A 55,536-nucleotide genomic window follows, 5' to 3' on the forward strand; every position below is an offset into this window, starting at 1 on the left:
AACGCGGCCTGCCCATCGTCGGCGACGACATCAAGAGCCAGTTCGGCGCCACCATCGTGCACCGGGTGCTGACCAACCTGTTCCGCGAGCGCGGCGTGCGGCTCGACCGCACCTACCAGCTCAACTTCGGCGGCAACACCGATTTCCAGAACATGCTGGAGCGCGAGCGGCTGGAATCGAAGAAGCTGTCGAAGACGCAGGCGGTGACGAGCCAGCTCGGCGTGCCCATGGCCCCCGAGAACATCCACGTCGGCCCGAGCGACCACGTGCCGTGGCTGACCGACCGCAAATGGGCCTACATCCGCATGGAGGGCACGACCTTCGGCGGCGTGCCGATCAGCGCCGAGGTGAAGCTCGAGGTCTGGGATTCGCCCAATTCCGCCGGCGTCGTCATCGATGCCGTGCGCTGCGCCAAGCTCGCCATGGACCGCGGCATCGGCGGCGCGCTCGTCGGGCCGTCGAGCTATTTCATGAAATCCCCGCCGGAACAGTTCACCGACAGCGAGGCCAGGGCGCGCACCCTCGCCTTCGTCGCCGGCGAGGATGAGACGAGCGGGCCACGGTCGTGACTGCGATCGTCCATCTCCTGCGCCATGCCGACCACGGCCACGTCGGCAAGATCCTGACCGGGCGCCTGCCGGGCGTGCACCTCTCCGCGATCGGGCGGGCCCAGGCCGAGGTTCTGGGCGAGCGCATGGCCGCCGTGGGCCTGGACAGCCTCTACAGCAGCCCCCAGCCGCGGGCCCTGGAGACGGCGCAGGCCATCGCCGACGCGACGGGCCTCGCCGTCAGGGTGGCACCCGCCTTCGACGAGATCGACTTCGGCTCCTGGGCCGGCCAGACCTTCAAGGCGCTCGACCGCGATCCGCGCTGGCGGGTCTGGAACGCCCGGCGCGATAGCGCCCGCACGCCGGGCGGCGAGACGATGGCCGACGTGGCCGCCCGAGCGACCGGGCTGCTGGAAGCCCTGGCGAGCCAGACGCCGGGGACCAGCATCGGCGTCGTCAGCCACAGCGACGTCATCAAGGCCTGCATCTGCCGTTACCTCGACCTGCCGTTCCAGCACATCCACCTCTTCGACATCGACCCCGTCTCGATCACGAGCCTGCTCGTGGAGGCCGAGGGCGGCACGATCCTCACCCTCAACGAGCCCGGCTGCACGGAGCCCGAGGAGGCGATCCATTGAAAGTCGTGATCTTCGGCCTGACGATCACCTCTTCCTGGGGCAACGGGCACGCGACGCTCTGGCGCGGCCTCGTGCACGCCATGGTGCGCCGCGGCTGGCATGTGGTCTTCTTCGAGCGCGACGTGCCCTATTATGCCCGCGCCCGGGATCTCCTCGCCATCGACGGCGCCGAGATCGTCCTCTTCGATGATTGGGAGGCCATCGAGCCGGTGGCGCAGCGCCACCTCGCCGATGCCGACGTCGCCATGGTGACGTCCTACTGCCCGGACGGCATCGCCGCGGCCGACCTCGTGCTTGCCGCCTCCCGGCCCCTCAAGCTGTTCTACGACCTCGACACGCCCGCGACGCTGTCCGCCCTGCAGCGCGGCGAGAGCCTGTCCTACATCGGGCCGCGCGGCCTCGAGGACTTCGACCTCGTCCTCAGCTACACCGGCGGCGAAGCACTGGCCGCGCTGCGCGACAGGCTCGGCGCCCGCATGGCGCGCCCGCTCTTCGGCCATGTCGATCCCGACGTCCACCGCCCCGCCGAGCCGAGAGCCGACTACCGGGCGGCGCTCTCCTACATCGGCACCTATGCCGCCGACCGCCAGGAGGCCCTCGTCGAGCTCTTCCTCCGGCCCGCCCGGGAGCGGCCGCAGGAGCGCTTCGTGATCGCCGGCGCGCAATATCCGCAGGACTTTCCCTGGACCGACAACATCTTCTTCGTCTACCACCTGCCGCCGGGTGAGCACCCGGCCTTCTATTCGTCGTCGCGGCTGACGCTCAACATCACGCGCCAGGCGATGGCCCGCATGGGCTGGTGCCCCTCCGGCCGCCTCTTCGAGGCTGCGGCCTGCGGCGTCCCGATCCTCTCCGATGCCTGGGCCGGGCTCGATGCCTTCTTCCGCCCGGGGCAGGAGATCCTCGTTGCCGCGCGCGCCGAGGACGTCGTTTCCGCGCTCGACACGGACGATGCCGCGCTCCGGCGCATGGCCGCGGCCGCGCGCGAGCGCGTCCTCGCCGAGCACACGTCGGCCCGGCGCGTGGACGAACTGGAAGCCCTCCTCGAGGAGGCACGTGGTCCCTCGCGCGCCGCGCCGATGCTGCAGACCGAGGAGAATTGAACCATGTGGGGCATCATTCCCGCCGCCGGCTGCGGCAGCCGCATCCAGCCGCTGGCCTTCTCCAAGGAACTGCTGCCGGTCGGCAGCCGTTTCGACGGCGGCGCCGAGCGTCCTCGCGCGGTGAGCGAATATCTGTGCGAGCGCATGATCCGCGGCGGCGCGGACAAGCTCTGCTTCGTCATCGCGCCCGGCAAGTCCGACATCATGGAATATTACGGCGGCAGCTATGGTCCCGCCGCCATCGCCTATGTGGTCCAGCCGGAGCCGGTCGGGCTGTGCGACGCGGTGTTCCGCGCCGCCCCCTTCATCGCGCCCGACGAGGAGGTGCTCGTCGGCCTGCCGGACACCGTCTGGCTCCCGGCCGACGGCTTCCGGGAGCTTCCCGGCGACCGCCTGTCCTTCCTGCTCTTCCCGGTCGACCGGCCGCAGGCCTTCGACGCCGTGCGGACGGACGCGGAGGGGCGCGTTCTCGAGATCGAGGTCAAGCAACCCGCCCCGGCAACGAACTGGATCTGGGGCGCGCTGCGCATGCCCGGCCACATCCTGCACGACCTGCGCCGGCTGTGGCTCGCGCGGGACGGCAGTGACGAATATCTCGGCACCCTCGTCAATGCCTATCTCGCCCGCGGCGGAGCGGCGGCCGGCGTCAAGGCCGGCGAGCACTATGTCGATGTCGGCACTCTCGAGGGCTATCGCGCGGCCCACCGCCTCCTTGCGCCGCCGCGGCAGCCGGAAGCGGGCGTGCACGCGACCGCCGGCGCGCCCGCCGGGCGCCGGCGTGCCGCTGCCGGAGGACGCGTCGCCTCCGGGCTCGAGCAATGGACCTGATGCGGGAGAAACCATCGATGATCGAAGCTGCGATGATCTGGAACGAGCCGAACAACAAGTCCCACTGGGACATCGAGATCGATCCCGACTGGTCTCAGTTCGCCGAGATGGCCATCGTCGCCGCCGATGCCGTGAAGGATGCCAATCCGGATATCGTGACCGTGCTCGGCGGCATCTCGCCGATCGACCCGCTGTTCATCCGCAACATGCAGGGCAAGGGCGTGCTCGATCATGTCGACGCCATCGCCGTGCACGGCTTCCCGCTCGACTGGAACCTGTGGCAGATCGGGGAATGGCCGCAGAGGGTCGACGAGATCAAGGCCCTGACGCACCTGCCCGTCTGGATCAGCGAGGTCGGCGTCTCCACCTTCGGCGCCGAGGAGGTGCAGCTGTGGGGTCTCAGGCGGACGGCCGAGTTGCTCAAGGGCCGCGCACCGCGCATCCAGTGGTACAGCCTCTTCGACCTGCCGCAGGCCTGGGGCGCCACCACGCGCCACAGGGAGGCGGAAGGCTCCTCCTACTACCGCCATTTCTACATGGGCCTCATCCGCGAGGACGGCACGCCGAAGCCCGCGCTCGAGGAATTCGCCCTCCACACGCCCGAATTCGGCATCTGCCAGTGGTTCCATTTCGAGGACCCGCGGCTCGACGAGGCGGTCACGTGGCTGAGGCGGCTCGGCGTCCGGTCGGTGCGCACGGGCCTGTCATGGGCCGACAGCTTCCGCCCGGACGCGCTCGCCTGGTTCGACCGGCAGATGGCGGCGCTGGAGGATTTCGACGTCACGCTGACCTTCTGCTTTACGCCCGAGCACCGGGGCATCGCACCTCACCACACGAGCCCGCCGCTGGTGAAGGAGGAATTCGCCGCCTTCTGCGCCACCATGATCGAGCGCTACGCGGGCCGGGCGACGACGAGAATGCGGGGCGTCGCATGAGGCGGGCCCCGCAGCCGGCAGCAGCCATTCTGCCGGCCGAGGGAACCTTCCCCATGGTGCTTCGTTGCTTCGGAAGCCGATGCGAACACCAAGGCCCATGCTCAAGCGCTCACCACAGGTGGAACAGCCGGCGGCTTTCGATGGCCGGGACATGCCGCGACACCGCATCCTCGCGCCGGGACGCAACTTCTGGCGCCTGGCGGAAGCCCGCCGGATGGCGGTGCTGGTCGACGGCGCCGCCTATTTCCGCGAGCTCGAGGCGGCCCTGCGCGCCGCCCGCCGCTCCATCCGCATCGTCGGCTGGGATTTCGACGGCCGCATCCGCCTGCGCCCGCAGGTCGACCCCGATGCCTCTCCGCCGCTTGGACCGTTCCTGCGCGCGCTCGTGGAGGAACGGCCGGAGCTCGAGGTCGACATCCTCGTCTGGAGCACGGCCGTGGTGCACGCCCCCGGCGCCTCGGGACCGCTCATCTTCGGCGCCGCCTGGCAGGAGCACCCGCGCATCCGGCTGAAGCTCGACACCCAGCACCCGCTCTATGCCGCCCATCACCAGAAGCTCGTCTGCATCGACGACTGCCTCGCCTTCGTCGGCGGCATCGACCTCACCGTGGGACGCTGGGATACCTCCGCCCATGCGGCCGACGAACCCTTGCGGCAACATCCCGACGGCTCGTCCTACGACCCGGTGCACGACATCCAGATGGTGGTGGACGGCGAGGCGGCTGCGGCCGTGATGAAGCTCGTCCGCAGCCGCTGGTTCCTGGCGACGGGCGAGCCCCTGCCCCCCTGCCCCGACAGCGCGGATGACGCATGGCCGGCGGGCCTTGCGCCGCATTTTGAGCGCGTCCCGGTCGCCATCGCGCGCACGCTTCCCGCCTGGAACGGCGAAAAGGAGGTGCGCGAGGCGGCCAATCTGACGCTCGATGCCATCGCGGCTGCGCGCCGGACCATCTACATCGAGGCCCAGTACCTGACGGCGCCCGCTGTCGGCGACGTGCTGGAGCGGCAGTTGCGGCGCCCGGACGGTCCCGAGGTCGTCATCCTGTTGACCCGCAAGTCGCGCGGCTTGACCGAGCGCCTCGTCATGGGCATGAACCGCGACCGCCTGATCCGCCGCCTGCGGCGGGCCGACAAGAACGACCGCCTGCGGGTCTACTATCCCTGCACGCCGCATGACGACGGCCGGCGCCGGCAGATCCTCGTCCACTCCAAGCTCGTCATCGTGGACGACGTCTTCCTGCGCATCGGCTCCTCGAACCTGAACAACCGATCCATCGGCCTCGACACCGAATGCGACCTCGCCGTCGAGGCGCAGGACGCCAAGACGCGCAACGGCATCGCCCGCTTGCGGAACGCCCTGGTTGCCGAGCATCTCGGCACCGACGAGGCGCAGGTCGCCGCGGAGATCGCCGGGCACGACGGCTCGCTCATCGCAGCCATCGAGCGGCTCAACACGCGCCCGCGCGGCCTTGCGACCTTCGAGGCGATGCACCAGCGCGGCCCGCGGCGGCCGATCATCGGCACGCGGCTGCTCGACCCCGAACGGCCCTTCAGGATTCTCGGCGCCCTCGTTCCCCGGCGGCGGTAGCGCCCGAAGCCTTCGCCCGGAATACGAGCTCCGTCGCGCCGAACAGAGTGAGCCCCAGGGTGAGCGGCGCAAGGAAATAGACGAAGCGGAAGACGAGCAGCGCGCCGATGAGGTCAGCCCGCGGCATCAGGAAGGCAACGACGCTCTCGATGACGCCGAGGCCACCGGGCACGTGGCTGATGAGCGCCGTGACATTGGCGATGACGTAGACGGCCGCGACTTCGAGATAGCCCGTCTCGACAACGGCGGAGATGGCCTGGTGCAGGCAGCCGGCGACGCAGGCGAAGTTGGCGGCGCCGACGGCGATCTGGGCAAGGGCCAGCAGCGGCCGCGGCGGGGCGAGACGCCATCGGCCGATGCCGACCGGCCGGCGCACGAAAGCCGCCAGCCCGAGATAGGCGAGCGGCACACAGATGCAGCCGATGCCCACCGCGAAGGCGAGCGAGCGGCCGAGGCCCGTCACGTCCTGCGCCAGGCCGGGCCGCAGCAGCAGCGCGATGCCGCCGAGCGTGGCGAGCCCGACCCCCACGGTGACGCCGCAGAAGAGGATCACCTTCGCGATATCGGCGGCGCCGAGCCCCCAGCGCGAATAGAAGCGGTAGCGCACCGCCCCGCTGCTGAGGAAGGCGACGCCGATATTGTGGCCGATGGACAGGCTGATGAAGGAGGCGAGCGCCACTCTGGGATAGGGCAACGGCCGGCCCACGGAGCGCAGCGCCAGGAAATCGAAGCCCGTCAGGCAAAGATAGCTCGCCGCGGCGAAGCCCGCGGCGCCGAGGAGCCGCGCCATCGGCACGGCGGCGACCGAGGCGACGAGTTCCTCCATGCTGTAGCGGCTGAGCGTCCGGTAGAGGAGGACGCCGGCCAGCGTGACGGCCGCCAGCACGGCCCACGTCTGCCAGCGGCGCCACAGGGGCCGGGCCGCCCCGCCGCGGCGCGGCTCCCGTCCCTCTGCGGCAACATCGTGTTGCACGGCCGCTCCCTCCATCGCCCTGTCAGGCCGTCTGCAGCGCGTTGGCCCGGGCCGGCCTCTCGCGTGCCGCCGCGATCTGGAACTCGACGAGGAGCGGCAGGTGGTCCGAGGCGACCCGCGCCAGGCGGCCGCGCAAGGTCTCCACGCGCAACACCTCGATGCCGCAGGCGAAGACATGGTCGATGCGCGCCACCGGCAGCCAGCTCGGGAAGGTGGCGATACGCCTCCGTCCGGCCACGGCGACCGAAGCATCGTCGAGGCGCATCGCAAGGCTCCGATAGGCGCGTGAGCGTGGCACGGCATTGAAATCGCCGAGCAGCATGAAGGGTTCCCGGCAGGCCGGATGGCCGAGCCAGTCCGGCCCGAGCAGGGTCTCCACCTGCAGGAGGCGCTCGGGACGGCGCAGCCCGAGATGCGTGGTCACGACCTGAAGGGTCGCCCCCCCGAGCTGCACGGTCGTCCAGAGCGCGCCACGCGGCTCGGCTCCCGGCCGGCCCGGCAATGGTCCGGCCTTGACGAGCTTCGCCGGCCGCACGCTGAGGACGGCGTTGCCGTAGCGCTCCTCCATCACCTCGATCGAGGGGTGGAAGAGCATGTGCATGCCGAGTTCGCGGGCGATCTCGCGCGCCTGGTCGATGCGGCCGCTGCGGGCACGCCCCACGTCGAGCTCCTGCAGGGCGACGATATCGGGCCGGCACGAGGCGATCACCTCGGCGATGCGGGTGGGCGACACGCGGCCGTCGGTGCCGCGGCAGTAATGCACGTTGTAGGTCAGAATCCGGAACACATCCCTTCAAATGGAGCGGGCGCGCTTTCGTTCCGAGGAACTTTCCTGCTGCGCCAGCCGTTCTGTGCCGCCGGGCATGAGAGATGTCCCACATCCGGAGTGACCATGGCGGAGCGGACGATGAACGCCCGAAAGCGACAGCCGCCGGAGCTCGAGGTACCGCCGCTGCGGCCGGATGGCCTTCAGCTCGACGAGGAACGCGCCTTCCAGCGCAGGTTCTGGACCGCCGAGCGCTGGGCCTGGATCGTCTTCGCCGCGATCATCGCCGTGGCGCTCGCCGGGCTCACCGGCGCGAGCGGTCCCCTCGCGCGCACCAGCCTCGCCGCCGGCGGCGGGCAGACCGATCTGCCCCGCATCGCGCGGCTCGACGCGCCCGAGACGTTCGAGATCGTCTTCAACGAGGAACAGCCGATGCACCGGCTCGTCATCTCGAAGAGCTTTGCCGACTATTTCCAGATCGAGGACATCCAGCCCCAGCCGCAGCGCTCGCTTCTCCTGCCGGATGCGCGGGCGCTGGAATTTCCGGCGGAGGCGGCTCCCCCGCACCGGGTGACGATCCATGCCCGCGCCCGGCGGGCCGGGCTCGCGCGCTACGCGATCGGCCTCGACGGCCCCGCCATCACGGCGACGACCCTCATCCTGCCGTAGGAGCACCGCATGGAAACGGTCCTGCGCGGCATCGCCATCTATTTCGTGCTGCTGATCGTGCTGCGCCTGTCGGGGCGGCGTTCCCTGGCGCAGGCGACGCCCTTCGACTTCGTGCTCCTGCTCATCATCGCGGAGACGACCCAGCAGGCGCTGCTCGGCGACGACTTTTCCATGATCAACGCCATCCTCCTCATCATCACCCTATTCACGACCGATGTCGCGCTGTCCTACGTCAAGCAGTGGTCGCCCCGTGCCGCCCTCCTGATGGACGGCGCGCCGACGGTGCTCATCAGCCGCGGCCAGCCGGACGCGGAAGCGCTGCGGCGCGCCCGCGTCAGCGTCGAGGACGTGCTCGAGGCGGCCCGCCAGAAGCATGGCCTGCAGCGGCTGGAGGAGATCGAATTCGCCATCCTGGAGCCGAGCGGCTCCCTCAGCATCGTGCCGAAGAGCGGCGGATGATGCGGGCAGGCCGGCGGGAGCAGCGCGTGGGAACAATCCGTTCCGGCGCGGGGTTGGGGCGGCTCCACCGCCCGGAGAACCGCCGCCATGATGCCCGACACCGTCGACCGCGTTCCCGTTCATACGGATGAAGAGATCAACCGGCGGATCGCGCTGGAAACCGCCCGCAGGTTCAGCCACTTCGCCGCCCATCCGGAAGAGATCGACAACCGGCTCGACGAGCTCGACGCCGAATGGGACGTGGAGCGCCTGCTGGAAGCCAATGCCTCGGCCTTCGCCTTCACGGGGCTCGTCCTCGGCATCACGGCGAGCCGCAAATGGCTCCTGCTGCCCGCCCTCGTCACCGCCTTCCTCTTCCAGCACGCCATCCAGGGCTGGTGCCCACCCGTGCCCGTCCTGCGCCGCCTCGGCTTCCGGACGCAGACGGAGATCGAGCAGGAACGCTACGGTCTCAAGGCATTGCGGGGAGATTTTGAAGGCCTGCGCGAGGCGGCGGACAGGCTCGCGGCCGTCATCGCCGCCATCGAGCTGCGGCTCGACGGCCGGTCCCGCCAAGGACCCGGCCGCACGCCTTAGCCATGGTCCTTGTCAGCTACCGTCCTTGGCGGAATCGGTGCCGGTGCCCTTTTCGCGTTGTTCCTCGTCGGGAGTAGGCAGCGGCGCCGGGGCGGGCTCCCGCCGCGCGGGAACGGCCTCGCCCTCGCCCTGATCGGTCAAGGTCGGGAATTCGCCGGCATTCTCGACGGCCTCGACCGGCTCGACGGGCGTCTCGGCCTCCTGGGGATGGGTCAGCGGGTTCGGCTCGAGCGTGTCGGCCTGGCTGTCCTCGATGGCGATGATTTCGCTCGCCATCTCCCGGTAGCGCTCCTCGCCGCCCGGAGGGCAGCCTTCTTCCCGCCACAGGCGGTGGGCGCGCTGGCGGATGCGTTCCTCGAGCTCCGCTTCACGGTCGGGCATGGCGATGGACCTCCTTCGCGCTGTTGTCCGGGCGACCTTTCCCAGAACGGCGCGCGGTCGCTTCTGTTCCCACGGGATCGGCATCGCCGCGGCGATTTCGGAACAGTTCCGGGGCGGCCTTGTTCGGGGGGCGCCGTACACACGGCGCATGCATGCGAAGCGAGGCAAGGGAAACGACATGGCGGTCTTCTCGGCAATCGTCCTCTTCGTCATGGGAGCGGCGCTGGCCTTCGGTGGCGGCTGGCTCGTCGCCCTCGGCGGCAGTTGGTACTACCTCATCGCCGGCCTCGCCTGCCTCGTCACCTCGGCCCTTCTCTTCGTCCGGCAGCCGGCGGCCCGGACGGTTTACGCCCTCGTGCTCGCCGGCACGCTCGCGTGGGCCCTGTGGGAGGTCGGTTTCGACTGGTGGCCGCTCGGCACCCGCGGCGGCATCCCCGTGCTCGTCGGCCTGTGGCTCCTGCTGCCGTGGGCCGCGGGCGACGGACGCCGGTGGGATTTCGGCCGGATCGCGCTGGCGGCCGTCATCGTCGTCTCCATCGGCGTCGCCGGCTATGCGCTGACGCAGAACCCGCACGAGAAGTCCGGCACCCTGGCGGCCGGCGCGGGCGAGGCCGTCCTGCAGGCCGGATCCGTCCCCGACGGGGACTGGCATCACTATGGCCGGACCCTGCAGGGGCAGCGCTACTCGCCGCTGACGCAGATCAATCCGGGCAATGTGGCCCAGCTCGCGGTGGCATGGACCTATCGCACCGGCGACGTGCGCCGGGAGGACGATGTCGAGGAGACCACCTATCAGGTCACGCCGCTCAAGGTCGGCAACCTGCTCTATCTCTGCACCCCGCACCACATCGCGATCGCGCTCGACGCCGCGACGGGCGAGGAGCGCTGGCGCTTCGATCCCGAGATCCCGCTCGACCCGAACCGGCAGCACCAGACCTGCCGCGGCGTCTCCTATTTCGCCGGCACCGACCTGCAGGCCGCCGACGAAGCCTGCGCCACGCGCATCTACCTGCCGACGTCGGATGCCCGCCTCATCGCGCTCGACGCCCGGACCGGGCGGACCTGTCCCGACTTCGGCGAGGACGGAGCCGTGGACCTGTGGGCCAACATGCCGAACCAGAAGAGCGGCTATTACTATTCCACCTCCCCGCCCGTGGTCGCCCAGGGCCTCGTCATCATCGGCGGCGCGGTCAACGACAACTACGCCATGGATTCCCCCTCCGGCGTGATCCGCGCCTATGACGCCCGCAGCGGCGCGCTCGTCTGGAACTGGGATTCCGGCAATCCCGAGCGTACGGAGCCGCTTCCGCCCGGAGCGACCTATACGCCCAACTCGCCCAACAGCTGGTCCGTCTCGAGCGCCGACGAGGAGCTCGGCCTCGTCTACGTCCCGCTCGGCAACCGGACGCCCGACCAGCTCGGCATGGGCCGCAGCGACGCCGTCGAGCGCTTCTCGTCGTCGGTGGTCGCGCTCGAGATCGGCACGGGCCGGGTGCGCTGGGTCTTCCAGACGGTCCACCACGACCTGTGGGACATGGACGTGCCCGCCCAGCCCGCCCTCCTCGACTTGACGACGGATCAGGGCACGCGACCCGCCATCGTCATCCCCACCAAGCAGGGCGATATCTACGTGCTCGACCGCGCGACGGGCGAACCGATCCTGCCCGTGCGCGAGGTGCCCGCCCCCGGCGGCGCCATCCCCGAGGATTTCACCGCCCCGACGCAGCCGGTCTCCGCCCTCACCTTCAACCCGTCGACGCTGCGCGGCCGCGACATGTGGGGCGTCTCCCTGTTCGACCAGCTGGCCTGCCGCATCGCCTTCCGGTCGCTACGCTACGAGGGCCGCTACACACCGCCCTCGCTCGAGGGAACGCTCGTCTATCCCGGCAACTTCGGCACCTTCAACTGGGGCTCCGTCGCCGTCGACCCGGTGAACCAGACGATGTTCGGCATGCCGACCTATGTCGCCTTCACCTCCCGCCTGATACCGGCTGACGAGATCAGCCCCGATGCGCGCGCCAATGCCGGCGAGGCCGGCCTCAACCTCAATGTCGGCGGCCCCTACGGCGTGATCATGCAGCCGTTCACCTCGCCGCTCGGCCTACCCTGCCACGCACCGCCCTGGGGCTATGTCGCCGGCGTCGACCTGCGCACCGGCACGGTCGCCTGGCGGCACAAGAACGGCACCATCCGGGACGCGGCGCCCGTGCCCCTGCCCATCCGCATCGGCGTGCCGGGCATCGGCGGCCCGATCATCACCGCCGGCGGCGTCGCCTTCCTCGGCGCGGCGATCGACAATTACCTCCGGGGCTACGACGTGGCGACGGGCGAGACGCTGTGGGAGCAGCGCCTGCCGGCCGGCGGCCAGTCGACGCCGATGACCTACGAGGCCGACGGCCGACAGTTCGTCGTCCATGTCGCCGGCGGCCACGGCTCGATCGGGACGGATGCAGGCGACTACGTCATCGCCTACGCCCTTCCCCGCAACTGAGGCCGGAACAGGTCGCCGTGTCGGCGGTTAGAGGCGCGAGCTTCCCCGGGGGCCGAGACGCGCCGCCGCCACGATCGTTGAAGGAAGCGAACATGCCAATGTCTCATACCTTCGTCCCCATGCCCCGCAGACCCGTCGCCGCGATGTCGGAACCTCCGCGGCCGGGTCCGGATCCCGGACCGGAGCCGCCCATTCCGATGCCGCCGCCCCACCGGCCCATCCCGCCCGTGGAGGAGCCGGATCCCGATCGCCTGCCGGACGAGGTGCCTGACCCCAATCCCGACGAAACGGATGTTCCACCCCGCCAGGCACCGGGCGATCATCCGATCCAGCACCCGCCGCGCGGAGATTTTCCCGATACCGGCCGATAGATCGGAACACGTTGAAATCTCTGGCAAATGGTGATGTTTCGCTTGCAATCGCGATTGCAAGGGCCGAGGCTCACATGTGATTAACAATTGTTAGGGTCGCCATGGGCGAGAAGATCGGCAAGCACATGAAGGAACCGACTGCCTCGGCGACGTGCGCGAGAGACGTCAGCTTGCTGCTCGACGAAATCGAGCGCGAACCGGTGCCCGAGCGGCTGCTCGTGCTTGCCCTCGAGCTCCAGGAGGCATTGACGAGGCAACGGCGCGAGAAGGAGCAGGATTGAGCGACGCCGGCGGCTGCCGACGATCACAAGGGCGGCGGCTCGGCCGCGTAATGCCGCTGCCCCCGCCTGCAGAGATAGACCTCCGGCTCCGGCCGGTCGGTGATGACGAAGCCGGCGCTGCGCAGCATGGCTTCGACCGCAGCCCGGTTCGGGATGAACCAGTTCGTCGGATCGCCCGAATAACGCTCCTCGACGAAGAAGAGCTTCGGATAGTCCGGCCGCTCGAAGGCATCCCACTCGGCAAAGGGGTAGTCGTCGGCAAGGTCGGGCACCGTGTCCCAGCCGCGCATCAGGCTCTGGAACACGAGCATGTCGCCCGCCACGTGCTCGTGTATGAGGTCGAGCGCCAGCAGCGGATGGCGCAGGTGATAGAACACGCCCATGAACAGCACGATGTCGAAGCGCTGGCCGAGCTGCCCCACCTCGTAGACCGACATCTGCCTGAGCTCCACATCGACGCCGGTCTGCTCGGCGGCGAAGGCGGCCTGCTCGAGGTAATGGGGATCGGCGTCGATGCCGACGACACGGCCGGCATTCCGCTTCTTCATCTCGATGAGGTAGAAGCCCGCGTTGCAGCCGATGTCGAGCACGCTGCGACCTTCGAGGTCCTGCGGCAGGGCATGGGCGAAGCGGGCCCATTTGAAGGCCGGATAATCGCCGAGGAAATGGTCCGGCGCCGTCTCCACGCCCTGGATGCGCAGGTTGTGGAACCACGGGCCGAGTTCGGCGATGCGGCGGCGGATGTCGACGGTCGCGTCAGATCGTTCGTTGAGTTTCATTGCTCTGCTGCACCCGTTCCTTGAGACGACGGGGCTGGCGGCGCCGTTTGTCGCCGTTCGCCCGCGCCGATACCCTGAACCAGTCGATCGTGAGATCGAGTCCCTCTGTGAGCGGCACAACCGGCTCCCAGCCGAGCACGTCGCGCGCCCGCCCGATATCGGGCCGCCGCCTGAGCGGATCGTCCTCCGGCAGGGGCAGGTAGACGACGCTTGACGGCGAGCCGGTTCCGTCGCGGACGAGACGGGCCAGCTCATTCACCGTGAACTCGCCGGGATTGCCGAGATTGACCGGCGCGCCCGGGTTGGGTTCGACCCGCATGAGCCTCAGGAGACCCTCGACGAGGTCGGAGACGAAGCAGAAGGAGCGCGTCTGCTCGCCATCGCCGTAGACGGTGAGCGGCCGCCCACCCAGCGCCTGGTAGATGAAGGTCGAGATGATGCGGCCGTCGTCCGGCTGCATGCGCGGACCATAGGTGTTGAAGATGCGCGCGACCCGCGCATCGACCCGGCCGAGGCGCAGGAAATCGAAGCACAGCGCCTCCGCCGCCCGCTTGCCCTCGTCGTAGCAGGCACGCGGGCCGGTGCAGTTGACGTTGCCGCGATAGTCTTCGCGCTGCGGGTGCTGCTCGGGATCGCCGTAGACCTCGCTGGTGGACGCCTGCAGGAAATGCGCGCCATGCTCCTCCGCCAGCGTCAGGAGGTTCGCCGTGCCGACCACGCTCGTCATCATCGTGTGGACCGGCGCCGCCTGGTAGCGCGGCGGCGATGCCGCGCAGGCGAGATTGAAGATCTCGTCGAGCTCTTCGTCGATCGCGAGGCTCTCGCTCACGTCATGCTCGATGAGCCGGAAGCGCGGGTGGTTGTCGAGCGGGGCGACGTTGGCGCGCCGGCCCGTCACGAAGCTGTCGACGCAGATCACGCTGGCGCCCTCGGCAATGAGCGCATCGCACAGGTGCGACCCGACGAAGCCCGCTCCGCCAGCGACGAGAACCGTCCGCACGCGCCTGCCACGAACCGATGCATCCATCTGCCATCTCCTGCCGTCTCACTCGGCCGCCACCGTGCGGAGCGGATCGACCGCCGTCGTATCGAGCGCCGCCACCATTTCGCGGGCCCGCGCCCTGCCGGTGTGTCCGGCCAGGACGCGCCGGCGCGCCGCTGCCGCGATCTGCCGGCGCCGGGCGTCGGATATCCGCGTCAGCGCGGTGACGACATCCTCGCCAGTGTCGGCGATGACGATGGCCTCGCCGTCGGGGAAAAGCCCGTCGAGCCCGCGCCAGCGGTCGCTGATCACCGGGGTGCCGCAGGCGGCGGCCTCGAACAGCCGCACGCTCGGCGACCATCCGGCGGCGATCATGTCGGCCCGCGTCACGTTGAGGGTGAAGCGCTGCCGGCTGTAGAACGAGGCATGCTCGCCCGGCGGCAGATGGGTGATGCGCTCGACGTTGTCCGGCCAGGCGATGTCAGGCGGATATTGCGCGCCCGCCACCACGAAGCGCAGATGCGGCAGCCGCCGCGCCGGCCCGATCAGCAGGCGCTCCAGGGCCGGCTGCCGGTCGGGGCTGTAGGTGCCGAGATAGCCGAGGTCCCATCGCGGCGCTTCGCCGGTCGGCTGGTAGGCGGCAGGATCGACCGAGCAATGCAGCGCCACCGCCCGCCGGGCGCCGTGCTCGCGCTCGAGCCGCTCCAGCACGTCGCCGCTGGAGAAGGAGAAGTAGATGTCGAAGAGCGGCACCTGCCGCCGGGCGAGGTAGTCCTCCTCCCCATGCTCCAGCCGCCGCATCGTGACGGGGGTGTCGATGTCGTAGAAGCTGAGGTTGGCGAGGCCTGCCTTCGCAAGGAAGTCGATGACCGCGGCGCCGTCGGGCACGAAGGAGCCGACGATGACCGCATCGGCGCGACGCAGCGCCGGCAGGAAGCGGCGCAGCCCCTCGACGCTGCGATAATAGGCGAGCCGGCAGAAGTCGGGCTTCGGCAGGTCACGGTGATCGGCGTACCAGGACACGTCCCGCTCGAGGAACAGGATATCGTGCCCCTCCTCCGCCAGGCCCCGCAGCAGGGCCCGGTAGGTGGTGGCGTGGCCGTTGCCCCACGAGGAGGACAGCGACAGGCCGAGCACGGCGATGGACAGGCGCTTGGTCATTCGGCAGCCTCGACGTTGCGGGACCGGACAAACCGGCGGAACAGGCGGTCCACCTGCTCGGCCCGGTGCTCGTAGGTATGCTCGGCGAGGATGCGCGCCCGCGCCCGTTCGCCGATGGCCCGGGCCCGTTCGGGCGTCAACGCGGCGAGCGCCTCGGCGACGTCGCGCCCGTCGCGGGCGACGAGCACCTCCTCGCCCTCCTTCAGGAAGAGGTCGAGCCCCTCCCATGCATCGGTGATGAGACAGGCGCCCGCCCCGGCGGCCTCGAACACCCGGGTCGCGGGCGAGAAGCCGTTCTCGGCCATGCTGGCCCGGCTGATGTTGAGCACCGCCTTCGGCGTGACGTTGAAGGCATTGTGGTCGCGCGTCGGCACATGGCCGAGGGAGCGCACGTTCGCCGGCAGCGGCTTGTCGTCCCAGCCGGCGCCGCCGAGGAGGAAGCGCTGCCCGGGCAGGAGGCTGGCCGCGCGGAGGAAGAACTCCTCCACCCGCGCCTCCCGGTCCGGCAGGCGGTTGCCGAGGAAGGCGAGATCGCAGGAAAAGCGCTCGTCCGGCGCCACGGGATGATGCGTCTCGGGATCGAGCGCATTGTAGACCGGGATGCAGCGGGCGGCGCCGAAGCCTTCGTAGGCCCGCACCACGGGATCGCCACCGCCATAGGTGAGGACGAGGTCGAGCCGTGCGAGCGCGCGGTGCAGCGCGTGCCCCGGGTCCTGCGCCATCTCCGCGAGGGTCGCCGGAGCGTCGACGTCCCAGAAGATCCTGATGGCGTCCGGCGCCGCGGCATCGAGCACGGCCGCGAGGATTTCGTCGTCCGCGAAGCCGACGCCGCTCGCCTTGACGACGACATCCGCCTCGCCGGCGCGGCCGGCCACCGCCTTCAGCGCATCGCTATTCGCCTCGTAGACGACCACGCGGCACCACGACGGCGGCTCGATGTCGCGATGCTTCTGCCTGTCATAGGCATCCGGCTCGTAGAACGTGATGTCGTAGCCGCGCGCGGCGAGCGCCTTGAGCAGGCCCCGGTAATAGGTCGCGGCACCGTTCCAGTAGGACGACACCAGGCTCGAACCGTAGAAGGCGATCTTCATCGTGCGGCGGCCTCCATGAGCGGGATCTGGCGCCGCACCGCATCCGTGCCCCTGCGGGCGATCAGCCCGAGGAGTTCGTCGACGCGGTGCGCGCAGGTGTGGCGGGCCAGGATGGTCCGAAGGCCCGAGGCGGCGAGCGATGCCGCAAGGGCGGGATCGTGCAGCACGTCGCGGAGCATCCGCGCCATCGCCTCGCCGTCGCTTGCGACGAGGAAGTCCTCGCCAGGGCGGAAAAGTCCTTCGCTGTCGGACCAGGGGGCCGAGATGAGCGGGATGCCGCAGGCCAGCGCCTCGAAGACGCGGATGGTCGGGATGCCCGGCAGGGCCTCCACATAGGGCCGGCGCGGCACGTGCACGGTAACCCGGTGGCGGGCGAAGGCGACGGGCACGTCCGCATTGGCGATCCAGCCGCGGTACTTGAGGCCGGTCGTCGCCAATTGCTCCAGCGCCTCAGGCGGATAGCGCACGCCGCGCACCTCGCCGGCAAGGCCGAGCCGGCGGGCCGGCTCGATCAGCATCGCCGCGAGTTCGGCCGAGCGTTCGCCGTCGCCCCAATTGCCGATCCAGACGAGATCGCCCCGGCGCTCCTCCTCGAGCGGCCGGAAGAGCCGCGTGTCGGCCGCCTCGTGCCAGGTCGCCACCTCCCCGCCCCAGCCGGCGGCGAGATAGCGCTGCCGCAAGGCTTCGCCGAAGGCGAGAACGCAGTCGTAGTCCTTGAGCTGCAGCGCCGCGATCTCGGGCCGGGCCGAGACGGCACGGTGGTGCGTGTCATGGAAGATGAGCGTGAAGCGTCCACCCTCGCGCCGCGCCCTGCCGATGCGGGCGACGAGCGCGGGATCGGTCCACTCGTGCACGATCACGACGTCGGCTTCGTCGAGCGCCTTCTCATGGGCGAAATCCGGCCCGTAGACCTGCGACCGCAGCATCGGGAAATCGCGTGCGAAACGCTCGACCGCCACCTCCCCCTGATCGGCGAGGAGATTGGTGCGGCTCCAGCCGTCCGCGGGCTCGAGCGCGAGCGCCTCGTGCCCCCGCGCCAGAAGCTCGCGCATGACGCCGCGCAGGAAATGCGCATTCCCGTGGTTCCAGTCGGAGACGAGGGAATGGGTGTAGAAGAGGAAGCGCATGTCAGATCCTCGCGATGGCGATCTCTGCGGGCGTCGCGGCGAGCGAGCGGTAGAGGGCGGCCATGGCCTCGGCCTGCGCCTTCAAGGTGTAGCGGCGCGAACGCATCAGCGCCTTCCGGCCCATCTCGTCGCGCCGGGCGGGATTGGCGGCGAGCTGGGTGATGGCGCGGGCGAGCGCACGCGGGTCGCGGGGATCGACGAAGAGCGCCGCCTCGTCCCACAGCTCCCGGTAGGTCGGGATGTCGGCGAGGATGAGCGCAGCGCCGAGCGCGGCACCCTCGAGCGGCGCGAGGCCGAACGGCTCGTAGAGCGAGGGCGAGACGACGATGCCGGCCGCCGCCATGCGGGCAAGCACCTCCGCATGTGGGATTTCACCGAGTTCCACCGCATGCCTCAATGCCGTGCTCTCGCCGTTCGGCCCGGTCGTCGGCCCGGCCATGAGGACGGGAACGTCGGTGAAGGCCGCCGCGGCATCGAGAACGGCGGCGTTCTTGCCGTCGTCCCACCAGCGGCCGGCCGCGACGACGCTGCCGTCGGCGCCCGCGCGCTCTTCCGTCGGCGCGATGCCGTTGCGCACCACCTTCAGCCGGTTGAGACGGCCGTAGCAGCGCTCGACGAGGGCGGCATGGCTGTCGCTGGGAACCACCACGGCATCGGCGCGGGCAAGGCCGGCCGCATTGCGCCGCACCTGCCAGCGCCAGCTCTCGGGCAAGGGCCCCTCGCGCATGGTCTCCCACCATGAGACGACGCACGAATGGGACACGACCACGACGGGCAGGATGGTGTGAATATCCGCCGCCTGCGTCGGCAGGTTGAGGTGCAGGAGATCGACCTCGTGCTCTTCGGCGAGATGATCGAGCACCCCGGCCAGCTGGTCGAGGCCGGCCTCGTCCGCGACCGTCCAGTCGAGCGGCGCATCAAGCCACACAAGGTCGCCGACCCGGCTCGCCTCCGCCACCTTTTCGGGCGAAGGCGGCGGCCCCATCCCGACGAGGATCGTCTGGATGCCGAGGGGCCGCAGCGCGGACGCGAGCGAGACCGCATAGCGCCAGACGCCGCCGACGGCATCGAGCGTCATCAGGACGCGCCAGCGCGCCTCGATGGCCGGCGCGGGAGCGGACGGAGCGGCGCCGTTATATGGCAGGCTCCCCCTCATGCCGTCGCCCTCTCCGCCAGCGCGTCGAGGCCGCGCTCCGCACGCAGCCAGGCGGCGAGATCGGCGAGCCCGTCCTGCCAGGACACACGCGCGCGCCAGCCGGTCGACGCCTCGATGAGGCGGGTGTCGGCGACGAAATAACGCTGGTCGCCCTGGCGCATGGCGCCCGGCACGATGCGCGGCTCCTCGTTGACGAGGCGCCGGATCTCGGCGAGCACCGCCCTCAGGCTGACGGCATTCGCCACGCCGCCGCCGAGATTGAACGCCCGGCCGCCGAGCCTGTCGATGCCGGCCAGCACGGCCCGGTAGGCGGCGACGGCGTCGCTTACGTGCAGGATGTCGCGCACCTGCTTGCCGTCGCCGTAGATATTGATGCTGCGCCCTTCGAGCGCCGCGATGAGGAAATGGGCGACCCAGCCCTGGTCCTCGGTGCCGAACTGGCGCGGACCGTAGATGCAGCTCATGCGCAGCACCGCGGCCGGGATGCCGAAGGAGGCCGCATAGTCGAGCACGTACTGGTCGGCGACGCCCTTCGAGCAGCCGTAGGGCGTGCAGAAGGCGAGCGGCCGGTCCTCGCCGATGCCGTGGCGGGCGATCACCGCATCCGTCGGCTCGTAGCGGTCCTCGCGCTCGACGAGGTCGATGTCGGCGAGCGCGCCATAGACCTTGTTGGTGCTGGCGAAGACGACGGGAATGGCCCGGCCCGTGCGGCGGATGGCCTCGAGCACGTTGAGCGTGCCGCGCGCATTCACCTCGAAATCTTCGACCGGCCTCGCAAGGCTCGTCGTCACCGCGGTCTGCGCAGCGAGATGGAAGACGGCCTTCGCCTCGGCGATGGCCGGCGCGATCGCGTCGAAATCACGCACGTCCGCCAGAAAGGGCCGGATACGCTCGCTGTGACGGGCCCTGAGCCAGGCGAGGTTCTCCACCACCCCGGGGCGGCTGCAGTCGTCGAGCACGATGACATCCTCGCCGTCCCGCGTCAGCGCATCGGCAAGATTGGAGCCGATGAAGCCGCTGCCGCCGGTGACGACGACCGGCCGTGCCCTCCGGCCGGCCGCGGGCGCGGCAGGACCGGCACGGTCTGGCGCCTCGGCCCTCATGACACGAGTCCCCGCTTCTCGAGGAGAGCCCGCATCTCGGCGCTGCGGTCGCTCGCCCCGACATCCGCAACCCAGGCGGCGAACTCGCCGAGGCTGTCCTCCAGCCGGTGGCGCGGCTCGTATCCGAGGAGCTCGCGCGCCTTGCCGAGATCGGCGAAGCAGTTGCGGATGTCGCCCGCGCGCATCTTGCCGAGAATCTCGGGCTCGACATCCGGCCGGCCGAGCGCTTCGGCGACGAGCGCGGCGACACGCCTGATGCTGTAGGAATCGCCGCTGCCGATATTGATGGCATGGCCCGCGGCCTGCGGCTTCTCCAGCGCGAGGCGGAAGGCGCGCGCCACGTCCTTCACATGGACGAAGTCGCGCCGTTGCTCGCCGTCCTCGAAGATGAGCGGCGGGTTGCCGTTGGCGAGGCGCGCGGCGAAGTTGGCGAGGACGCCGGTGTAGGGATTGCCGAGCGCCTGGCCCGGGCCGAAGACGTTGAAGAGCCGCAGCGCCACGGCATCGACCTTGTAGGCCTCGCCGAAGATCAGCACCGCCTGTTCCTGGGCGAATTTCGTCAGGGCGTAGATGGATGCAAGGTCGATGCGCTTGTCCTCGTCGGTGGGGACGGCGATGAGGGGCTGGCCCTTCTCGTCGTAGAGGTCCCACTGGCCCTGGATCAGCTGCCTGCGCGAGCGGCGTGCGCCATCGGCACGGTTGCCGTCGCGGGACTGATAGAGCCCCTCGCCGTAGACGCTCATGGACGAGGCGACGACGATGCGCTCGACCGGCCTGTCGATGAGCTCCTCCAACAGGACGGCGGTGCCGAGATCGTTGCCGCCGACATAGCGGGCGATCTCGTACATCGACTGGCCGACGCCGACCTCGGCGGCGAGATGCACGACGCAATGGACGCCGGCGAGCGCCTCGCGCACGGTGTCCCTGTCGCGCAGGTCGCCGAAGATGTAGTGGGCGCGGTCGTCTCCCCTGAACCCGCCTTCTGCGTGAACCTGCTCGACGAGGCTGTCGAGCACCCTAACGGCATAGCCGCCGGCAAGGAGTTCATCCGTCAGATGACGCCCGATGAAGCCGCAGCCGCCCGTGATCAGAACTGTCTTGGGCACGTTCGCTCCAGATGTATCGAGAAAACCGAGTTGCAGCGTCCGAACAATGCGCGCCAACGTTTGTTCCACCTCCTCGCCACGGGGTCCTCCTGGACGTGGCAAGGCGCTCCGGCGGGAGCGGACGCAGGAGGAACAATCGATGCCGCGGCTGGTTCGAACGGGCGTTCCACCACGCGAGGAGACAGCCGATGAGCGAAGCGAAGACCACCACCGATCACGCGGCCATCCGCAAATGGGTGGAAGCGCGGCAGGGCCGTCCGGCGCGGGTCAAGACGTCCGGCCCCGGCGGCATCCTGCGCATCGACTTCGGCAAGCCGGAAGAAAACCTCGAGGAGATCTCCTGGGAGGAATTCTTCCGCATCTTCGACGAGAACCGCCTCGCCTTCCTGCATCAGGAGCGGACGGAGGGCGGCGATGTCAGCCGCTTCAGCAAGTTCATCGAGCGCGACGGCTCCTGAGGCCGTCGCCCTCACCGTCGTTTCAACTTTCACGATTCCAGATCGGCACGGACCTCGCCGCAGCCGCCCCGACGAAGCGGGGGTGAAACATCGCCGGCTCAGGACTTGTCGCGGCGCCCGCCGGACCCGGAGCCGGAATCTCCCGAACGTGCGCCTTTGCCGAGATCGGTCCGCGCACGTTTGTCCTTGTCGAGCTTCTCGAAACTCTCGATCACGCCATCGGTGTCCTGCCGGACATCGGCCACGGCGCGGCGCTCGTTATGGACATTCCCCTGGTCGTCTCCCTGCAGGCGGTTGTTGCCCATGCGGTCGCTCGCGAGCTCGGTCTCGTCGAGCGGTTGCGGCGCCGCGCGTGACGCAGGCTTGCCTTGCCGTTTGGTCATGGCTTTTCTCCCTCGATAGGCCCCTCTAACCGCCCGCCATCGGCCTTGTTCCGGTCTTTCCCGGTCCGGGCCGGAGACCGGCGCGCCGGCGGCGTCGATTTCTCCCGAAGATCACGGAACTATCGGGCGGGGCGAACATTGTCCCAAGAGGACGGGCTGGAGGGGCGGCTCGGACACCAGCACACGATTTCGCGGAGGCAATCGCCATGCAGCCTGACCGAAGGCTCGAGAAAGGACACGCCTCGCACCAGCAATCCAGCTCCGAGATCGTCGCGCTCATTCCTGCCCTGCGTGCCTTCGCACGCACGTTCTGCCGCAACACCAGCGATGCCGACGACCTCGTTCAGGAGACCCTGACCAAGGCTCTCGCCAAGATCGAGCAGTTCGAACCCGGCACCAGCCTGAAGTCGTGGCTGTTCACCATCATGCGCAACACGTTCTACACCCAGGCGAAGCTCGCCCGCCGCGAGGCCCCGGGGGTCAGCGACTGCGCGTCGACGCGCCTGCGTGTCGACGCGACGCAGGAGTGGTCGACGCGCGGGCGCGAGCTTCATGAAGCCATCCAGCGCCTGCCGCCGCAGCATCGGGAGATCATCGTTCTCGTGGGCGTCCTCGGCATGAGCTACGAGGAAGCGGGCGAGATCTGCGGCTGTGCCCTCGGCACGGTGAAGAGCCGGCTCAGCCGGGCGCGGTTGCGGCTGCTCGAGGAGCTCGACGAACGGTCCGCCTCGAGCTGCATCGAGCGGACGGAGACATTTCCGACCGCTTCCCTGCCCAAGTCCGTTTCGCGGTGACGGCCGCCCCGTCTCACGGCTCGACATAGCCGGTCACGAACAGGTGCATCGTCGCATCGCTGCGCGGATCCTGTTCGAAGACGAAGGCGCCGCGCCGCTGCGACCGCTGGGGCAGGTAGTCGAAGCGCAGCTCCCTCGCCTCGTCGGCTCCCACTTCCCGGCGCAGCACCCCGCGCAATGTCACGTCCGATGCCGTGACGTCTCCCTCGTTGGTCACCACCACCTGCATCTGGTAGACGTTGCCGATCTGCTCGACGCTCTCCACCACGATCGAGAAGCGCGGCGGCTGCCCGTCCACCCAGGCGCCGAGACCGAGCAGGTAGCCCAGCAGCACGACGACGAAGAAGAAGGCGACGCCGCCGACGACCCATTCGAGCGACTTCTCGTAGCTTGCGGGAGCGCCGGCCTTGTCCTTTCCGTTCGTCCGCATGAACCTGCCTTCTACAGGATGAGCCGGGCAGCCGCGGCGCCGGCGGAAGAGGGAAAGCCGAGCACGATCGTCGCGGTGATGACCTGTTCGAGCGAGGTGTCGTCGGTGCGGCCGAACGTCCACAGGATGTACAGGCTGACCATCATGGCGAGCATGTAGCCCGGCAGCGTGAAACGGGCGAAGGCGCTCCACCAGGGCGTCTGCGGCGTGAGCTCCGTGCCTCCCCTGAAGCCCACGGCGAAGATGAAGCCGTGCATGACGAGCAGCGAGAGCAGGACCAGCGCCACGGCGTGCCAGGGCGTCATCCGGTAGGAAATGAGGATCATCTCCTCCGTCGGTGCCACGTTGAAGCCCAGGAACAACGCGCCGACCGCCATGAGGAACATCTCGCTCCAGTAGCTCTCCTGCTGGTCCTCCTCCTCCCGCCTCTCCGACCCGAGCTGGCTGCGCGCCAGGAGCGCCCCGATGCTCGCGGGCACCACCTGGATGGCGATCTTGCCGGTGATCTCATGGAACGACATGCCCGGACCGATGGCGCCGAAGACAGCGAGGGCGACGGCGCTCGTCACCATGCCGATGCCGAGCGCGAACAGGGCATCGGCCACATCCTCGCGCCAGGCGCGGGTCGTCTCGAAGCCGATCCGCCGCGACAGGAGGATGAGGAGCGGCAGGCACAGTATGAGCAGGAGCGCGAGGCGCAGCCGGTCCATGGAGAAGCCGAGCCACCACATCTCCATCGTCATGAGCATCGGCATGGAGAAGATCAGCGCGCCACCGAGCGCGCGCCCGGTATCCCGCAGGACCTTGCTTCGCGCGCGCATCCTCGTTCCGCGTTCCAAGCCGACTTTTCCCATCGGTCACCATCTGGGGCGAGGCCGGACCGGCCGGTCCGAACCTGCTCGCAGCGATACAACGCGCCGGTGCGCCTTTGGTTCACATCGCCCTCGGGCGGGCCGTCTCCACCCGGCCCGGCAGCAGCGGCAACTCACGCGATCGGGAACAACAACAAACCACCTCAGGTTAGGGCGGCGTTTCCCGAGACGAGGAGATCCGCATGCGCATCGCAGTCATCGGCGCCGGTTACGTGGGCCTGACCACAGGCAGCTGCCTCGCCGCCCTCGGCCATCGGGTGCGATGTCACGACATCGACGGCGGGCGCCTCGCACGGCTGGCCCGTCTCGACCTGCCGCTCTACGAGCCCGGCCTCGAGGACCTGGTGCGCCGCGGCATGGCAGACGGCAGCCTGCAATTCTGCCTGGGGCTCGAGGACGCGCTGGAAGCGGCCGAGGCCGTCTTCCTCGCCGTCGGCACGCCGGCCCTGCCGGACGGCGAGATCGACCTCAGCCAGATCATCGCCTCGGCGCGCGCCATCGCCCCGCGCCTCGCGCGCAACGCCATCGTGATCGTGAAATCGACGGTCGTCCCGGGCACCTGCCGCCAGCTCGCCGACCTCATCGCCCGCGAGCGCGGCGCCCTCGACATTCGCGTCGCCTCGAACCCGGAATTCCTGCGCGAGGGCGCCGCGGTCGGGGATTTCATGGAACCCGACCGCATCGTCATCGGCGCCGACGACGTGCAGGCGGCGAAGGTGCTGGAAGAGATCTACGCCCCCCTCGCGCGCAGGAAGGTGCCCGTCCTGTCGACGAGCTGCGACAACGCCGAACTCGTCAAATATGCCGCCAATGCCTTTCTCGCCCTCAAGATCGGCTTCATCAACGACATCGCCGAACTGTGCGAGCGGATCGGCGGCGACGTCGCCCGGGTGGCCGAGGGCATCGGCCTCGACCGACGCATCGGCCCGAGCTGCCTGACACCCGGCCCCGGGTTCGGCGGCTCCTGCTTCCCCAAGGACACGCGCGCCTTTGCCGCCGTCAGCCGCCGCGCGGGCGCACCCCAGGCGCTGATCGAGACCCTCATCCGCCGCAACGAGGAGCGCAAGGCGCATCTCGGGCGCCGCATTCTCAACGAGGCCGCCCTCGCGAGCGGCGACACGGTGGCCGTGCTCGGCCTCGCCTTCAAGGCCGGCACCGACGACATCCGCGAGGCGGCGGCGCTGACCATCATCCCCATGCTGCAGAAGGCTGGGATCGCGGTGCGCGCCCACGATCCGATGGCGATGGCGCTCGCGCGGCGGCATCTCGCCGACGTGCGATGGTGCGCGACGCCCTATGAGGCGGCGGAGAAGGCCGATGCCCTCGTGATCCTGACGGAGTGGGACGACTACCGCGGCCTCGACCTGGCGCGCATTGCCGACCGGATGGCCGGCCGGATGCTGTTCGACTACCGCAATCTCCTCCCGCCCGAGGCGGTGACGGCGGCGGGCCTGCGCTGCATCGGGCTCGGCCGGCCTGCCGCGCCGCGCGCTGCCGAAGAGGCGCCGAGCGCCCCCTCGGCGCAATGGCGCGGCAAGGTCGCCGCCCGCAGCCGCCTGTGACCCATGGGGGCCGTCACCGGCTGTGGCGGCCCCGGTCATCAGCGCGGATGACATCGTCGACGACCGTGTATTTCACCAGCCGGCCGAGTTCGGGATCATCGCCGCAATAATGCACGACGGCTCCGTCCGGCACGCGGGCATCGCCGTAGCGCTCGACCGTCCGCGCCCGCACGGCGGTGATGCGCGGATCGCTCCTGAACAGGGCAAGAGCCGCGATCTCGGCACCCGTCGCGCCGCCGACGCGCCACGACTGCTCGAGGACGGCGAGACGCTCGCCGCCGCCGGCCGCGGTGCCGAAGGCGATGTCGTAGTTGCGCCGCGAGGCGAAGAAACCCGCGAAATTGGCATCCGCGGCCCGGTCGAAGACACGGGCCGCAGCGACGCAGCGCCGGGCCCTCTCGTCGAGCGGATGGTCCAGGAGGGCTTCCATGCCGCCGCGGACGAGATACAGCGCCGAGCCGCCGTAGACCTTCTCCCCCGCATTGTCATCGGTCAGGCTCTGGATGCCGTAATACGCGGCCCTGAGGCCGGCTGCCCGCACCTCGCCGACGCTGGCGGTGCCGACGTCCGACAGGTTCTCCTCGAGCACCAGGCCCTGCCGCACGTCATTGTGGGCGAGCACGGCGGCGAGCGCCTCGTCGAGTTCGTCCTTGGAGCGGACGACGACCTGGCCACGCGCCCCCTCCGCCAGTACCGGCTTGAGGCGCAGGGCGCCCCGGGAGAGAAGGCGACGGGCCGCCTGTGCCGCATCCGAGGCATCGAAGACGGTCAGGCCATCGAGCACCACCTCCTCCACCTCGCGCGCGAAAGCGGGCAGCCAGGAGGGTGGCGCTACGGCCCCTCGCGAGACGAGCGGATGCACGATCGCCTTCGTCGCCATGAACGGCTCGGCGACCCAGCCGCCGAACAGGTCGTCCTCACACCCGACGGCGTGTCGCGCGGCCTCGTCGTGCCCGCACAAGGTGCGACGCGGGAAATGATAGAGGCTGGTCCTGCCCGTGCACTCCTCCACGGCGCCCGCATAATCGAGGTCGAGCGTCGCCGCGAGCGCCCGCGCAAGCGACACATGGCCGATCTCGGAGTGATCCCGTCCGCCGCGGCAGTCGTGGGTCACGAGGGCGGTCCGTGCGGAGCCAATGTCGGTCACCATGCGCATCTCCGGGCCAGCGATCCGAGAAGGCAACCGGGCCGTCACGCGCTTTGTTCCCGCGGGGCAGCGGAACAGATGCCGCCGTCGGTTGTTCTACCGGCCCGGATACCACCCTGCCCCGAGAGCCCCGGATGACCGCAGCGCTGAAAGCCTCGCCCGCCCCCGTCGTACTCACCCGCCCCGCGGCCATGAGGGCCGCCATCGTCACCGGTCCCGGCACCTGCGCCATCCGGGAGGTCCCCCTCCCCGAGCCGGGCCCGGGACAGGTGCGCGTGCGCAACAGCGGCTGCGGCGTCTGCGCGTCCAACCTGACGCCATGGGCCGGCCCGGACTGGATGCAGTTCCCGACCCTGCCCGGCGGCCTCGGCCACGAGGGCTGGGGCATCGTCGACGCGCTCGGGCCGGATGTGACTGATCTCGAACCCGGCCAGCCGGTGGCGACCTTGTTCCACAACAGCTATGCCGAATACGACGTCGGTGACGCCGCGGCGGTGCTGCCTCTGCCGGAGGGCTTCGAGGAGCGCGTCTTTCCGGGCGAGCCGCTCGGCTGCGCCATGAACATCTTCCGCCGATCCGACATCGCCGCGGGCCAGACGGTCGCCATCGTCGGGGCCGGCTTCCTCGGCGCTCTCCTGACGCGGCTCGCCTCCCAGGCCGGCGCCCGCGTGGTCGCCGTGTCGCGCCGGCCCTTCGCCCTCGACGTGGCGCGCCGCATGGGCGCCGCCGAATGCATCGCCCTCGACGATCGCCACGCCGTGCTCGACCGGGTGCGGGAGCTGACCGGCGGCACGCTGTGCGAGCGGGTGATCGAGGCGACCGGCAAGCAGGAGCCGCTCACCCTCGCCGGCGAGCTCACGGGCGAGCGCGGGCGGCTCGTCATTGCCGGTTATCACCAGGACGGCCCGCGCCAGATCGACATGCAGCTGTGGAACTGGCGCGGCCTCGACGTGATCAATGCCCACGAACGCGACCCGCAGGCCTATCTCAGCGGCATGCGCGAAGGCCTCGCCGCCGTGCTCGACGGGACCATCGACCTCGAGACCCTCGTCACCCACAGCTATCGGCTGGAAGATCTCGGGCAGGCGCTCGACGACACGCGCGACCGGCCCGACGGGTTCCTCAAGGCCGTGGTGAGGATGTGATGGAAGCGCCCGTGCGCGATGCCCCCTCCGCCGCCCTGGGCCGCCCCCGCCTCGGCTTTCTCGGCGTGGGCTGGATCGGCTGCCACCGCATGCAGGTGCTGCACGATGCCGGTGTCGCGGAGGTCGCGCTCGTCGCCGACGCCTCCGCCGAGGTGGCGCAGAAGGCGGCCGCCCTGGTGCCGGGCGCGTCGGTCGCTCCCGATGTCGAGCACCTCCTCGACAGCGGCATCGACGGCCTCGTCATCGCGACGCCGAGCGCCCTGCATGCCGAACAGTCGCTGCGCGCGCTCGAACGCGGCATCGCCGTCTTCTGCCAGAAACCGCTCGGCCGCAATGCCGCCGAGGTGCGCGCCGTCGTCGCGGCGGCGCGGCGGGCGGGCAAGCCGCTCGGCGTCGACCTCTCCTATCGGGAAACCGAGGCCATGCGCCTCATCCGGGATCTCGTCGCGGGCGGGGCGCTCGGCGCCGTCTACGACGTCGACCTCGTGTTCCACAATGCCTACGGCCCGGACAAGGCCTGGTTCTACGACCCGGCCCTGTCCGGCGGCGGCTGCGTCATGGACCTCGGCGTGCATCTGGTCGACCTCGCCCTCTGGGTGCTCGGCTGGCCGCAGGTCACGGAGGTGAGCAGCCGTCTCTTCTCCGCGGGACGGCGGATCGACGGCGCCTTTTCCGGCGTCGAGGACTTCGCGAGCGCGACGATCGACCTCGCGGGCGGCGCCACCGTCCGCCTCGCCTGCTCCTGGCGGCTGCACGCCGGCCAGGAGGCCGTCATCTCGGCGGCCTTTCACGGCACTGAGGGCGGCGCGACGCTGCGCAATGTCGACGGCTCGTTCTACGATTTCGTGGCCGAGCGCACCCGTGGCACCGCGCGCGAACGCCTGTGCGCTCCGCCCGATGCCTGGGGCGGGCGGCCGCTCGTCGCCTGGGCCGAGCGTCTGGCGGCGGGGACCGGCTTCGATGCCGAGGCCGATCATCACATCGTCGTCGCCGAAACCCTCGACAGGATCTACGGCCGGCCGGTGCTCGGCTGACCCGCGATCGGGCCATCAACCGGCTGCGCCGCGCTCGCGGTCGTTGGCGGCATCGCGCGCCGGCGGCGGCTGCCGCGTGTCGTCGCGGAAGGTGATGAGCCGCGCGCCGCGTTCGTAGGTGATGTAGCGCCACAGCCAATGGAACGACACCAGCAGGCGGTGCTGGAAGCCGACGAGCAGGTAGACGTGGATGGCGGCCCAGGCGAGCCAGGCGAACCAGCCGCTCATCTTGAGGCGCCCGCGCTCGAAGACGCCGGCGTGGCGGCCGACGATGGCGGTGTTGCCGCGGCTGCGGTAGACGAACGGCTGCAAGGCCTTGCCGTCCTTGATCATTGCGGCGAGGCCGCGCCCGAGATGCAGGCCCTGCTGGCGGGCCACCTGGGCGAGACCCGGCAGCGGCTGCCCGTCGGCGTCGAGGCAACGGGCGACGTCGCCCAGCGCGAAGACGCCGGGGCTGCCCGTCACCTCGAGCGTCGGCTCGACGAAGACGCGCCCGGACTTGTCCGTGCGCCCGCCCGCCTCGGCACCGAGCGGCGAGGCCCCGACGCCCGCCGCCCAGACGACGAGCCCGACCGGCAGGCGCTCGCCCGCGATGCCGAGCTCGCCCGGCCCGATATGGTCCACCATGCTGCCGGTGCGCACCTCGACGCCGAGCCGCTCCAGCCGCTCGCGCGCGAAACGCGCCGCCTTGTCGGAGAAACCCGCCAGCAGGCGCGGCAGCCCCTCGACCAGCATGATCCGCGTGTTCTGCGGCCGGATGCTGCGGAAGTCGCGGGCCAGGGTGAAGCGGCTCAATTCGGCGATGGAGCCGGCGAGCTCGACGCCCGTCGGCCCGCCGCCGATGATCGCGATGGTCATCAGCCGGCTGCGCTCGAGCGGATCGTCCACGCGTTCGGCATGCTCGAAGGTGAGGAGCAGGCGTGAGCGCAGCTGCCGCGCATCCTCGATCGTCTTGAGGCCGGGGGCGAGCCGCGACCATTCGCCATGGCCGAAATAGGACGTGCGCGATCCCGAGGCGAGCACGAGGAAGCGGTAGCCCAGCCGGCGGCCGGTGGCGAGGGTGATCTCGCGCGCCTGCGGGTCGATAGCCATGACCTCGTCGAGGAGGACCTCGACCGACGGGTAGCGCCGCAGGATCCTGCGGATCGGCTCGGCGATCTCGGCGGCGGACAGCGCCGCTGTCGCCACCTGGTAGAGCAGCGGCTGGAAGAGGTGGTGATTCTGCCGGTCGACGAGGACGACGGGGATGCCGGCCCGGCCCAGTTCCTTCGCCACTTCGAGGCCGGCAAAGCCCGCCCCGACGACGACCACGGGGGTGGCGCTGCCGGCACGTTCTTCCCCTTTTCGCCCGGCATTGCCGTGCATTGGTTTCCCCCTCCTTCGCGCAATTGGCCGCCACCCGGGCGGGCGGCGTATCCAGGGCGAACCGTGCGTCGTCCCGATTGTTCCTCGCTGCAGCTTGCCCCATCCGCCGGGCCGAAGCTCCCCCCGTCCCGCGGCGTCCTGCCGCCCGTCGGAACAGTTCGATCCCTGACGAGTTCCGGTCGCGACCGCCGACCGTTGCCGATTGTGCCAGCCGCCAGGGGCAGCGGCTGCCCAGGACCCGCGAACAACCGCAACAGGGGGATCCGCCATGACCACAGCCGCCGACCTTCTCGTCGACACGCTCATCGAATGGCAGGTGGACGTCGTATTCGGCCTGCCCGGGGACGGCATCAACGGCATCATGGAGGCCCTGCGCACGCGGCAGGACAGGATCCGCTTCATCCAGGTGCGCCATGAGCAGTCCGCCGCCTTCATGGCCTGCGCCTATGCCAAATGGACGGGCCGGCTCGGCGTGTGCCTCGCCACCTCCGGCCCCGGCGGCGCCAACCTGCTCACCGGGCTCTACGATGCCAAGCTCGACCAGGCGCCGGTGCTCGCCATCACCGGCATGCAGTTCCACGACCTGATCGAGACCTTCACGCAGCAGGACGTCGACCTCACCCGCGTCTTCAACGACGTCGCGGTCTTCAACGCCCAGGTGAACGACGCAGCCCATATGGAGAACCTCGCGAGCCTCGCCTGCCGCTCCGCGCTCAGCCAGCGCGGCGTCGCCCACCTCTCCATCGCCAATGACGTCCAGGAGCAGAGCCTCGGCGAGGCCGAGCGCTCGAAGCGCAACGCGCCCGGCCACGTGCCGAACCGCTGGTTCGAAGGCCGCCGCCTGCCGACCGAGAGCGATCTCGACAAGGCCGCTTCCCTGCTCAACAAGGCCTCGCGCGTCATGATCCTCGCCGGCCGCGGCGCACTCGGCGCCCGCGCGGAGCTGGAAGAGACCGCCGACCTCCTCGCCGCGCCTGTCGCCAAGGCCCTGCTCGGCAAGGCGGCCCTGCCCGACGACCATCCCCACAGCACCGGCGGCATCGGCATGCTGGGCACCCTGCCCTCGCAGGAGGCCATGGAGCGCTGCGACGCCCTCCTGATCGTCGGCTCGACCTTCCCCTATATCGAATATTACCCGAAGCCCGGGCAGGCGCGCGGCGTGCAGATCGACCGCGACGGCCAGCGGATCGGCCTGCGCTATCCGGTGGAGGCCGGCCTCGTCGGCGAAGCCGCCGAGACGCTGCGCCTGCTCAACGACCGGCTCGCCCGCAAGAGCGACCGCGGCTTCCTCGAGGAAGCGCAGGCCGGGATGGCGCGCTGGCGCGAGATGATGGCGACGTCCGAGACGAAGGCGGACGTGCCCCTGAAGCCGCAGGTCGTCGCCCGCGCCTTCGGGCTGCGCCTGCCGGACGATGCGGTGCTCGTCACCGATTCCGGCCAGAACACGGAACTCGCGGCCCGCCATGTCGACCTGCGCGACGGCCAGGCCTTCGGCGTCTCGGGCGCGCTCGCCTCCATGGCCTGCGGCCTGCCCTATGCCATCGCGGCCGGCATCGCCTTTCCGGGCCGGCCGATCTTCGCCATCGTCGGGGACGGCGGCCTCGCCATGCAGCTCGGCGAATTCTCGACCGCCGTGCGCTATCGGCTGCCGCTGAAGGTGCTGGTGATCAAGAACAACATGCTGAACCAGATCGCCTGGGAACAGATGATGTTCCTCGGCAACCCGCAGTTCGGCTGCGAGCTGCAGCCCATCGACTTCGCCATGGCGGCGGAGGCGATGGGCGGCATCGGCCATGCGGTCACCCGCCCGGAACAGGTCGACGACGTGCTCGACCGCGCCTTCGCGACGGAGGGACCGGTCCTCATCGAGGCGACCGTCGACGCGGCCGAGCCGATGATGCCGCCCAAGATGCCGCCCGACTATGCGGAGAACTTCCGCAAGGCGCTGCCGCAGACCCCGGGCCACGAGCAGATCGAGGCCGCGATCGCGGAAGAGCCGGCGAAGACCATGATCGAGGCGGGGCAATAGGCGCCCGGCCTTACGGGCGCGTCAGATCTCGATGAGCCCCTTGATGACGCCGGCCTCCGGCTTCGACCAGGCCGGCACCAGCTGCGGCGCCTCGTCGAGGCTGCCCCGGTGGCTCGCGAGGGCGCGGGTCGGCACCTTGCCCGCGCGCATGGTCGCAAGCACCGTCTCGAAATCCTCCCGCGTCGCATTGCGGCTGCCGAGCAGCGTCGTCTCGCGCTTGTGGAACGCGGGATCGTTGAAGGTGATGTCGGCATTGACGATGGAGAGCAGCACATAGCTGCCTCCGTGGCCGACGAGGGAAAAGCCCTTCATCATCGCCGCGGGGCTGCCGGTCGCGTCGAAGACGACGTCGAAGAACTCGCCGTCCGTCGCGGCATCGAGATGCTGGTCGAGATCCGCCGACACCTCGTAGACGCTGTCGACGCCGATCTCGTCGGCACAGAAGGCGAGCCGCCGGGCATTCATGTCGATCACCGACACCTCGGCGCCGCGCGCCTTGGCGAAGATCGCCGCCGCGATGCCGATGGGGCCGGCGCCGACCACGGCCACGCGGCTCTGCGCACCGGCGCCGGAGCGGCGCACCCCATGGGCGCCGATGGCGAGGAACTCGACCATCGCCGCCTCGTCGAGCCCGAGCCCGCCGGCCGGGACGACGTTGCGCACGGGCACGGCGATATGGTCGCAGGCGCCGCCGTCGCGGTGCACGCCGAGCACCTCGAGCCGCTGGCAGCAATTGGTGCGCCCGAGGCGGCAGGCCCGGCACGCGCCGCAATAGAGATAGGGTTCGATGGCGACGATCTCGCCGGCTCGGAGCCCGCTGCCCGCCGGCGCCGTCACGATCTCGCCGGCGAGCTCGTGGCCGATCACGCGCGGATAGCTGAAATAGGGCTGGTTGCCGTGAAAGATATGATAGTCCGTGCCGCAGATGCCGACCCGGCGGATGCGCACCAGCGCCTCGCCCTCGCCGGCAACCGGCTCGTCCCGCTCGATGATGCTGAGCTTTCCCGGCTCGTCACAACGCAACGCTCTCATCGGCGCCTCCTCCCTGTCCGGCGTCGATAACGCAGCATGGCGCCGCGGTCGAGGCCCCGTTGGTGCGCATGATCGCTCAGGCGGCCCGCAGCTGCGACAGGAGACGGGCAGCCTCTCCCCTGAAGCCGTCCGCACGGGCGAGAAGCGCGCGCGAGGCCTCGGCGACCTCCTGCGCCAGGCGCCCGGCCGTCGCGGCATCGGCCACCAGCTGTGACAGCTCGCCCTTCGCCCGGTGCACGCCTTCGCTGGCGCGGCCCGTGTGGGTGCCGATCTCAGCCGCGCCGGCGCTCTGCTGCTCGACGGCGGAGAAGATCGAGGCGGAGGCCGTGTTGACCCCGTCGATGCTGGCGCTCACCGCCCCGATGTCGTCCACAGCGCGACCGACGACGGCCTGGATATCGCGGATATGGCCGGCGATATCGTCCGTCGCGCGCGCCGTCTGCTGGGCGAGCTGCTTGACCTCGGCCGCGACGACGGCGAAGCCGCGCCCCGCTTCGCCCGCCCGGGCCGCCTCGATGGTGGCGTTGAGCGCGAGCAGGTTGGTCTGCTTGGCCACGGCCTCGATGACGCCGAGGATCTCGCCGATGCGCCGGGCGGCCTCCGACAGGGCGCCGACGGTCTCGCGCGTGCGCCCGGCCTGCCCGCTCGCCTCGCTGGCCGATTGGGCGGCCTCGCCCGCGCGCCGCGTCACCTCCGCGATCGCCTGCCGCAGGGTATCGGCCGCCTCGCTGACCGCGGAAGCACCCGCGCCGGCGTCCTCGACCACGGCCGCCGCCTGGTGCGAGCGCTGGCTCGTCTGCCCGGCCGCGGCAACGAGCCTCTCGGCCGCCGCCGCCACATCCTGCGAGGCCGCGGCGACGGCCTCGGCCAGGCCTGAAGCCATACGTTCGAATTCTGCCGCAAGTGTCTCGCGTTGCGCCGTTTCCGCGCTTTTCCGGCGCGCATCCATGGCGGCCGTGCACTGGTCGAGATCGAACATCGCGGCCTTGATCAGCGCGTCGAGCGCCAGGTCGAGATTGGCGCCGAGGCTGTTGTGCCCCCAGACGTGGCGCGAGCGCAGGATGGCCCGGGTGACGGTGCGCGTCAGGGCGCTCGTCGTGCGGGCGTAGCCGGCAAGGCAGAGGCGCGAGCACAGGCCGAGGCTCGCGTACATCTCCGCCACCGCCCCGACCGACTGGCGATAGCCCTCGTCGAAGCGTGCATCGCAAACGCGCAGCCAATGGGCGAGCAGGACGGTGCGGATGTTGCGGCGCACTTCCTTGCGCGTGAAGAGCTCACCCGCCACGCCGTTGGAGCCGAGGTGGTCGACGAGCTCATCGAGGATGGCCGGCAGTTCCTCCGCCACCACGGGCTTCAGCTGCCGCAGCCGCTCCCGGTCCTTGCGGTCGAAACCGACGAAGGCAAGCTCGTCTTCCAGCAGCTGGCGGGCGGCCTGCCCGGCCGTGCGCTTCAATGCCCGTTCCGCGTCCATTCTCAGACGTCTCGTCCCAAGCTTTTGCCGGCGCGCCGAACCGCCTCCGGCAGGCACGCCACAAGAGCCCGCCGGCCGGACGCCGACGGGAGTGAAGCCGCATCACGAACGAAACTGCAGCGCGAAGCTTGCCCGAAGCCTGCCGGGGGCCTCGCCTTCAGGCCAGCGTCTCGAACAGGCGCTGCATCAGCTGCCCGCGTGGCGCGAGCGACGAGATGAGGCCGTATTCGTTGAGCGTATGCGCCCCCTCGCCGTCGATGCCGAGGCCGTCGAGGGTCGGCACGCCGAGCGCCGCCGTGAAATTGCCGTCGCTGCCGCCGCCGGTCATGGGCGAATCGGCGAGCTCGAAACCGATGTCGGCGGCGAGATGCTGCGCATGGGCGAGCAGCCGGCCGATCTCGTCGGTCTTCACATAGGCCGGGCGGTTCATGCCGCCCGTGATCGTCAGCTTCACGTCCGGATCGTAGGGCTTGAGGGCGAGGATCTTCTCGCTCGCCGACACCCCGTCCGCATCCTCGATCACCCTGAGGTCGACGGAGAAATAGGTGAAGTGCGGAATGACGTTGGCCGCCGTGCCGCCGGAGACGAGGCCGACCGTGGTGGTGATGCCGCGCCCGTAGTCGGTCATCGCCTCGATGTCGAGGATCTGCCGCGCCGCCTCGCGGATGGCGCTGCGGCCGAGCTGGTGGCTGGTGCCGGAATGGGCCGGCCGCCCCTCGATGCGCACGTCGAAGCGCCCCACCCCCTTGCGGGCGGTGACGATCTTGCCGCCGTCGCGCGCCGGCTCCGTCACCAGCGCGTAGGAGGCCCGGCGGCCCTCGTGCTCGATGATCTCGCGCGTCGTCGGGCTGCCGATCTCCTCGTCCGGCGTGAACAGGAAGGTGATCGGCAGCAGCGCCGATCCCGCGGCCGCCACGCGCTTGAAGGCCTCGAGGGCGAGATAGGCGCCGCCCTTCATGTCGTAGATGCCGGGCCCGTAGAGCTTGTCCTCGTCGCGCCGCAGCGGCAGCGGCCCGTCGATCGTGCCCATGGGATGCACGGTGTCGACATGCGACATGACGAGGATGCCCTTGGCATCCGTGCGCGGGCCGGCGCGCATGACGAGCGTGTCGCCGAGCCCGTGCTTGCCGGGCAGCCGCTCGACCGCGATCGGCAGCCCCTGCGCCTCCGCGGCGACGAGGTCGATCATGCGGTTGACGGCCGCCGCGTCGCGGGTCGGACTTTCCTCCAGCACCCAGCGCGACAGGCCCGCTACCATCGCATCCGTATCGTACTCGCTCGTCATCGCGGCCGGTCCTTCGTCCCTTACGCAGTTCGGGCGACGTCGGCGGATGCCTCCGTCGCCCGAACATCGGCGAAACTCTTGCTATCAGAACGGGATATCGTCGTCGAGATCACCGGAATAGCCGCCTGTGCTGCCCGAGGCGGCGGGCTTGCGCTCCATCGGCGAGGCACGGCCGAAATCCGAGCCGCGCGAGCCGCCGAAGCCGCCGCCCTCGTCACCCATCTCGCCGCCGCCGCCGCGGCTGTCGAGAATGGTCAGCTCGCCGCGGAACGGGCGCAGCACGACCTCGGTGAAATAGCGCTCGCCGCCCGAGGCATCGGTCGCCTTGCGGGTCTCGAGCTGGCCCTCGATATAGACCTTCGAGCCCTTCTTGAGATACTGCTCGGCCACGCGCAGCAGGTTCTCGTTGAAGATGACGACCGAGTGCCATTCGGTCTTCTCGCGCCGCTCGCCGCTCGCCTTGTCGCGCCAGGTCTCCGAGGTCGCGATGCGCAGGTTGCAGACGCGGCCGCCGTTCTGGAACGTGCGCACTTCCGGGTCGCGTCCCAGATTGCCGATGAGGATCACCTTGTTGACGCTGCCCGCCATACCTCCACCTCCGCTCGTTTCGACACCGACCTTAAACCAGAGCCGCCCCGGCGCCTGATAGCGCCGGGCGGACGGGATGGCGGCTTGTCCACAGTTGCATGTCCTATCGTTCTTGCTATGTTCTTATCGCTCCGACTCGCGATGCGCAAGCTGCCGTTTGCGACGGCGTGCCGAACGACGCGGGGAGGATGCCGGCCGCGCCTGCCGGCGGCGATCTGCTCCAGTGGGCAATCGCCGCGAGGCGCATTATATCGGGTTCGCTTGCGAGCCCGATATGCCGTTTCGGGAGGGATGCGGCCGTGCATTCCCCCTCAGGGCGGCGTTCAGGGGTTTCTCGAGAACCCGCATGTGGTGCGGTGACTGCTTTTCTTTCGCGGCGTCGAGGCTTCGGCGCGGCTCAGCCGGTTTGTGATCCATGGCTCCCATCGACGATCTCTTCGACCATGCCGCCGAGGCGGCCGCCACCCGCACCATCACCATCCGTGGTGCGCGCGAGCACAATCTCAAGAACGTCGACCTCACCATCCCGCGCGACAAGCTCGTCGTCTTCACGGGCCTGTCCGGCTCCGGCAAGTCGTCGCTCGCCTTCGATACCATCTATGCCGAGGGCCAGCGCCGCTATGTCGAGTCGCTCTCGGCCTACGCCCGTCAGTTCCTGGAGATGATGCAGAAGCCGGACGTCGACCAGATCGACGGGCTCTCCCCCGCCATCTCCATCGAGCAGAAGACCACCTCGAAGAACCCGCGCTCCACCGTCGGCACGGTCACGGAGATCTACGACTACATGCGCCTCCTGTGGGCGCGCGCCGGCGTGCCCTATTCGCCGGCCACCGGTCTGCCGATCGAGAGCCAGACGGTCAGCCAGATGGTCGACCGCGTACTCGCCCTGCCGGAGAAGAGCCGCCTCTATCTCCTCGCCCCCGTGGTGCGCGGGCGCAAGGGCGAGTACCGCAAGGAGCTCGCCGATTTCATGAAGCGCGGCTTCCAGCGCGTGAAGATCGACGGCCAGTTCTACGAGATCGCCGAGGCACCGGCGCTCGACAAGAAGCTCAAGCACGACATCGACGTGGTGGTCGACCGCCTCGTCGTGCGGCCCGACATCGCCGCGCGCCTCTCGGAATCGCTTGAGACGGCGCTCGAGCTCGCCGACGGCATCGCCGTGATGGAATTCGCCGACGAGAAGGACGACAAGGGCGAGGCGCGGCGCCTCGTCTTCTCCTCGCGCTTCGCCTGCCCGGTCTCGGGCTTCACCATCCCCGAGATCGAGCCCCGGCTCTTCTCCTTCAACAATCCCTTCGGCGCCTGCCCGGTCTGCGGCGGCCTCGGCCACGAGATGCAGATCGACCCCGACCTCGTGGTGCCGGACGGGCGGCTGACCCTGCGCGGCGGCGCCATCGCGCCCTGGGCGAAGTCCACCTCGCCCTATTACGGCCAGACCCTCGAAGCGCTGGGAAGGCACTTCGACTTCCCGGTCTCGAAGCCGTGGGACGAGCTGCCCGAGAAGGCACGCGACATCATCCTCTACGGCACCGGCACGGAGGCCGTGCGCTTCGCCTATGACGACGGGCTGCGCTCCTACGAGGTGAAGAAGCCCTTCGAGGGTGTCGTCAACAACCTGCAGCGCCGCTGGAAGGAGACGGAGAGCGACTGGGCCCGCGAGGAGATCGGCCGCTTCATGTCGGAGACGCCCTGCGGCGCCTGCGGCGGCCACCGCCTCAAGCCCGAGGCGCTGGCGGTGAAGATCGACGGCCGGCACATCGGCGAGGTGGCGCAGATGTCGGTCGCCGAGGCGCGCGGATGGTTCGAGGCCCTGCCCGACCGGCTGAGCGACAAGCAGAACGAGATCGCCGGGCGCATCCTCAAGGAGATCCGCGAGCGCCTCACCTTCCTGCTCGACGTGGGACTCGATTATCTCACCCTCTCGCGCGGCTCGGGCTCGCTGTCGGGCGGCGAGAGCCAGCGCATCCGCCTCGCCTCGCAGATCGGCTCCGGCCTCACGGGCGTGCTCTACGTGCTGGACGAGCCCTCCATCGGCCTGCACCAGCGCGACAACGAGCGCCTGCTCGGCACGCTGCGCCGCCTGCGCGACCTCGGCAATTCCGTCATCGTCGTCGAGCACGACGAGGACGCGATCCTGACGGCGGACCATGTCGTCGACGTCGGCCCCGGCGCCGGCATCCATGGCGGCGAGATCGTCGCCCAGGGCAAGCCCGAGGACATCATCACCGATCCGAATTCGCTGACCGGGCAATATCTGAGCGGGCGCCTGTCCGTGCCCGTGCCGCCAAAGCGGCGCAAGCCGCAGAAGAGCCGCATGCTCAAGCTCGCCGGCGCCCGCGGCAACAACCTCAAGAACGTCGCGGCCAACGTGCCGCTCGGCCTCTTCACCTGCGTCACGGGCGTGTCTGGCGGCGGCAAGTCGACCCTCGTCATCGACACGCTCTACAAGGCAGTGGCGCGGCGCCTCAACGGCGCCATCGAGCATCCCGCCCCCTTCGACGCGCTCGAGGGGCTGGAGCATCTCGACAAGGTCATCGACATCGACCAGTCACCCATCGGCCGCACGCCGCGCTCCAACCCGGCGACCTATACCGGCGCCTTCACGCCGATCCGCGAATGGTTCGCCGGCCTGCCGGAGGCGAAGGCCCGCGGCTACCAGCCGGGGCGCTTCTCCTTCAACGTCAAGGGCGGGCGCTGCGAGGCGTGCCAGGGCGACGGCGTCATCAAGATCGAGATGCACTTCCTGCCTGACGTCTACGTCACCTGCGACGTCTGCAAGGGCAAGCGCTACGACCGCGAGACGCTGGAGGTGAAGTACCGCGAGAAGTCCATCGCCGACGTGCTCGACATGACGGTCGAGGAGGCGAAGGAGCTGTTCAAGGCGGTGCCCGCCATCCGCGACAAGATGGAGACGCTGGCGCGCGTCGGGCTCGACTACGTGAAGGTCGGCCAGCAGGCGACGACCCTGTCGGGCGGCGAGGCCCAGCGCGTCAAGCTGTCGAAGGAATTGTCGAAGCGCGCCACCGGCCGCACGCTCTACATCCTCGACGAGCCGACGACGGGCCTGCATTTCCACGACGTCGCCAAGCTGCTCGAGGTGCTGCACGAGCTCGTCGACCAGGGCAACACCGTCGTCGTCATCGAGCACAACCTCGAGGTCATCAAGACCGCCGACTGGGTGATCGACATGGGCCCGGAGGGTGGCGACGGCGGCGGCACCATCGTGGCCGAGGGCCCGCCGGAGGCGATCTGCAAGGTTGCGGCGAGCCATACCGGCCGGTTCCTCGCCGAGGTGCTGGAGCGCCGGCCTCTTCGCAGCCGCAAACAAGCCGCCGAATAGGCTCGAATCGGCTGATTGCCCACGCAGGAAGCATAAGGGTGCCTGAATCTTGACGGGATTGCCGCGGTGTTATGCAGGCCGCGCGGGTCTGTCATACGAACTTGCCTCTCCTCAATGTGCGTTGCCGCACTTATATGCTGCATCGCAACAACTAGTGTGTGTCCAGTTCGGCGCGACGAGCAGGTTGCGACCGCAAGAATAGGAGAGCCCCATGTTCGTTTCTTACATCCTCGCCAAGATCAAGGCGTACATTCGCTACCGCGAGACCGTCCGTGAGCTGTCGCGTCTGACCGACCGTGAGCTCAACGACCTCGGCATCTCGCGCTGGGACATTCCCTTCGTCGCGAAGAAGCACGCTGCCGTCTGAGGATGAGCGCCGCGGCGGTTTCGCCCGCTGCGCCCATCTCCCGGACCGTCTGTTCGGAACGCCCGCCACAAGCGGGCGTTCGTGTTTTTGGGGCCTCGTTTCAGGGAACGGCGCGCACGGCACGCCCAGGCTCCCTCTCCCCGCCCGCGAGAGAGGGTTGGGATGAGGGGCTGACCTAGTCGAGCAAAGGCCCGAGGGCGCTTTGGCGGATCCTTTTCCCCCTCACCCTGCCCTCTCCCAGCAGCCGGGAGAGGCTTCTTCGAACAGCGTTCCATAAGCCCGCCGCCTCCCGACGGACGCCCCATCGTCCTTGACGCGGGCCTGGCCTGCGGACACATAGGCGGCATGACCAAGATCGCACCCATTCATGTCGTCGGCGGCGGCCTCGCCGGCTCGGAGGCCGCCTGGCAGATCGCCTCGCGCGGCGTGCCTGTCGTCCTGCACGAGATGCGCCCCGTGCGCATGACGCCGGCCCACAAGACCGAGGGCCTCGCCGAGCTCGTCTGCTCCAACTCCTTCCGCTCCGACGATGCCGAGAGCAACGCCGTGGGCCTCCTGCACCAGGAGATGCGGGCGCTCGGCTCCCTCATCATGGCGAAGGGCGATGCCCACCAGGTGCCGGCCGGCGGCGCGCTCGCCGTCGACCGCGACGGCTTCTCCGAGGCCGTGAGCGAGGCCCTTGCCGGGCATCCGCTCATCACCATCGCCCGCGAGGAGATCGCCGGCCTGCCGCCGGCCGATTGGGACAGCGTCATCATCGCGACCGGCCCCCTCACCTCGCCGGCGCTCGCCGAGGCGGTGCGCGCCCTCACCGGCGAAGGCGAGCTCGCCTTCTTCGACGCGATCGCGCCGATCGTCTACCGCGACAGCATCGACATGTCGGTCGCCTGGGCCCAGTCGCGCTACGACAAGGCCGGTCCCGGCGGCACCGGCGCCGACTATCTCAACTGCCCCCTGACGCGCGACGAATACGAGGCCTTCGTCGATGCGCTGCTGGCCGGCGAGAAGACCGATTTTCGCGAATGGGAGAAGGACACGCCCTATTTCGACGGCTGCCTGCCCGTCGAGGTGATGGCCGAGCGTGGCCGCGAAACCCTGCGCTACGGGCCCATGAAGCCGGTCGGCCTCACCAACCCGCACAAGCCGGACGAGCGCCCCTATGCGGTCGTGCAGCTGCGCCAGGACAATGCGCTCGGCACCCTGTTCAACATGGTCGGCTTCCAGACCAAGCTGAAATATGCCGAGCAGGCGCGCATCTTCCGCATGATCCCGGGCCTCCAGAACGCGGAATTCGCCCGCCTCGGCGGCCTGCACCGCAACACCTTCATCAATTCGCCCAGGCTGCTCGACGGCACCTTGCGCCTCAAGGCCGAGCCGCGCCTGCGCTTTGCCGGCCAGATCACTGGCTGCGAGGGCTATGTGGAAAGCGCCGCCATCGGCCTTCTCGCCGGCCGCTTCGCCGCCGCCGAGCGGCTCGGCGAGGCACTCAACCCGCCGCCGGCCACGACGGCGCTCGGCGCCCTCGTCAACCACATCACCGGCGGCCACATCGCCACCATCGACGGCGGTCCGCAGTCCTACCAGCCGATGAACATCAACTTCGGCCTCTTCCCGCCGCTCGACGCGGCGCCGAAGGGCACGGACGGCCGGCGCCTGCGCGGCAAGGACAAGGCGGTCGCGAAGAAGAAGGCGCTGACCGACCGCGCACGGACGGACCTTGCCGGCTGGCTCGACGGGCGAGACCGTCAGGCCGCCGAATAGGATCCTTCGTGGAGTTTGGAGCCGGATTCGTCGATCAGGTCGACCAGCCTGGTTGGATCCGGCTCTAGCCGAGCCGCCGCGCCAGGCGCCACAGCGCCCACTGGCGGCGCCATTGCGGCACCTCGACAAGGTCGCGGAAGGGATCGTAGGGCCGCTCCATCCGCGCGAGATACGCCCTGACCACGGCGAGCGGCAGGAAGGCGGGCCGCACGGCCGCCGGCGCCTCGCCGATGAAGGCGAGCGCCTTCCGCCGGTGATCCTCGGCGAGCGCCCGCATCTCGGCGAGAACCGGCGCGAGCCGCGCCGCCTCGTCCCGCGCCAGCGCCTCCTCGCGGGAAAGGCCGTGGCGCGCAAGGATGTCCGCCGGCAGATAGAGCTGGCCGCGCGCCGCATGCCAGGGGAAGGCGCGCAGCAGCATGGTGATGCCATAGGCGACGCCGGCATGGCCCGCCGCATCGGCCGGCCCGGCCTCGCCGCCGTCGGCGAGGATGAGCGATGCGAGGCGGAACAGCGCCGATGCGGTCTCGCCGCAATAGCCCTCGAGATCGCCGAGGCTCGGCATGGGGTCTTCGTAGAGGTCGAAGCTGCGCGCGTCGATGAGCGCGACGAGCGCCTCGACGGGCAGCCGGAAGCGGGCGATCGTCTCCCGCAGCGCCGCGGCGACCGGGTGGCCCTCGGCATCGCCCCGCGCCCGCCCTGCGAGCTCGTCGCGCCACCATTGCAGGCGCACCTCGCCGGGCATCGGGTCACTCACCACCTCCCGCACGCGGGCGATCTCGAGATTGAAGGCGTAGAGGGCGTGGAGATAGGGCCGCTTCCCGGCCGGCGCGAACAGGGTGGCGAAGAACCGGTCCGGATCGTGGCCGCGCACTTCCTCCGCGCAATGCGCGAAGGCGGCGGCGTTCGGCCCGGCGGCGTCGTTCACGGCAGACCTCTTCTCGCAGCAGCGTAGGGATCAGGCGACGGCGATGAGCGCCGCGGCGACCTTGCGCCCTTCGGCGACCAGCACGTTGTAGGTGCGCGCGGCCGCACCGGTCGGCATCACCTCGACGGCGATGCGCAATTCACGCAGATGCCAGCGCAGCGCCTCGCTCAGGGGCACGAGCTCGACCCCCGTGCCGACGATGAGCAGCTCGATGGCTTCCGCCTCGGCCCTGACGGACCCGAAATCGGCAGGAGCGAGCCCCTGCGCCGATGTCGCCTCCCAGGCCTTGACGCCGGAGGGCAGCGCCAGGATCGAGCCCTTGTGCGACATGTCGGCGAAGCGGAAGCCGCCGTTGCCGTAGGCATCGATCTGGTGCCGCCCCGGTACGAAGCCCTCGTAGCGCCGCTCGGCCATCACGCGTCCATCCCGGTCAGGGGGCCGCCTGCTGCGCGGAGGCCTGCGTCTTCTCGCCGGCCTCACCCTCGCCGCCGACCTTCGCCCCGAGATAGATGAGAACCGGTGCAGCGATGAAGATCGACGAATAGGTGCCCATGACGACACCGAAGATCATGGCGAGCGAGAAGCTCTGGATCACCGCCCCGCCGAAGATGGCGAGCGCCATGAGGGCGAGGAAGGTCGTCGTCGCCGTCATGATCGTGCGCGAGAGCGTCGAATTGATGGCGATGTCGATGATGTCGGGCAGCGACAGGCGCTTGTACTTGCGCAGCATCTCGCGGATGCGGTCGTAGACCACCACCGTGTCGTTGAGCGAATAGCCGACGATGGTCAGGATCGCCGCGATCGAGGTCATGTTGAACTCGAGCTGCGTGATCGAGAAGAAGCCAATGGTCAGCACGAGGTCGTGCAGCGTGGCGATGACCGCGCCCACGGCGAACTGCCACTCGAAGCGGAACCAGAGATAGATGAGGACGGCGAGCACGGCCACGACGACGCCGAGCGTGCCGGACTGGACGAGTTCGCCCGACACGCGCGGCCCGACGACCTCGACGCGGCGGAAATCGTAGTCGGCCTCGAAAGCGCCGCGCACGGCACCGACCACCGCCTGCTGCGCCTGTTCGCTGTCGCCCTGCAGGCCGAAGCGCATCAGCACCTCGTCCGGCCCGCCGAAGGTCTGCACCTCGACATCGCCGAAGCCGAGGCCGCTCGCCGTCTGGCGGATGGAGGCGAGATCGGCCACGCCGTTCCTCGCCTGCATCTCGATGAGCGTGCCGCCGCGGAAATCGATGCCGAAGTTCATGCCCACGGCGAAGAACAGCACGATCGTCAGGACCGACAGCACCGCCGACAGCGGAAAGCTGATCCGGCGATACTGCATGAAGCCGAACTTGGTGTCGTCCGGGATATAGCGCAGGAGACGCATGGTTTTCGTCACTCGGTCCAGCAGATCAAAGCGGAATGGTGGTCGGACGCATGGTGCGGAACCACAGCGCCGCCATCAGCCGCGTCAGGGTGAAGGCCGTGAAGACCGTCGTCACGATGCCGACCGAGAGGGTGACGGCGAAGCCGCGCACCGGCCCGGAGCCGAGCAGGAACAGGACGACCGCCGCGATCAGCGTCGTGATGTTGGAATCGACGATGGTTGCAAGGGCCCGGCTGAAGCCGGCATCGAGCGCCGAGATGACCGAGCGGCCGAGCCGGCGTTCCTCGCGGATGCGCTCGTAGATGAGCACGTTGGCGTCGACCGCCATGCCGACCGTCAGCACGATGCCGGCGATGCCCGGCAGCGTCAGCGTGGCCCCGAGCGCCGACAGGAGCCCGAGGATCATGATGACGTTGAGGAGCACCGCGACATTGGCCATCACGCCGAACAGGCCGTAGCAGGCGATCATGTAGATGGCGACGAGGATGGTGCCGATGATGGCGGCGAGCTTGCCGGCCTCGATCGAATCCTGGCCGAGGCCGGGCCCGACCGTCCGCTCCTCGACGATGGTGAGCTTCGCCGGCAGCGCGCCGGCGCGCAGCAGGATGGCGAGGTTGTTCGCCTGCTCCACGGTGAAGTTGCCCGAGATCTGGCCCGACCCGCCGGTGATGGGCTGCAGGATGCGCGGCGCGGAGATGATCTCGTTGTCGAGCACGATGGCGAGTGGGCGGCCGACGTTCTCGCTCGTCGCCTGGCCGAAGCGCTGGGCGCCGCGCACGTTGAAGCGGAAATTGACGATCGGCTCGCCGGTGCGCTGGTCGAAGGCCGGCTGCGCATCCGTGAGGTCCTCGCCCTCGACGATGACGCGACGCTCGACCGGCATCATCTGGCCGCCGCTGTCGCGCGAGGGCATCATCTCGACCTCGGACGGGCTGCCGCCGCCCTCGGCCATGAAGCGGAACTGCAGCTTGGCCGTGCGGCCGAGGATCTCCTTCAGCCGCTGCGGATCCTGCAGGCCCGGCACCTGCACCAGGATGCGGTCCGCGCCCTGGCGCTGGATGTTCGGCTCCGTCGTGCCGAGGGCGTCGACGCGGCGGCGCAGCACCTCGATGGCCTGGTCGACGGCCCGCCTGACGCGCTCCTCGACGCCGGCCTGGCTCAGGGTGAGCTGGACGGAATCGCCATTCGTCGTGATGTCGATGTTGCGCTCGCCCGTCTGACCGATGATGGCGTTGCTGATCGGCTGCGACAGCTCCCGGAGCCGCGGCAGCACCTTCTCGACATCCGCCGCATCGGCGAGGCGCAGCTGCACGCCGCGCGGCATCGCCACGATGCCACCCTGCGGCGCAACCCGCGTCTCGCGCAGGATGCGCCTCACGTCGTCGCGCAGCGTCGCCACCTGCGAGCGCACGAGGTCGTTCGAATCGACCTCGAGCAGCACGTGCGAGCCACCCTGCAGGTCGAGACCGAGCACGATGGCCTGCGTCGGCACGAGCCAAGACGGCACCCAGCCTGGAACGGCCTGGCGAATGGCGTTGCGGGTATCGGGCGCCATCAGGTTCGGCACTGCCAGCAGGCAGATGAACGCCGTGACGGCGAGCATGACGACGACCTTCGTGGTCGAGAAGCGCAGCATGGGACAGCCTTGACGCAGGGCAAGGCGCGGCGACGGCTAGCCGGCGCCGCGCGCGGTATCGATCAGCTCTTCGTTGCCTCGGCCTTGACGGGCTCGGACTTGGAGCGAACCTCGGAAATCATGCCGCGGACGAGGCGCGCCTTGACGCCCTCGGCAATCTCCACCTCGATCTCGCCGTCGTCGACCACCTTGGTCACCTTGGCGACGAGGCCGCCCGAGGTGACGATGGTATCGCCGCGCCGCACGTTCTTGATCATCTCCTGGTGGGCCTTCACCCGCCGCTGCTGCGGCCGGATGATGAGGAACCACATGATGACGAAGATCAGGATGAACGGAACGAGCTGAATGAGCATGTCGCCCCCGCCGGCGGATCCGGCGGACTGAGCGAAGGCTGGCGTGATCACTGACTGACCTCCGGCGAGAAACCGCATCGCTGGCATGCATGCGGCGCAAAGGGTTATTAGAGCGCGCGGACTATAACGATGAGCCCGCCGAAAGCAAACCGCCTGCCACGACGGCACGCACGGCACCATCCCGCGTCGCTCCGGCGCGGCCGTCGCCGCCGTTTTCGCGGCGGGCGTCGGCGGCCGTCATGGCCCGCAACGACAAGTCTAACGAGGAAAGACAGGCCGAGGAATGCCCGCACAACCGCCCGCCCCACCGACTGCCGACAGCGCCGGCACGGACGCGCTCCTGTCGACGCTGACGCGCATCGCCGACGCCCTCGAGAGGATCGCGCCGCGCGCCGCGACGGCCCCCGACCTCCATGGGGCCGATGCCTTCGTCTGGCATCCCTCCCCGGCCCGGCTCGATCCCGTGCCGAAGGTCAACAGGGTCGACCTCGTCCTCCTGCGCGGCATCGACCGCATGCGTGACGTCCTGGCGGAGAACACCGAGCGTTTCGCCCGCGGCCTGCCGGCCAACAACGCGCTGCTCTGGGGCGCGCGCGGCATGGGCAAGTCCTCGCTCGTCAAGGCCATCCACGCCGAAACCAACGAGCGGCTCGCGAGCCGCGACGGCGAGCGGCCGCTGAAGCTCGTCGAGATCCACCGCGAGGACATCGAGAGCCTGCCGGCCCTGATGAGCCTGCTCAAGGCGGATCCGCACCGCTTCATCGTCTTCTGCGACGATCTGTCCTTCGACAGCGACGACACGTCCTACAAGTCCCTGAAGGCCGTCCTCGAAGGCGGCATCGAGGGACGCCCGCAGAACGTCATCTTCTACGCCACCTCCAACCGCCGCCACCTCTTGCCGCGCGACATGATGGAGAACGAGCGCTCGACGGCCATCAATCCCGGCGAGGCCGTGGAGGAGAAGGTCTCGCTGTCCGACCGCTTCGGCCTGTGGCTCGGCTTCCACAAGTGCAGCCAGGACGAATATCTCGACATGATCAACGGCTATGCCGCGCATTTCGGCCTCGCCTACGAGCCCGAGCGCCTGCGCGCCGAGGCGCTCGAATGGGCGACGACGCGCGGCGCCCGGTCCGGCCGCACGGCCTGGCAGTTCATCCAGGATCTCGCGGGCCGTCTCGGCGCCAGGCTCGACGCCTGAACAAAAGAAAACGGGCCCGGTGCGCACCGGGCCCGCCTCCTGTGATCGGCGCGGGGTCTCACGCGCGCCGATCATTTGACTGGATCATCATCGCCGCATCCGGCGCCGCGTCCGCCTCACAATCCCGCGAGATGCGGCATCGGATCGACGGGGCTCGATCCACGGCGCAGCTCGAAGTGCAGCTGCGGCGAGGAGACGTTGCCCGTCTGTCCGGACTTGGCGATGGTCTGACCGCGACGCACGCTCTCCCCGCGCTTGACGAGGAGCTCGCTGTTGTGAGCGTAGGCGCTCACCCAGCCGTTGTCGTGGCGAATAAGGATGAGATTGCCGTATCCCTTGAGCTCGCTGCCGGCGTAGGCCACCGTGCCGCCTTCGGCGGCCTTGACGGGCGTGCCCTCCGGCAGGGCGATGTTGATGCCCTCGTTGCCGCCCTTGCCGCCGAAGCCTGCGATGACGCGGCCGCGCGCCGGCCAGCGGAACTCGAGCCCGCCGGCGACCTCCGCCGGGTTGAGGCTCGCCGTCCGGGTCGGCTCCGACGCCTTCTCCTCGGGCTTGGCCGCCTGGGCCGCCGGGAGCGGCGACGGCACCGTCTTCACCTCCTGCGGCTTCGGCTCGGCCTTGGGCTCGAGCTTCGCCACCTGCACGGGCTTCTCGGCCACCGGCTCGGCCGTCTTGACCGGCGCCGTGGGGCGGGACGCCCGCGGCGGAGCCGGAACCGCCGCGGGGGCGGCGACGGGCACGGTATTGCCGGCGGAGGCGACCCTCACCGGCTGTGCCGCAGGCGGCGGGGCAGCGGCGACGGACGCCGCGCCGGGATTATAGACGGGAATGACGATCTGGCGGCCCGGGGTGATCTGCGATGCATTGGTCAGGCCGTTCGCCGCCAGGATGGCGGCCGTCGGCACGCCATAGCGGCCGGAGATGCTCGCGAGCGTGTCGCCGGTGCCGACGTAGACGGCGCTGCCGCCCTGCGCCGTCCATCCGTTCGCACTGCCCGTGACGGCCTGGGGTGCGCCGGTCGCCCGCACCGGCTGGGACGGCGGCACATAGGACGCCTGCTGCACGGGCTGCGTCGGCCGGTAGGTCGAGGCCATGCCGGGAGAGGAGAGCGGCTGGCTGGCGACGGGAGCGGGCGGCGAGGCCTGCACGCTGCCGGTCACGCCGGGGTCCTTGAAGGGGTTCGAGAACGGATCTTCCGTAAAGCGCATCACATCCGAGCTGCAGCCGGCCGCAACGCCCGCAACCAGGCTGACAGCAGCGAGGCGCACCAGGAGCCATGACTGCTCGTTGACAACGCTCTGACCCATTGAACCACCCACGAGAACGCAACGCATCTGGGGTGATTAAAAGGGATTCAGGTTAAGCAACCGTTGCGATATCAGCCACGGCAGCAACATCTTCGGTTGACCCACAGCCCGCGGGAACCGCTCCGCGGCGTGCCCGTCACAGCGCCCGCGCCAGCCCGCGCGCGAGCGGCGGCATGCGCGCCGGCTGCAGGGGCGTCTCGGCCAGTTCCCCATCGGCCCCGCGCTCGATCATGACGATGCGCGAGACGCCCTCCACGACACGCGCCGTCACCAGGCGCCCGCCCGGCGGCAGGGTCGACGTGAGCGCGGCCGGCGCAGCCGGCACGAGGCCGTTGAGGATGATGCGGTCGAAGGTGCCGCCGAGATTGCCGATGCCGAGACCATCGCCGGGCATGATGCGCACGTGCGACAGGCCGAGCGAGGCGATGCGCTCGGCCGCCGCGAGCGCCAGCGTGCGGAATCGCTCGATCGAGATGACCTCGCGCCCGAGATGGCCGAGCACCGCCGACAGATAGCCGGAGCCGGTGCCGATCTCGAGCACGCGGTGGTGCCGCTGCACGGCGAGCGCCTTCAGCATGGCGGCGATGATGCCGGGCGCCGTCATCGTCTGGCCGCACGGCAGCGGCAGCGACACGTCGGCCCGCGCGAGATCGGCGAAGCGCCGCGGCGCGAACATGTCGCGCGGCACGACCTCCATCGCCCTCAGCACCGCCGTGTCGCGGATGCCCTTCGCCCTGAGGCTCAGCAGGAAGGCGACGGTCTCCTCCGCGCCGGTCACCGGCCCGGCGTCGGCATCCGCTTCGTCGAGGGCGTCGGGATTACCCGAAAAGTCGCGCATAGCGCGTCATGGTCGGCTCGTGCGTCAGGTCGAGCTCGAGCGGGGTGATGGAGATGCGGTTCTCGGCGATGGCGCGCAGGTCCGTGCCGGCCCCCGCCTCCCTCTTCTCGCGGGCGAAGACCAGCCAGTAATAGGGATTGCCGCGCCCGTCATGACGCTCCTCGATGTTGAGAAGCGCCTGGTCGCGCCGCCCCTGCACCGTCACGGCCGTGCCCCTCACCTCGGGCGGCTCGCAGGCAGGGAAGTTGACGTTGACGAGGATGCCGGGCTCGATGCCCGCCTCGATCAGCCGGCGGATGATGCCCGGCGCATGCGCCCGGGCGCACTCCCACGGAATGGCCGCGCGCCCGTAGGAGCCATAGGCCTGCGACAGCGCGACCGACGGCACGCCGAGCAGCGTGCCCTCCATCGCCCCGGCGATGGTGCCGGAATAGGTCACGTCCTCAGCCACGTTCTGGCCGCGGTTGACGCCGGACAGGATCAGGTCGGGCGGATTGTCCTTCATCACGTGGCGCAGGCCCATGATGACGCAATCCGTCGGCGTGCCGCGCACGGCATAGTGGCGCTCGTTGACCATGCGCAGGCGCAGCGGATCGTTCAGCGACAGCGAATGCGAGACGCCGCTCTGGTCCGTCTCCGGCGCGAAGATCCACAGGTCGTCGGAGAGCTCGCGGGCGATCTCCTCCAGCACCTTGAGGCCGGGAGCGTGGATGCCGTCGTCGTTCGTCAAAAGGATGCGCATGTCAGCCCGTCTTCCCGATTCGCGTGATCCCGCCCATGTAGCCCGCGAGCGCGGGAGGGACGGTGATGGAGCCGTCCTCGTTCTGCCACGTCTCCATGACGGCGATGAGCGCACGCCCGACAGCCGTGCCCGAGCCGTTGAGCGTGTGGACGAAGCGCGGCTCCTTCACGTCCTTCGGCCGGTAGCGGGCGCGCATGCGCCGGGCCTGGAAGTCGCCGCAGACCGAGCAGGACGAGATCTCGCGATAGGCGCCCTGCCCCGGCAGCCACACCTCGATGTCGTAGGTCTTCTGCGAGGCGAAGCCCATGTCGCCGGTGCACAGCGTCACGACGCGGTAGTGCAGGTCGAGCTTCTTCAGCACGGCCTCGGCCGCGGCGAGCATGCGCTCGTGCTCCTCGGCGGAGGCCTCCGGCGTCGTGATCGACACGAGCTCGACCTTGGAGAACTGGTGCTGGCGCAGCATGCCGCGCGTGTCGCGCCCGGCCGAGCCGGCCTCGGAGCGGAAGCACGGCGTCAGCGCCGTGAAGCGCTTGGGCAGTTCCTCCTCGGAAAGGATTGATTCGCGGACGAGATTCGTCAGCGGCACCTCGGCCGTCGAGATCAGCCAGCGATCGTCCGTCGTCCGGAAGAGATCCTCCTCGAACTTCGGGAGCTGGCCGACGCCATAGACCGCCTCGTCGCGCACCAGGAGCGGCGGGCTCACCTCGGTGTAGCCGTGCTCACCCGTATGCAGGTCGATCATGAACTGGCCGATGGCGCGCTCGAGCCGGGCAAGTTGCCCTTTGAGCACCACGAAGCGCGCGCCGGACAGCTTGGCCGCGGCCTCGAAATCCATCTGGCCGAGCGCCTCGCCGAGGTCGAAATGTTCTTTTGGCTGAAAGGCATAGGCGCGCTTGTCGCCATGGCGGTGGCGCTCGACGTTGGCGCTCTCGTCCGGTCCGTCCGGCACGTCGGCCTTGGGCAGGTTGGGGATGGCGGCGAGCGCGGCGTCGAGCTCGGCGATGGCGGCGCGCTCGGCCGTCTCGCCGGCCTGCATCGCCTCCTTGAGCGCGGCGACTTCCGCCATCAGGGCCTCGGCCCGCGCCTCGTCCTTCGCCTTCTTCGCCTCGCCGATCTCGCGCGAGAGGGCATTGCGCCGCTCCTGCGCGGCCTGCAGCCCGGTGATGACGGACCGGCGCTTCTCGTCGAGCGCAATCAGGGCCTCGGCCTGGGCCGGGAGGCCGCGGCGGGCGAGGCCGTCGTCGAAGGCTTGCGGGTTCTCGCGAATGAAACGGATATCGTGCATGGCAATCCGGACCGGCCGATGGACGAGGCAGCGGCCGCTCCGGCGGGGATTGCCGTCAGGCCGCCTCGCGCGCGGCCTCGGCTTCCGCGCGCTTCTTCTCGACCATGCGGACCGAGAAGATGGAAGCCTCGTAAAGGAGCAGCGTCGGCAGGGCAAGGGCGAGCTGGCTGATGACGTCGGGCGGCGTCAAAAGGGCGGCCAGCACGAAGACGAGCACGATGGCGTAGCGCCGCTTGTCCTTCAGGAAGGCGCTGTCGATGAGCCCGGCCCGCGCCAGCAGCGTCAGGACGACGGGCAGCTGGAAGCAGATGCCGAAGGCGAAAATCAGCGTCATGATGAGCGACAGGTATTCGCTCACCTTCGGCAGCAGCGTGATCGCGGCCTGGCCGGCCTCGGCGAACTGCTGCTGGCCGATCGAGAAACGCATCACGATCGGCATGGCGATGAAGAAGACCACCGCCGCGCCGAGTAGGAAGAAGATCGGCGTCGCAACGAGATAGGGCAGGAAGGCGTCGCGCTCGTTCTTGTAGAGGCCCGGCGCCACGAACATGTAAATCTGCGCCGCCACCACGGGGAAGGACAGGAAGGCGGCGCCGAACAGCGCGATCTTGATCTGCGTGAACAGATATTCGAGCGGCGCCGTGTAGATCAGCTGGATCTGCGCCTCCGGGCCGGCCGCGAAGATATAGGGCCAGATGAGGACGTTGTAGATCTGCTTCGCGAAGAGGAAGCTGAGGAAGAACGTCGCGAGGAAGGCGATGAGCGACTTGATGAGCCGCGAGCGCAGCTCGATCAGGTGCTCCATCAGGGGGGCGCGCGTTGCGTCGATGTCTTCCTGGCTCATGCTTCGCCCCCGTCAGCCGGAGACGCGACGGCCTTCTTCGTGGTGGTGGACCGGGCCTTCGATGCCGCCGGCTTGGCGGTTGCCCCCTCCCCGCCGGCTGCCTGCGGCTTCGCGGCAGCCGCCTTGCCCGCGCGGGGCTTCGGGGCTGACTTCGAATCTGTCGTCTTGGCTTCGGTCTTGGGTTCGGAGGTCTTGGGCGCCGCGCTGGCGGCGGCCTTCGTCCCGCGCCTCGGTTTCGGCGCCGGCTCGGCCCCTGGCGCCGCTGCGATCGCCTTAGCGGGATCGGGCGCGGCCGGAAGGTCCGGCGGCGGCAGATCGACCGGAGCGGGCGCTGTTCCGGCGCCTTCCTTGGCGGCCGGGTCTTCCTTGGCAACGGTGCCCGCGCCCTCGATGGCGTTCTTGATCTCGTTGCGCGCCGTCTCGATGGGGTTGAACGGCTTGTCGAAGGCGGAGGTCACATCCTTGACGCTCTCGACGTTGCGCCGGATCTCGTCGAGCTCGGCCTCGCGCATGGCTTCGTTGAACTGGCCCTGGAATTCGCCGGCCATGCGCCGGATCTTCGCCGTCATCTGCCCGATGGCGCGCAGCGTGCGCGGCAGGTCGCGCGGACCGATGACGATGAGCGCGATCGCCCCGACGATGAGAAGCTCGCTCCAACCGATGTCGAACATGGCGCGCTCAGTTGCCTGCGTCACGAAGCCGGCGGGATGCTCGCGGCATCCCGGCCGGACCTGTTACACGCGATTGTCCCGGATCAACCGGCCTTGCGCTCGCTCGACTTCGCGTCGACCTCGGCCGTCGGCGTCGCCTTGTGCTCGATGACCTTGCCCTTGTCGGACGCCGGCGAGGCCGCAGGCTCGCTGGTGTCGTCCTCGGCCATGCCCTTCTTGAAGGCTTTGATGCCCTTCGCGACGTCACCCATCATCTCTGAAATCTTGCCGCGCCCGAAGAGCAGCAGAACGACCAGACCGACGACAATCCAATGCCAGATGCTTGCGCCACCCATAACCTGTTTCTCCACGCGCCGTCCCGGCGTCTTCGCGCGCCACGCAGCGCTCTCCCAACTTCGTCCCGAAACTAGGCTCCCACCGCGGCGAAAACAAGAACTTCGTCAGGCATGATCGTCACACCCACGTCCTGCCCTTCGTGGAACGGCCCGCCGTTGCGCAACCGGGCCTGCAACGGCCGTTCGAGGCCATCGAGCGAAATGTGCAGAAGATCGACCTCGCCGAGGAAACACCGCATCGTGATCCGCCCCGGTATGCCTTCGCCGGGCGGGCCGACGGCGATGCCCTGCGGCCGCACGCAGACGACGGCCGGCCCCTCGGGCTCTCGGGGCGCCGGGAAGGCGCCGAGCGGCGTCATGACGCGTCCCGCTTTCACGTCGCCCGGCAGCTCGTTGAAATCGCAGAAGAAACGTGCTGCGAACAGCGACTGCGGCCGGCGATAGAGCTCTTCCGCCGTGCCGATCTGCTCCACCTTGCCGCCGCGCATGAGGACGATGCGGTCGGCGATGCGCATCGCCTCCTCCGGGTCGTGCGTGACGACGATGGCCGTTGCCCCCGTCTCGCGCATCAGGGCCACGGTCTCGTCGCGGATCGCGTCACGCATGCGCCGGTCGAGGTTGGAGAACGGCTCGTCCATGAGCAGGATGCCGGGGCGCGGCGCCACGGCCCGTGCGAGGGCCACGCGCTGCTGCTCGCCGCCCGACAGCATGTGGGGATAGTCCTCCGCATAGCGGTCGAGCCCGACGCGGGCGAGCGCACGGCGCGCCACCTTCTCGGCCTCCGCCGGCGGCATCCGCCGCAGCCCGAACATGACGTTGCGCAGGTTCGTCAGGTGCGGGAACAGCGCGTAGTCCTGGAACATCAGGCCGACGCCGCGCGCCTCCGGCTCCACGAAGGCGCTCGGCCCCGCCACCTCCTGCCCGTCGAGCACCACCCGGCCGGCCGTCGGTCGCTCGATGCCGGCGGCGATGCGCAGCAGCGTCGTCTTGCCGCAGCCCGAATGGCCGAGCAGCCCCACGATCTCGCCGGGGTCCGCCGCCAGCGACACGCCCGACAGCGCCGCCACCTCGCCATAGGCCTGGTGCACGTCCTCGATGCTGAGCGAGGACGGAAAGGCCGCCCCCGCGGTGCCGCGCGGCCCCCATTCCCGCCAGGGCCACCGCACCGGCTCACGCATCACGCTGTCGCTCATCACCCATCCGTCACTGGTCACTGTCCGTCAGCGGCTCGTCCGCATCCGGCTCCCGCAGGAGGAAGAGGTCCTCCTCCAGCGGATCCTCATCGTCGCGAAGGCCCGGCGCGTCGCTCGGCATCGGCACGGAGAAGCCCGACGGCAGGCGCCCCTCGAAGAAGCCCGCCCCCTTGAGTTCGTCAAGCCCGGGCAGGTCATCGATGCCCTCGAGGCCGAAATGCGACAGGAAGGCCGGCGTGGTGCCGTAGGTCACCGGCCGGCCGGGCGTGCGGCGACGGCCGCGCAGGCGCACCCATCCGGTCTCGAGCAGCAGGTCGAGCGTGCCGCGCGAGGTGGCGACGCCGCGGATGTCCTCGATCTCGGCCCGCGTCACGGGCTGGTGATAGGCGATGATCGCGAGCGTCTCGAGCGCCGCGCGCGAGAGCTTCTTCGGCTCGGCCAGCTCGCGCGCCAGCAGATAGGACAGGTCCGAGGCGGTGCGGAACATCCAGCCCTGCGCCACCCGCCGCAGGTTGACCCCGCGCCCGGCATAGAGATGCTGCAGCCGGTCGAGCACGGCCGCGACATCGGTCCCCTTCGGCAGGCGCTCGGCGATGGCCGCCTCGCTTACCGGCTCGCGCGAGGCGAAGAGCAGCGCCTCGGCGATGCGCAGC

The 55,536-nt window shown here is 69.8% G+C and carries 54 protein-coding genes and 1 pseudogene (2 of these 55 only partly in view); 21 read left to right on the top strand and 34 right to left on the bottom strand.

Going from position 1 to position 55,536, the window contains the following annotated elements:
- From GGR16_RS07405 to GGR16_RS07430, 6 genes are all read left to right on the top strand, one after another.
- Positions 1-569, top strand: the 3' portion of a protein-coding gene (locus GGR16_RS07405) for an inositol-3-phosphate synthase (RefSeq protein WP_183316141.1). The gene continues 532 nt to the left of window position 1, outside the view; the window shows 569 of its 1,101 coding nt (coding positions 533-1,101); its start codon lies beyond the left edge, outside the window; the stop codon is at positions 567-569.
- Positions 566-1,186, top strand: a complete 621-nt coding sequence (locus GGR16_RS07410) for a histidine phosphatase family protein (protein WP_019401355.1) — start codon at positions 566-568, stop codon at positions 1,184-1,186. The genes GGR16_RS07405 and GGR16_RS07410 overlap by 4 nt, the downstream gene beginning before the upstream one ends.
- Positions 1,183-2,289, top strand: a complete 1,107-nt coding sequence (locus tag GGR16_RS07415; RefSeq protein WP_183316142.1) for a CgeB family protein — start codon at positions 1,183-1,185, stop codon at positions 2,287-2,289. Before GGR16_RS07410 ends, GGR16_RS07415 begins: the two co-directional genes overlap by 4 nt.
- Positions 2,290-2,292: 3 nt before the next feature.
- Entirely contained in the window at positions 2,293-3,117 is an 825-nt protein-coding gene (locus tag GGR16_RS07420; protein ID WP_019401357.1) for a sugar phosphate nucleotidyltransferase, read from the top strand.
- Between the two features lie 17 nt (positions 3,118-3,134).
- Positions 3,135-4,052, top strand: a complete 918-nt coding sequence (locus GGR16_RS07425) for a glycoside hydrolase 5 family protein (protein ID WP_019401358.1) — start codon at positions 3,135-3,137, stop codon at positions 4,050-4,052.
- 151 nt (positions 4,053-4,203) lie between these two features.
- Positions 4,204-5,640 (top strand): phospholipase D-like domain-containing protein, encoded by a 1,437-nt coding sequence (locus GGR16_RS07430; protein ID WP_246372851.1) that lies wholly within the window; start codon positions 4,204-4,206, stop codon positions 5,638-5,640.
- Here GGR16_RS07430 and GGR16_RS07435 read toward each other — a convergent pair.
- Together GGR16_RS07435 and GGR16_RS07440 are read right to left on the bottom strand one after the other, a co-directional pair.
- Complete coding sequence (locus GGR16_RS07435; protein ID WP_245258862.1) at positions 5,603-6,613, bottom strand: lysylphosphatidylglycerol synthase domain-containing protein; 1,011 nt, start codon at positions 6,611-6,613, stop codon at positions 5,603-5,605. The genes GGR16_RS07430 and GGR16_RS07435 overlap by 38 nt on opposite strands.
- 22 nt (positions 6,614-6,635) lie before the next feature.
- Complete coding sequence (locus GGR16_RS07440) at positions 6,636-7,400, bottom strand: endonuclease/exonuclease/phosphatase family protein (protein WP_183316144.1); 765 nt, start codon at positions 7,398-7,400, stop codon at positions 6,636-6,638.
- A gap of 120 nt (positions 7,401-7,520) precedes the next feature.
- Between GGR16_RS07440 and GGR16_RS07445 the strand changes: the two genes are divergently transcribed.
- The 3 genes from GGR16_RS07445 (at position 7,521) to GGR16_RS07455 (ending at position 9,083) form a co-directional block, all read left to right on the top strand.
- A complete protein-coding gene (locus GGR16_RS07445) occupies positions 7,521-8,048 on the top strand; it encodes a hypothetical protein (RefSeq protein WP_156332809.1) in 528 nt (175 codons plus the stop codon).
- 9 nt (positions 8,049-8,057) lie between these two features.
- The gene (locus GGR16_RS07450) at positions 8,058-8,507 is read left to right on the top strand and encodes a DUF421 domain-containing protein (RefSeq protein ID WP_183316145.1); all 450 of its coding nucleotides are present in this window, start codon (positions 8,058-8,060) and stop codon (positions 8,505-8,507) included.
- An 87-nt stretch (positions 8,508-8,594) separates the two neighbouring features.
- The gene (locus GGR16_RS07455) at positions 8,595-9,083 is read left to right on the top strand and encodes a DUF2892 domain-containing protein (RefSeq protein ID WP_183316146.1); all 489 of its coding nucleotides are present in this window, start codon (positions 8,595-8,597) and stop codon (positions 9,081-9,083) included.
- A gap of 12 nt (positions 9,084-9,095) precedes the next feature.
- Here the strand turns inward: GGR16_RS07455 and GGR16_RS07460 are convergent, their stop codons facing one another.
- Positions 9,096-9,464: a DUF2934 domain-containing protein gene (locus tag GGR16_RS07460; protein ID WP_183316147.1), complete on the bottom strand. Its 369-nt coding sequence runs from the start codon at positions 9,462-9,464 to the stop codon at positions 9,096-9,098.
- A gap of 178 nt (positions 9,465-9,642) precedes the next feature.
- Here GGR16_RS07460 and GGR16_RS07465 point away from each other — a divergent pair, with 178 nt between their 5' ends.
- Together GGR16_RS07465 and GGR16_RS07470 are read left to right on the top strand one after the other, a co-directional pair.
- Positions 9,643-11,955 carry a glucose/quinate/shikimate family membrane-bound PQQ-dependent dehydrogenase gene (locus GGR16_RS07465; RefSeq protein WP_183316148.1) on the top strand — a complete coding sequence of 771 codons (2,313 nt, stop codon included), beginning with the start codon at positions 9,643-9,645 and terminating at the stop codon, positions 11,953-11,955.
- A 472-nt stretch (positions 11,956-12,427) separates the two neighbouring features.
- Positions 12,428-12,607 (top strand): hypothetical protein, encoded by a 180-nt coding sequence (locus GGR16_RS07470; RefSeq protein ID WP_019401681.1) that lies wholly within the window; start codon positions 12,428-12,430, stop codon positions 12,605-12,607.
- A 23-nt stretch (positions 12,608-12,630) separates the two neighbouring features.
- Here GGR16_RS07470 and GGR16_RS07475 read toward each other — a convergent pair whose 3' ends face one another.
- From GGR16_RS07475 to GGR16_RS07510, 8 genes and pseudogenes are all read right to left on the bottom strand, one after another.
- Positions 12,631-13,386 (bottom strand): TIGR04290 family methyltransferase, encoded by a 756-nt coding sequence (locus GGR16_RS07475; protein ID WP_019401680.1) that lies wholly within the window; start codon positions 13,384-13,386, stop codon positions 12,631-12,633.
- The gene (locus GGR16_RS07480) at positions 13,364-14,413 is read right to left on the bottom strand and encodes a UDP-glucuronic acid decarboxylase family protein (RefSeq protein WP_183316149.1); all 1,050 of its coding nucleotides are present in this window, start codon (positions 14,411-14,413) and stop codon (positions 13,364-13,366) included. Before GGR16_RS07480 ends, GGR16_RS07475 begins: the two co-directional genes overlap by 23 nt.
- 18 nt (positions 14,414-14,431) lie before the next feature.
- On the bottom strand, positions 14,432-15,529 hold the full coding sequence (locus tag GGR16_RS07485; RefSeq protein WP_053193957.1) for a CgeB family protein: 1,098 nt from the start codon (positions 15,527-15,529) through the stop codon (positions 14,432-14,434).
- Positions 15,526-16,620: a CgeB family protein gene (locus GGR16_RS07490; RefSeq protein WP_183316150.1), complete on the bottom strand. Its 1,095-nt coding sequence runs from the start codon at positions 16,618-16,620 to the stop codon at positions 15,526-15,528. Before GGR16_RS07490 ends, GGR16_RS07485 begins: the two co-directional genes overlap by 4 nt.
- The gene (locus tag GGR16_RS07495; RefSeq protein WP_183316151.1) at positions 16,617-17,747 is read right to left on the bottom strand and encodes a CgeB family protein; all 1,131 of its coding nucleotides are present in this window, start codon (positions 17,745-17,747) and stop codon (positions 16,617-16,619) included. Before GGR16_RS07495 ends, GGR16_RS07490 begins: the two co-directional genes overlap by 4 nt.
- Before the next feature lies 1 nt (position 17,748).
- Positions 17,749-18,903 (bottom strand): glycosyltransferase family 4 protein, encoded by a 1,155-nt coding sequence (locus GGR16_RS07500; RefSeq protein WP_183316152.1) that lies wholly within the window; start codon positions 18,901-18,903, stop codon positions 17,749-17,751.
- Positions 18,900-19,973, bottom strand: a pseudogene (locus tag GGR16_RS07505) (NAD-dependent epimerase/dehydratase family protein); the annotation flags it as partial. The pseudogene GGR16_RS07505 and the gene GGR16_RS07500, both read right to left, overlap by 4 nt.
- 29 nt (positions 19,974-20,002) lie before the next feature.
- Entirely contained in the window at positions 20,003-21,112 is a 1,110-nt protein-coding gene (locus GGR16_RS07510; RefSeq protein ID WP_183316154.1) for an NAD-dependent epimerase/dehydratase family protein, read from the bottom strand.
- 188 nt (positions 21,113-21,300) lie between these two features.
- Between GGR16_RS07510 and GGR16_RS07515 the strand changes: the two genes are divergently transcribed.
- Positions 21,301-21,570: a hypothetical protein gene (locus GGR16_RS07515; protein WP_019401915.1), complete on the top strand. Its 270-nt coding sequence runs from the start codon at positions 21,301-21,303 to the stop codon at positions 21,568-21,570.
- A gap of 98 nt (positions 21,571-21,668) precedes the next feature.
- On the opposite strand, the gene GGR16_RS07520 is transcribed toward GGR16_RS07515, so the two are convergent.
- A complete protein-coding gene (locus tag GGR16_RS07520; RefSeq protein WP_019401914.1) occupies positions 21,669-21,953 on the bottom strand; it encodes a hypothetical protein in 285 nt (94 codons plus the stop codon).
- A 206-nt stretch (positions 21,954-22,159) separates the two neighbouring features.
- On the opposite strand from GGR16_RS07520, the gene GGR16_RS07525 reads away from it, so the two are divergent.
- A complete protein-coding gene (locus tag GGR16_RS07525; protein ID WP_019401913.1) occupies positions 22,160-22,747 on the top strand; it encodes a sigma-70 family RNA polymerase sigma factor in 588 nt (195 codons plus the stop codon).
- Positions 22,748-22,760: 13 nt separating this feature from the next.
- Here GGR16_RS07525 and GGR16_RS07530 read toward each other — a convergent pair whose 3' ends face one another.
- Both GGR16_RS07530 and GGR16_RS07535 read right to left on the bottom strand, forming a co-directional pair.
- Positions 22,761-23,177: a hypothetical protein gene (locus tag GGR16_RS07530; RefSeq protein WP_183316155.1), complete on the bottom strand. Its 417-nt coding sequence runs from the start codon at positions 23,175-23,177 to the stop codon at positions 22,761-22,763.
- 11 nt (positions 23,178-23,188) lie between these two features.
- Positions 23,189-23,998: a TIGR02587 family membrane protein gene (locus GGR16_RS07535; protein WP_053193959.1), complete on the bottom strand. Its 810-nt coding sequence runs from the start codon at positions 23,996-23,998 to the stop codon at positions 23,189-23,191.
- 233 nt (positions 23,999-24,231) lie between these two features.
- Here GGR16_RS07535 and GGR16_RS07540 point away from each other — a divergent pair, with 233 nt between their 5' ends.
- Entirely contained in the window at positions 24,232-25,611 is a 1,380-nt protein-coding gene (locus GGR16_RS07540) for a UDP-glucose dehydrogenase family protein (RefSeq protein ID WP_183316156.1), read from the top strand.
- A gap of 13 nt (positions 25,612-25,624) precedes the next feature.
- Here the strand turns inward: GGR16_RS07540 and GGR16_RS07545 are convergent, their stop codons facing one another.
- Positions 25,625-26,761, bottom strand: coding sequence for a DUF3182 family protein (locus GGR16_RS07545; protein WP_183316157.1), 1,137 nt, complete (start codon positions 26,759-26,761; stop codon positions 25,625-25,627).
- Between the two features lie 131 nt (positions 26,762-26,892).
- Here GGR16_RS07545 and GGR16_RS07550 point away from each other — a divergent pair, with 131 nt between their 5' ends.
- Both GGR16_RS07550 and GGR16_RS07555 read left to right on the top strand, forming a co-directional pair.
- Entirely contained in the window at positions 26,893-27,903 is a 1,011-nt protein-coding gene (locus GGR16_RS07550) for an MDR/zinc-dependent alcohol dehydrogenase-like family protein (RefSeq protein WP_183316158.1), read from the top strand.
- Positions 27,903-28,937, top strand: coding sequence for a Gfo/Idh/MocA family protein (locus GGR16_RS07555; protein WP_183316159.1), 1,035 nt, complete (start codon positions 27,903-27,905; stop codon positions 28,935-28,937). The genes GGR16_RS07550 and GGR16_RS07555 overlap by 1 nt, the downstream gene beginning before the upstream one ends.
- Before the next feature lie 15 nt (positions 28,938-28,952).
- Here GGR16_RS07555 and GGR16_RS07560 read toward each other — a convergent pair whose 3' ends face one another.
- The gene (locus GGR16_RS07560) at positions 28,953-30,302 is read right to left on the bottom strand and encodes an NAD(P)/FAD-dependent oxidoreductase (RefSeq protein WP_183316160.1); all 1,350 of its coding nucleotides are present in this window, start codon (positions 30,300-30,302) and stop codon (positions 28,953-28,955) included.
- Between the two features lie 268 nt (positions 30,303-30,570).
- Here GGR16_RS07560 and GGR16_RS07565 point away from each other — a divergent pair, with 268 nt between their 5' ends.
- A complete protein-coding gene (locus GGR16_RS07565; RefSeq protein ID WP_053193961.1) occupies positions 30,571-32,331 on the top strand; it encodes a thiamine pyrophosphate-dependent enzyme in 1,761 nt (586 codons plus the stop codon).
- A 21-nt stretch (positions 32,332-32,352) separates the two neighbouring features.
- Here the strand turns inward: GGR16_RS07565 and GGR16_RS07570 are convergent, their stop codons facing one another.
- The 4 genes from GGR16_RS07570 to ssb form a co-directional block, all read right to left on the bottom strand.
- Entirely contained in the window at positions 32,353-33,363 is a 1,011-nt protein-coding gene (locus tag GGR16_RS07570) for a zinc-binding alcohol dehydrogenase family protein (RefSeq protein ID WP_183316161.1), read from the bottom strand.
- Between the two features lie 76 nt (positions 33,364-33,439).
- On the bottom strand, positions 33,440-34,834 hold the full coding sequence (locus GGR16_RS07575; protein WP_183316162.1) for a globin-coupled sensor protein: 1,395 nt from the start codon (positions 34,832-34,834) through the stop codon (positions 33,440-33,442).
- Positions 34,835-34,991: 157 nt separating this feature from the next.
- Positions 34,992-36,119, bottom strand: a complete 1,128-nt coding sequence (locus GGR16_RS07580) for a M20 family metallopeptidase (RefSeq protein WP_019401902.1) — start codon at positions 36,117-36,119, stop codon at positions 34,992-34,994.
- A gap of 84 nt (positions 36,120-36,203) precedes the next feature.
- Positions 36,204-36,707, bottom strand: coding sequence for a single-stranded DNA-binding protein (gene ssb, locus GGR16_RS07585; RefSeq protein WP_019401901.1), 504 nt, complete (start codon positions 36,705-36,707; stop codon positions 36,204-36,206).
- Between the two features lie 415 nt (positions 36,708-37,122).
- Between ssb and uvrA the strand changes: the two genes are divergently transcribed.
- The 3 genes from uvrA to trmFO all read left to right on the top strand — a co-directional run bounded on the left by uvrA (position 37,123) and on the right by trmFO (position 42,175).
- Entirely contained in the window at positions 37,123-40,047 is a 2,925-nt protein-coding gene (gene uvrA, locus GGR16_RS07590; RefSeq protein WP_183316163.1) for an excinuclease ABC subunit UvrA, read from the top strand.
- 211 nt (positions 40,048-40,258) lie between these two features.
- A complete protein-coding gene (locus GGR16_RS07595; RefSeq protein ID WP_019401899.1) occupies positions 40,259-40,414 on the top strand; it encodes a DUF1127 domain-containing protein in 156 nt (51 codons plus the stop codon).
- 345 nt (positions 40,415-40,759) lie between these two features.
- Positions 40,760-42,175, top strand: coding sequence for a methylenetetrahydrofolate--tRNA-(uracil(54)-C(5))-methyltransferase (FADH(2)-oxidizing) TrmFO (gene trmFO, locus GGR16_RS07600; RefSeq protein ID WP_019401898.1), 1,416 nt, complete (start codon positions 40,760-40,762; stop codon positions 42,173-42,175).
- Positions 42,176-42,239: 64 nt separating this feature from the next.
- On the opposite strand, the gene GGR16_RS07605 is transcribed toward trmFO, so the two are convergent.
- The 5 genes from GGR16_RS07605 to yajC all read right to left on the bottom strand — a co-directional run bounded on the left by GGR16_RS07605 (position 42,240) and on the right by yajC (position 46,470).
- Positions 42,240-43,100 (bottom strand): phytoene/squalene synthase family protein, encoded by an 861-nt coding sequence (locus GGR16_RS07605; protein WP_019401897.1) that lies wholly within the window; start codon positions 43,098-43,100, stop codon positions 42,240-42,242.
- A 30-nt stretch (positions 43,101-43,130) separates the two neighbouring features.
- Positions 43,131-43,514: an Mth938-like domain-containing protein gene (locus GGR16_RS07610; protein WP_019401896.1), complete on the bottom strand. Its 384-nt coding sequence runs from the start codon at positions 43,512-43,514 to the stop codon at positions 43,131-43,133.
- A gap of 16 nt (positions 43,515-43,530) precedes the next feature.
- Complete coding sequence (gene secF, locus GGR16_RS07615) at positions 43,531-44,481, bottom strand: protein translocase subunit SecF (RefSeq protein ID WP_019401895.1); 951 nt, start codon at positions 44,479-44,481, stop codon at positions 43,531-43,533.
- 25 nt (positions 44,482-44,506) lie between these two features.
- Entirely contained in the window at positions 44,507-46,117 is a 1,611-nt protein-coding gene (gene secD, locus GGR16_RS07620; RefSeq protein ID WP_019401894.1) for a protein translocase subunit SecD, read from the bottom strand.
- Positions 46,118-46,179: 62 nt separating this feature from the next.
- Positions 46,180-46,470 carry a preprotein translocase subunit YajC gene (gene yajC / locus GGR16_RS07625; RefSeq protein ID WP_183316164.1) on the bottom strand — a complete coding sequence of 97 codons (291 nt, stop codon included), beginning with the start codon at positions 46,468-46,470 and terminating at the stop codon, positions 46,180-46,182.
- Positions 46,471-46,753: 283 nt separating this feature from the next.
- Here yajC and GGR16_RS07630 point away from each other — a divergent pair, with 283 nt between their 5' ends.
- Complete coding sequence (locus GGR16_RS07630; RefSeq protein WP_019401892.1) at positions 46,754-47,668, top strand: ATP-binding protein; 915 nt, start codon at positions 46,754-46,756, stop codon at positions 47,666-47,668.
- 116 nt (positions 47,669-47,784) lie between these two features.
- Here the strand turns inward: GGR16_RS07630 and GGR16_RS07635 are convergent, their stop codons facing one another.
- From GGR16_RS07635 to scpB, 9 genes are all read right to left on the bottom strand, one after another.
- Positions 47,785-48,975 carry a M23 family metallopeptidase gene (locus GGR16_RS07635; RefSeq protein WP_026015091.1) on the bottom strand — a complete coding sequence of 397 codons (1,191 nt, stop codon included), beginning with the start codon at positions 48,973-48,975 and terminating at the stop codon, positions 47,785-47,787.
- A 136-nt stretch (positions 48,976-49,111) separates the two neighbouring features.
- Positions 49,112-49,813 carry a protein-L-isoaspartate O-methyltransferase family protein gene (locus GGR16_RS07640; protein WP_019401890.1) on the bottom strand — a complete coding sequence of 234 codons (702 nt, stop codon included), beginning with the start codon at positions 49,811-49,813 and terminating at the stop codon, positions 49,112-49,114.
- Positions 49,794-50,555, bottom strand: coding sequence for a 5'/3'-nucleotidase SurE (gene surE / locus GGR16_RS07645; RefSeq protein WP_019401889.1), 762 nt, complete (start codon positions 50,553-50,555; stop codon positions 49,794-49,796). Before surE ends, GGR16_RS07640 begins: the two co-directional genes overlap by 20 nt.
- A 1-nt stretch (position 50,556) precedes the next feature.
- Positions 50,557-51,840: a serine--tRNA ligase gene (gene serS, locus GGR16_RS07650; protein ID WP_183316165.1), complete on the bottom strand. Its 1,284-nt coding sequence runs from the start codon at positions 51,838-51,840 to the stop codon at positions 50,557-50,559.
- Positions 51,841-51,895: 55 nt separating this feature from the next.
- Positions 51,896-52,684, bottom strand: a complete 789-nt coding sequence (gene tatC, locus GGR16_RS07655) for a twin-arginine translocase subunit TatC (RefSeq protein WP_019401887.1) — start codon at positions 52,682-52,684, stop codon at positions 51,896-51,898.
- Entirely contained in the window at positions 52,681-53,355 is a 675-nt protein-coding gene (gene tatB / locus GGR16_RS07660; protein WP_183316166.1) for a Sec-independent protein translocase protein TatB, read from the bottom strand. The genes tatC and tatB overlap by 4 nt, the downstream gene beginning before the upstream one ends.
- Positions 53,356-53,438: 83 nt before the next feature.
- Positions 53,439-53,690, bottom strand: a complete 252-nt coding sequence (locus GGR16_RS07665) for a twin-arginine translocase TatA/TatE family subunit (protein WP_019401885.1) — start codon at positions 53,688-53,690, stop codon at positions 53,439-53,441.
- Between the two features lie 71 nt (positions 53,691-53,761).
- Complete coding sequence (locus tag GGR16_RS07670) at positions 53,762-54,883, bottom strand: ABC transporter ATP-binding protein (protein ID WP_183316167.1); 1,122 nt, start codon at positions 54,881-54,883, stop codon at positions 53,762-53,764.
- A gap of 10 nt (positions 54,884-54,893) precedes the next feature.
- On the bottom strand, positions 54,894-55,536 hold the 3' portion of the coding sequence (scpB, locus tag GGR16_RS07675) for an SMC-Scp complex subunit ScpB (protein ID WP_019401883.1). Its footprint extends 62 nt past the window's final position; only the last 643 of its 705 coding nucleotides appear in the window; the start codon falls outside the window, past its right edge — the gene reads right to left on this strand; it ends in the stop codon at positions 54,894-54,896.

Origin of the sequence: Chelatococcus caeni, from assembly GCF_014196925.1 — a bacterium.
In the GTDB taxonomy this organism is placed as follows: domain Bacteria; phylum Pseudomonadota; class Alphaproteobacteria; order Rhizobiales; family Beijerinckiaceae; genus Chelatococcus_A; species Chelatococcus_A caeni.

Coding starts and splice junctions, on each gene's coding strand:
- GGR16_RS07420 (WP_019401357.1), top strand. CDS start 2,293: ATGTGGGGCATCATTCCCGCCGCCGGCTGCGGCAGCCGCATCCAGCCG.
- GGR16_RS07425 (WP_019401358.1), top strand. CDS start 3,135: ATGATCGAAGCTGCGATGATCTGGAACGAGCCGAACAACAAGTCCCAC.
- GGR16_RS07430 (WP_246372851.1), top strand. CDS start 4,204: ATGCCGCGACACCGCATCCTCGCGCCGGGACGCAACTTCTGGCGCCTG.
- GGR16_RS07445 (WP_156332809.1), top strand. CDS start 7,521: ATGAACGCCCGAAAGCGACAGCCGCCGGAGCTCGAGGTACCGCCGCTG.
- GGR16_RS07450 (WP_183316145.1), top strand. CDS start 8,058: ATGGAAACGGTCCTGCGCGGCATCGCCATCTATTTCGTGCTGCTGATC.
- GGR16_RS07455 (WP_183316146.1), top strand. CDS start 8,595: ATGATGCCCGACACCGTCGACCGCGTTCCCGTTCATACGGATGAAGAG.
- GGR16_RS07460 (WP_183316147.1), bottom strand. CDS start 9,464: ATGCCCGACCGTGAAGCGGAGCTCGAGGAACGCATCCGCCAGCGCGCC.
- GGR16_RS07465 (WP_183316148.1), top strand. CDS start 9,643: ATGGCGGTCTTCTCGGCAATCGTCCTCTTCGTCATGGGAGCGGCGCTG.
- GGR16_RS07470 (WP_019401681.1), top strand. CDS start 12,428: ATGGGCGAGAAGATCGGCAAGCACATGAAGGAACCGACTGCCTCGGCG.
- GGR16_RS07475 (WP_019401680.1), bottom strand. CDS start 13,386: ATGAAACTCAACGAACGATCTGACGCGACCGTCGACATCCGCCGCCGC.
- GGR16_RS07480 (WP_183316149.1), bottom strand. CDS start 14,413: ATGGATGCATCGGTTCGTGGCAGGCGCGTGCGGACGGTTCTCGTCGCT.
- GGR16_RS07485 (WP_053193957.1), bottom strand. CDS start 15,529: ATGACCAAGCGCCTGTCCATCGCCGTGCTCGGCCTGTCGCTGTCCTCC.
- GGR16_RS07490 (WP_183316150.1), bottom strand. CDS start 16,620: ATGAAGATCGCCTTCTACGGTTCGAGCCTGGTGTCGTCCTACTGGAAC.
- GGR16_RS07495 (WP_183316151.1), bottom strand. CDS start 17,747: ATGCGCTTCCTCTTCTACACCCATTCCCTCGTCTCCGACTGGAACCAC.
- GGR16_RS07500 (WP_183316152.1), bottom strand. CDS start 18,903: ATGAGGGGGAGCCTGCCATATAACGGCGCCGCTCCGTCCGCTCCCGCG.
- GGR16_RS07515 (WP_019401915.1), top strand. CDS start 21,301: ATGAGCGAAGCGAAGACCACCACCGATCACGCGGCCATCCGCAAATGG.
- GGR16_RS07520 (WP_019401914.1), bottom strand. CDS start 21,953: ATGACCAAACGGCAAGGCAAGCCTGCGTCACGCGCGGCGCCGCAACCG.
- GGR16_RS07525 (WP_019401913.1), top strand. CDS start 22,160: ATGCAGCCTGACCGAAGGCTCGAGAAAGGACACGCCTCGCACCAGCAA.
- GGR16_RS07530 (WP_183316155.1), bottom strand. CDS start 23,177: ATGCGGACGAACGGAAAGGACAAGGCCGGCGCTCCCGCAAGCTACGAG.
- GGR16_RS07535 (WP_053193959.1), bottom strand. CDS start 23,998: ATGCGCGCGCGAAGCAAGGTCCTGCGGGATACCGGGCGCGCGCTCGGT.
- GGR16_RS07540 (WP_183316156.1), top strand. CDS start 24,232: ATGCGCATCGCAGTCATCGGCGCCGGTTACGTGGGCCTGACCACAGGC.
- GGR16_RS07545 (WP_183316157.1), bottom strand. CDS start 26,761: ATGGTGACCGACATTGGCTCCGCACGGACCGCCCTCGTGACCCACGAC.
- GGR16_RS07550 (WP_183316158.1), top strand. CDS start 26,893: ATGACCGCAGCGCTGAAAGCCTCGCCCGCCCCCGTCGTACTCACCCGC.
- GGR16_RS07555 (WP_183316159.1), top strand. CDS start 27,903: ATGGAAGCGCCCGTGCGCGATGCCCCCTCCGCCGCCCTGGGCCGCCCC.
- GGR16_RS07560 (WP_183316160.1), bottom strand. CDS start 30,302: ATGCACGGCAATGCCGGGCGAAAAGGGGAAGAACGTGCCGGCAGCGCC.
- GGR16_RS07565 (WP_053193961.1), top strand. CDS start 30,571: ATGACCACAGCCGCCGACCTTCTCGTCGACACGCTCATCGAATGGCAG.
- GGR16_RS07570 (WP_183316161.1), bottom strand. CDS start 33,363: ATGAGAGCGTTGCGTTGTGACGAGCCGGGAAAGCTCAGCATCATCGAG.
- GGR16_RS07575 (WP_183316162.1), bottom strand. CDS start 34,834: ATGGACGCGGAACGGGCATTGAAGCGCACGGCCGGGCAGGCCGCCCGC.
- GGR16_RS07580 (WP_019401902.1), bottom strand. CDS start 36,119: ATGACGAGCGAGTACGATACGGATGCGATGGTAGCGGGCCTGTCGCGC.
- ssb (WP_019401901.1), bottom strand. CDS start 36,707: ATGGCGGGCAGCGTCAACAAGGTGATCCTCATCGGCAATCTGGGACGC.
- uvrA (WP_183316163.1), top strand. CDS start 37,123: ATGGCTCCCATCGACGATCTCTTCGACCATGCCGCCGAGGCGGCCGCC.
- GGR16_RS07595 (WP_019401899.1), top strand. CDS start 40,259: ATGTTCGTTTCTTACATCCTCGCCAAGATCAAGGCGTACATTCGCTAC.
- trmFO (WP_019401898.1), top strand. CDS start 40,760: ATGACCAAGATCGCACCCATTCATGTCGTCGGCGGCGGCCTCGCCGGC.
- GGR16_RS07610 (WP_019401896.1), bottom strand. CDS start 43,514: ATGGCCGAGCGGCGCTACGAGGGCTTCGTACCGGGGCGGCACCAGATC.
- secF (WP_019401895.1), bottom strand. CDS start 44,481: ATGCGTCTCCTGCGCTATATCCCGGACGACACCAAGTTCGGCTTCATG.
- secD (WP_019401894.1), bottom strand. CDS start 46,117: ATGCTGCGCTTCTCGACCACGAAGGTCGTCGTCATGCTCGCCGTCACG.
- yajC (WP_183316164.1), bottom strand. CDS start 46,470: ATGCTCATTCAGCTCGTTCCGTTCATCCTGATCTTCGTCATCATGTGG.
- GGR16_RS07630 (WP_019401892.1), top strand. CDS start 46,754: ATGCCCGCACAACCGCCCGCCCCACCGACTGCCGACAGCGCCGGCACG.
- GGR16_RS07635 (WP_026015091.1), bottom strand. CDS start 48,975: ATGGGTCAGAGCGTTGTCAACGAGCAGTCATGGCTCCTGGTGCGCCTC.
- GGR16_RS07640 (WP_019401890.1), bottom strand. CDS start 49,813: ATGCGCGACTTTTCGGGTAATCCCGACGCCCTCGACGAAGCGGATGCC.
- surE (WP_019401889.1), bottom strand. CDS start 50,555: ATGCGCATCCTTTTGACGAACGACGACGGCATCCACGCTCCCGGCCTC.
- serS (WP_183316165.1), bottom strand. CDS start 51,840: ATGCACGATATCCGTTTCATTCGCGAGAACCCGCAAGCCTTCGACGAC.
- tatC (WP_019401887.1), bottom strand. CDS start 52,684: ATGAGCCAGGAAGACATCGACGCAACGCGCGCCCCCCTGATGGAGCAC.
- tatB (WP_183316166.1), bottom strand. CDS start 53,355: ATGTTCGACATCGGTTGGAGCGAGCTTCTCATCGTCGGGGCGATCGCG.
- GGR16_RS07665 (WP_019401885.1), bottom strand. CDS start 53,690: ATGGGTGGCGCAAGCATCTGGCATTGGATTGTCGTCGGTCTGGTCGTT.
- GGR16_RS07670 (WP_183316167.1), bottom strand. CDS start 54,883: ATGAGCGACAGCGTGATGCGTGAGCCGGTGCGGTGGCCCTGGCGGGAA.